Source organism: Streptomyces sp. NPDC000151 (genome assembly GCF_040301705.1).
In the GTDB taxonomy this organism is placed as follows: domain Bacteria; phylum Actinomycetota; class Actinomycetes; order Streptomycetales; family Streptomycetaceae; genus Streptomyces.
Map to the genome: position 1 here is coordinate 1 of NZ_JBEPFC010000041.1, position 47990 is coordinate 47990.

37 protein-coding genes, 7 tRNA genes and 3 pseudogenes are annotated in these 47990 nt (G+C 70.6%); 25 read left to right on the top strand and 22 right to left on the bottom strand.

The annotated features are described in order from the left end of the window. The 3 genes from ABT381_RS14585 to ABT381_RS14595 all read left to right on the top strand — a co-directional run. The coding region (locus tag ABT381_RS14585) for a hypothetical protein (protein ID WP_351593002.1) at nucleotides 1–1445 on the top strand (1445 nt) is incomplete at its 5' end. A 414-nt stretch (nucleotides 1446–1859) separates the two neighbouring features. Further along, nucleotides 1860–3344, top strand: a complete 1485-nt coding sequence (locus ABT381_RS14590; RefSeq protein ID WP_351593005.1) for a N,N-dimethylformamidase beta subunit family domain-containing protein — start codon at nucleotides 1860–1862, stop codon at nucleotides 3342–3344. Nucleotides 3345–3559: 215 nt separating this feature from the next. Beyond that, nucleotides 3560–4474 carry a phosphoribosylaminoimidazolesuccinocarboxamide synthase gene (locus ABT381_RS14595; RefSeq protein ID WP_351593007.1) on the top strand — a complete coding sequence of 305 codons (915 nt, stop codon included), beginning with the start codon at nucleotides 3560–3562 and terminating at the stop codon, nucleotides 4472–4474. A gap of 57 nt (nucleotides 4475–4531) precedes the next feature. Here ABT381_RS14595 and ABT381_RS14600 read toward each other — a convergent pair. Further along, nucleotides 4532–4604, bottom strand: a tRNA-Gly gene (locus ABT381_RS14600). Between the two features lie 87 nt (nucleotides 4605–4691). Here ABT381_RS14600 and ABT381_RS14605 point away from each other — a divergent pair. Further along, nucleotides 4692–4826: a hypothetical protein gene (locus ABT381_RS14605; RefSeq protein WP_351593009.1), complete on the top strand. Its 135-nt coding sequence runs from the start codon at nucleotides 4692–4694 to the stop codon at nucleotides 4824–4826. Here the strand turns inward: ABT381_RS14605 and ABT381_RS14610 are convergent. The 3 genes from ABT381_RS14610 to ABT381_RS14620 all read right to left on the bottom strand — a co-directional run bounded on the left by ABT381_RS14610 (nucleotide 4826) and on the right by ABT381_RS14620 (nucleotide 5484). After that, nucleotides 4826–4898: transfer RNA gene (locus tag ABT381_RS14610), tRNA-Gly, on the bottom strand. The genes ABT381_RS14605 and ABT381_RS14610 overlap by 1 nt on opposite strands. A 75-nt stretch (nucleotides 4899–4973) precedes the next feature. Beyond that, nucleotides 4974–5045: transfer RNA gene (locus ABT381_RS14615), tRNA-Gly, on the bottom strand. Between the two features lie 118 nt (nucleotides 5046–5163). After that, nucleotides 5164–5484 (bottom strand): histone-like nucleoid-structuring protein Lsr2, encoded by a 321-nt coding sequence (locus ABT381_RS14620; RefSeq protein ID WP_351593012.1) that lies wholly within the window; start codon nucleotides 5482–5484, stop codon nucleotides 5164–5166. 300 nt (nucleotides 5485–5784) lie between these two features. Here ABT381_RS14620 and purS point away from each other — a divergent pair, with 300 nt between their 5' ends. From purS to purM, 6 genes are all read left to right on the top strand, one after another. Next, nucleotides 5785–6030 carry a phosphoribosylformylglycinamidine synthase subunit PurS gene (gene purS / locus ABT381_RS14625; protein WP_351593015.1) on the top strand — a complete coding sequence of 82 codons (246 nt, stop codon included), beginning with the start codon at nucleotides 5785–5787 and terminating at the stop codon, nucleotides 6028–6030. Next, the gene (gene purQ / locus ABT381_RS14630; protein WP_351593018.1) at nucleotides 6027–6707 is read left to right on the top strand and encodes a phosphoribosylformylglycinamidine synthase subunit PurQ; all 681 of its coding nucleotides are present in this window, start codon (nucleotides 6027–6029) and stop codon (nucleotides 6705–6707) included. The genes purS and purQ overlap by 4 nt, the downstream gene beginning before the upstream one ends. After that, complete coding sequence (gene purL, locus ABT381_RS14635) at nucleotides 6704–8953, top strand: phosphoribosylformylglycinamidine synthase subunit PurL (protein WP_351593021.1); 2250 nt, start codon at nucleotides 6704–6706, stop codon at nucleotides 8951–8953. The genes purQ and purL overlap by 4 nt, the downstream gene beginning before the upstream one ends. A 105-nt stretch (nucleotides 8954–9058) precedes the next feature. After that, entirely contained in the window at nucleotides 9059–9850 is a 792-nt protein-coding gene (locus tag ABT381_RS14640) for a sterol carrier family protein (RefSeq protein WP_351593024.1), read from the top strand. Between the two features lie 319 nt (nucleotides 9851–10169). Then, complete coding sequence (gene purF, locus ABT381_RS14645) at nucleotides 10170–11726, top strand: amidophosphoribosyltransferase (protein ID WP_351593027.1); 1557 nt, start codon at nucleotides 10170–10172, stop codon at nucleotides 11724–11726. A 33-nt stretch (nucleotides 11727–11759) separates the two neighbouring features. Next, nucleotides 11760–12854, top strand: coding sequence for a phosphoribosylformylglycinamidine cyclo-ligase (purM, locus tag ABT381_RS14650; RefSeq protein ID WP_351593029.1), 1095 nt, complete (start codon nucleotides 11760–11762; stop codon nucleotides 12852–12854). Nucleotides 12855–12953: 99 nt separating this feature from the next. On the opposite strand, the gene ABT381_RS14655 is transcribed toward purM, so the two are convergent. Next, nucleotides 12954–13211: a DUF3073 domain-containing protein gene (locus ABT381_RS14655; RefSeq protein WP_031050486.1), complete on the bottom strand. Its 258-nt coding sequence runs from the start codon at nucleotides 13209–13211 to the stop codon at nucleotides 12954–12956. Nucleotides 13212–13534: 323 nt separating this feature from the next. Beyond that, nucleotides 13535–14680, bottom strand: coding sequence for a Leu/Phe/Val dehydrogenase (locus tag ABT381_RS14660; RefSeq protein WP_351593032.1), 1146 nt, complete (start codon nucleotides 14678–14680; stop codon nucleotides 13535–13537). Nucleotides 14681–14956: 276 nt separating this feature from the next. Between ABT381_RS14660 and ABT381_RS14665 the strand changes: the two genes are divergently transcribed. Both ABT381_RS14665 and bldC read left to right on the top strand, forming a co-directional pair. After that, nucleotides 14957–15793, top strand: a complete 837-nt coding sequence (locus tag ABT381_RS14665) for a DUF8083 family protein (protein WP_351593035.1) — start codon at nucleotides 14957–14959, stop codon at nucleotides 15791–15793. 626 nt (nucleotides 15794–16419) lie between these two features. Then, nucleotides 16420–16626: a developmental transcriptional regulator BldC gene (bldC, locus tag ABT381_RS14670; RefSeq protein WP_003949541.1), complete on the top strand. Its 207-nt coding sequence runs from the start codon at nucleotides 16420–16422 to the stop codon at nucleotides 16624–16626. Between the two features lie 989 nt (nucleotides 16627–17615). Here bldC and ABT381_RS14675 read toward each other — a convergent pair. Together ABT381_RS14675 and hrpA are read right to left on the bottom strand one after the other, a co-directional pair. Continuing rightward, nucleotides 17616–17690 (bottom strand) — tRNA-Asp (locus ABT381_RS14675). Nucleotides 17691–17830: 140 nt separating this feature from the next. Then, nucleotides 17831–21859, bottom strand: a complete 4029-nt coding sequence (gene hrpA, locus ABT381_RS14680; RefSeq protein WP_351593038.1) for an ATP-dependent RNA helicase HrpA — start codon at nucleotides 21857–21859, stop codon at nucleotides 17831–17833. A 166-nt stretch (nucleotides 21860–22025) separates the two neighbouring features. On the opposite strand from hrpA, the gene ABT381_RS14685 reads away from it, so the two are divergent. Beyond that, nucleotides 22026–23153, top strand: coding sequence for an ABC transporter permease (locus tag ABT381_RS14685; RefSeq protein WP_351593041.1), 1128 nt, complete (start codon nucleotides 22026–22028; stop codon nucleotides 23151–23153). A gap of 61 nt (nucleotides 23154–23214) precedes the next feature. On the opposite strand, the gene ABT381_RS14690 is transcribed toward ABT381_RS14685, so the two are convergent. The 4 genes from ABT381_RS14690 to ABT381_RS14705 all read right to left on the bottom strand — a co-directional run bounded on the left by ABT381_RS14690 (nucleotide 23215) and on the right by ABT381_RS14705 (nucleotide 25208). Beyond that, a tRNA-Phe gene (locus ABT381_RS14690) sits at nucleotides 23215–23288 on the bottom strand. Nucleotides 23289–23311: 23 nt separating this feature from the next. Beyond that, nucleotides 23312–23386: transfer RNA gene (locus ABT381_RS14695), tRNA-Asp, on the bottom strand. A gap of 38 nt (nucleotides 23387–23424) precedes the next feature. Continuing rightward, nucleotides 23425–23497: transfer RNA gene (locus ABT381_RS14700), tRNA-Glu, on the bottom strand. A gap of 82 nt (nucleotides 23498–23579) precedes the next feature. Further along, on the bottom strand, nucleotides 23580–25208 hold the full coding sequence (locus ABT381_RS14705; RefSeq protein ID WP_351593044.1) for a metallophosphoesterase family protein: 1629 nt from the start codon (nucleotides 25206–25208) through the stop codon (nucleotides 23580–23582). Between the two features lie 215 nt (nucleotides 25209–25423). Between ABT381_RS14705 and ABT381_RS14710 the strand changes: the two genes are divergently transcribed. The 4 genes from ABT381_RS14710 to ABT381_RS14725 all read left to right on the top strand — a co-directional run bounded on the left by ABT381_RS14710 (nucleotide 25424) and on the right by ABT381_RS14725 (nucleotide 28884). Then, nucleotides 25424–25774, top strand: a complete 351-nt coding sequence (locus ABT381_RS14710) for a metallopeptidase family protein (protein WP_351593047.1) — start codon at nucleotides 25424–25426, stop codon at nucleotides 25772–25774. Between the two features lie 421 nt (nucleotides 25775–26195). Next, complete coding sequence (locus tag ABT381_RS14715; protein ID WP_351593096.1) at nucleotides 26196–26993, top strand: ABC transporter ATP-binding protein; 798 nt, start codon at nucleotides 26196–26198, stop codon at nucleotides 26991–26993. Further along, the gene (locus ABT381_RS14720) at nucleotides 26938–27816 is read left to right on the top strand and encodes an ABC transporter permease (RefSeq protein ID WP_351593050.1); all 879 of its coding nucleotides are present in this window, start codon (nucleotides 26938–26940) and stop codon (nucleotides 27814–27816) included. Before ABT381_RS14715 ends, ABT381_RS14720 begins: the two co-directional genes overlap by 56 nt. Nucleotides 27817–27852: 36 nt before the next feature. After that, nucleotides 27853–28884: an ABC transporter substrate-binding protein gene (locus ABT381_RS14725; RefSeq protein ID WP_351593053.1), complete on the top strand. Its 1032-nt coding sequence runs from the start codon at nucleotides 27853–27855 to the stop codon at nucleotides 28882–28884. A gap of 48 nt (nucleotides 28885–28932) precedes the next feature. On the opposite strand, the gene ABT381_RS14730 is transcribed toward ABT381_RS14725, so the two are convergent. After that, a complete protein-coding gene (locus ABT381_RS14730; protein ID WP_351593055.1) occupies nucleotides 28933–30888 on the bottom strand; it encodes a glycoside hydrolase family 84 protein in 1956 nt (651 codons plus the stop codon). Nucleotides 30889–31465: 577 nt separating this feature from the next. Here ABT381_RS14730 and ABT381_RS14735 point away from each other — a divergent pair. Continuing rightward, nucleotides 31466–31993, top strand: coding sequence for a DUF4158 domain-containing protein (locus ABT381_RS14735; protein WP_351593057.1), 528 nt, complete (start codon nucleotides 31466–31468; stop codon nucleotides 31991–31993). Nucleotides 31994–32726: 733 nt separating this feature from the next. Further along, complete coding sequence (locus ABT381_RS14740) at nucleotides 32727–34445, top strand: Tn3 family transposase (protein WP_351593060.1); 1719 nt, start codon at nucleotides 32727–32729, stop codon at nucleotides 34443–34445. Nucleotides 34446–34697: 252 nt separating this feature from the next. On the opposite strand, the gene ABT381_RS14745 is transcribed toward ABT381_RS14740, so the two are convergent. The 3 genes from ABT381_RS14745 to ABT381_RS14755 form a co-directional block, all read right to left on the bottom strand. Continuing rightward, the gene (locus ABT381_RS14745) at nucleotides 34698–35972 is read right to left on the bottom strand and encodes an MFS transporter (protein WP_351593099.1); all 1275 of its coding nucleotides are present in this window, start codon (nucleotides 35970–35972) and stop codon (nucleotides 34698–34700) included. 14 nt (nucleotides 35973–35986) lie between these two features. Further along, nucleotides 35987–36526 carry an ArsR/SmtB family transcription factor gene (locus tag ABT381_RS14750; RefSeq protein WP_351593063.1) on the bottom strand — a complete coding sequence of 180 codons (540 nt, stop codon included), beginning with the start codon at nucleotides 36524–36526 and terminating at the stop codon, nucleotides 35987–35989. 247 nt (nucleotides 36527–36773) lie between these two features. Further along, nucleotides 36774–37844, bottom strand: coding sequence for an alpha/beta fold hydrolase (locus tag ABT381_RS14755; RefSeq protein ID WP_351593066.1), 1071 nt, complete (start codon nucleotides 37842–37844; stop codon nucleotides 36774–36776). Nucleotides 37845–37979: 135 nt separating this feature from the next. Here ABT381_RS14755 and ABT381_RS14760 point away from each other — a divergent pair, with 135 nt between their 5' ends. After that, nucleotides 37980–38771 carry a TetR/AcrR family transcriptional regulator gene (locus ABT381_RS14760; RefSeq protein WP_351593069.1) on the top strand — a complete coding sequence of 264 codons (792 nt, stop codon included), beginning with the start codon at nucleotides 37980–37982 and terminating at the stop codon, nucleotides 38769–38771. A gap of 217 nt (nucleotides 38772–38988) precedes the next feature. Here ABT381_RS14760 and ABT381_RS14770 read toward each other — a convergent pair. Next, nucleotides 38989–40154: pseudogene (locus ABT381_RS14770) on the bottom strand (IS30 family transposase). 206 nt (nucleotides 40155–40360) lie between these two features. Between ABT381_RS14770 and ABT381_RS14775 the strand changes: the two are divergent. Both ABT381_RS14775 and ABT381_RS14780 read left to right on the top strand, forming a co-directional pair. Further along, nucleotides 40361–41284, top strand: a complete 924-nt coding sequence (locus tag ABT381_RS14775; protein ID WP_351593075.1) for a recombinase family protein — start codon at nucleotides 40361–40363, stop codon at nucleotides 41282–41284. A 132-nt stretch (nucleotides 41285–41416) separates the two neighbouring features. Further along, a pseudogene (locus ABT381_RS14780) lies at nucleotides 41417–41968 on the top strand (LysR family transcriptional regulator); the annotation flags it as partial. 66 nt (nucleotides 41969–42034) lie between these two features. Here ABT381_RS14780 and ABT381_RS14785 read toward each other — a convergent pair. Beyond that, nucleotides 42035–42337, bottom strand: a pseudogene (locus ABT381_RS14785) (helix-turn-helix domain-containing protein); the annotation flags it as partial. A 119-nt stretch (nucleotides 42338–42456) separates the two neighbouring features. On the opposite strand from ABT381_RS14785, the gene ABT381_RS14790 reads away from it, so the two are divergent. Continuing rightward, complete coding sequence (locus ABT381_RS14790; protein WP_351593078.1) at nucleotides 42457–43002, top strand: flavoprotein; 546 nt, start codon at nucleotides 42457–42459, stop codon at nucleotides 43000–43002. A 35-nt stretch (nucleotides 43003–43037) separates the two neighbouring features. On the opposite strand, the gene ABT381_RS14795 is transcribed toward ABT381_RS14790, so the two are convergent. After that, nucleotides 43038–43793 (bottom strand): metallophosphoesterase, encoded by a 756-nt coding sequence (locus ABT381_RS14795; protein ID WP_351593081.1) that lies wholly within the window; start codon nucleotides 43791–43793, stop codon nucleotides 43038–43040. A 616-nt stretch (nucleotides 43794–44409) separates the two neighbouring features. Next, entirely contained in the window at nucleotides 44410–44781 is a 372-nt protein-coding gene (locus ABT381_RS14800; protein WP_351593084.1) for a VOC family protein, read from the bottom strand. 82 nt (nucleotides 44782–44863) lie between these two features. On the opposite strand from ABT381_RS14800, the gene ABT381_RS14805 reads away from it, so the two are divergent. Further along, nucleotides 44864–45325 (top strand): MarR family winged helix-turn-helix transcriptional regulator, encoded by a 462-nt coding sequence (locus ABT381_RS14805; protein WP_351593087.1) that lies wholly within the window; start codon nucleotides 44864–44866, stop codon nucleotides 45323–45325. 192 nt (nucleotides 45326–45517) lie between these two features. After that, complete coding sequence (larC, locus tag ABT381_RS14810; protein WP_351593090.1) at nucleotides 45518–46750, top strand: nickel pincer cofactor biosynthesis protein LarC; 1233 nt, start codon at nucleotides 45518–45520, stop codon at nucleotides 46748–46750. 159 nt (nucleotides 46751–46909) lie between these two features. Here the strand turns inward: larC and larB are convergent, their stop codons facing one another. Further along, nucleotides 46910–47602, bottom strand: a complete 693-nt coding sequence (gene larB / locus ABT381_RS14815; protein WP_351593093.1) for a nickel pincer cofactor biosynthesis protein LarB — start codon at nucleotides 47600–47602, stop codon at nucleotides 46910–46912. Further along, the coding region (locus tag ABT381_RS14820) for an adenine nucleotide alpha-hydrolase family protein (protein WP_502965706.1) at nucleotides 47595–47990 on the bottom strand (396 nt) is incomplete at its 5' end. The genes ABT381_RS14820 and larB, both read right to left, overlap by 8 nt.

Here is a 47990-nt window from a genome sequence, read left to right on the forward strand (position 1 = left end):
AGGCGTCCCGGCGCGCCGCGCCCGCGTCGCGCGGCGCCGCGGCGGGCCGGCAGGTGCCGGCGCCCGTCCTGGTCATCGGCTCCCCGTTCCTGTGGTGGATGCGGGTCGGCGAGCTGCGCGCCCTGCTGGCTCCCGTCGTCGCCGGTACGGGCCCCTCGGCGCACCCCGACATAGCGGCAGCGCGCCGCTTCGTCCGCGGCCTGGACGCCGCCGTGGCGGTCGCGGCGCGCGCCCGGGGGACGCTGCGCGGGATACCGCTGCGCTTCGTCGGCCGGGTGGCGCGGCTGCTGCTGCGCGGCTGCGGCGAGCACGCCGCACAGATGGAGCGCGGCGTCGCGGCCGCGGCCTCCGAGCGCGCGCAGGGCGTGGACTACGGCCTGCGGATCGTCGCGCAGGAGCAGGTGGGCCTGGCGTACGCGGGCTGGGACCGGCTGCTGACCCGCGTCGCGCTGCCCGCCTGGCGGATGGGCCGCTGGCCCGCCCGGCTGGACGCCGGCGTGGTCTCCGCGCTCACCGAGCTCTCCCGCCGCGACCGCCTCGCCGAGGGCTTCGCGTCCCGGCTGGGCGAGCGCCCGGCCTGTGACCTGCTGGAGGAGCCCGGCGCCATCGACCGCGCCGCCTCCCTGCTGGCCGCGCGGCTCTTCCACGGCGGCCCCGCCGAGAGCGGCCCCGACTGGTCGCCGGTCGCCTGGGACCGCTATCCGGAGGAGGTCGTCGACCGCAAGTGGCGGCTGGAGGCCGCCCGCCTGCACCGCGTACTGGACGACCTCCCCGCGCTCGCGCCCCCGGACAGTGCGTCCGAGGGCGACGGAGCGGCAGCGGCACAGCCCGTGCGGCCGAAGGAACCGTTGGCCGCGGCGGAACCCCTGAGCACGAGGGAGCCCCTGAGCGCGGGGGAATCGGTGGGTACGAGGGGACCGGTGCGCGTGCAGGAGTCCCCCAGGGCCGGTGCCGAGTCCGCCGTCGCCGGGCCCACGCTGACGCGGATCATCGAGCGGCTGGGGCGGGACTCCGGGGCGAGCGACCGGATCGCCGCGCGTCTGGTGACCGAGCTGGAGCGGGAGGAGCGGGCCACCGCCGACCGCCGGGCCGCCGCCCGCCCGGCCGGCCCTGATACCGCCGAGGCCACGGGCCCCGGTGTGCCGTGGGGCGACGGGCTGGTCGACGGCGGTGTACCGCTGTTCCCGCTGCAAGCGCCCCGCTCGGGCCGCGAGCTGCTCGCCGACCACGTCACGGCGATGGTGTGCTGCGCCGCCGTGGACACCGCGGGCGCCGCTCCGGGGCTGGACTGGCTGGACGGGCCCGCGCTGCTGGTCGGCGGGGCCCGCCGGACCGATGTCGGTCATCCGGTCCGCAGCCTGGTGGACGACGGCGACGCCGAGCCGCTCCGCGACTGGCTCGGCGAGCTGGGCGTACGCCCCGACAAGCCCGTGCGTCTCGTCTGACGACGGGGCGCCAAGGCCCCCGGCCGCCCCGGGGCACCGGCGCCCAAGGCCGTCGCATACCGGCCACCGCCCCACCCGCCGGGGGAGCCGGCCTGCGCGGTTCCGCGCCTCCGCACGCCGCCACGATGTGCGCAGCTCACCCCCTGTTCGTCTCCGCCGCATCGGACACCCGATCTGTCCGTTGACCCCGGCCGGGTGTTCTGCCCCAGTTCACCTTTCGGTCGTTTCCGCCCGTAAATTCACGACGAAGGGTGACGGCCCAAGTGCGTAATGTGATGTGCTGGGGGTACTCGCCGTTTCTCGTACGAACGAACTCGCGGACCAACAGCACAACAAAACAGCGACACAGCAGGGCAGAGGCCAGCAGGAACCCGACGGCGTACCGACCGGTGGGCGAGGGAGGGGAGTGGGAGCGTGGGCACACAGCAGATCCGGCGCTGGGAGTCCGGGGCGCTCGCGCATGCCGTGACGGACCCGTTCGGTCAGGGTCCGCTTCCTTGGCTGCGCGGCAGCGAGAACTACTTCGACTCCGGCCAGGTCGTCCCCTGGTACGTCGATCCGGTCCTCGCCCATGACGACGCGCCCATCCGGTTGCCGTTGCCCCGCTCCTGCGCGGGCCCGCGCACGGCCGACGACGTGCACCGCCAGATCAAGGGCTTCGCCGCGACCGGCGCGGTGGCCCCCGGCGAGGCCATCGACTTCCGGATCACCGTCGACCCGCCGCAGCCGTTCAGCATCGACGTCTACCGCATCGGCCATTACGCGGCGGCCGGCGCCTCCAAGATCACCACCAGCCCCCGGCTCTCCGGCATCGTCCAGCCGCCCCCGCTCACCGCCGACCGCACGGTCTCCTGCCACCACTGGTGGCTCTCCTGGCGGCTGCAGATCCCCGAGTACTGGAACGTCGGTGCGTACGTCGCCGTGCTGACCACCGAGGACGGCTACCGCAGCCACCTCCCCTTCACCGTCCGCGACGACCGCCCCGCCGACCTGCTCCTGCTGCTCCCGGACGTCACGTGGCAGGCGTACAACCTCTATCCCGAGGACGGCCGGACGGGCGCCAGCCTGTACCACGCCTGGGACGAGGAGGGCGCGCTGCTCGGCGAGGCGGACGCGGCCGTCACGGTCTCCTTCGACCGCCCGTTCGCGGGCGCGGGCCTGCCGCTGCACGTCGGCCACGCGTACGACTTCATCCGCTGGGCGGAACGGTACGGCTACGACCTCGCGTACGCCGACGCGCGGGACCTGCACGCGGGGCGGGTCGACCCGACGCGCTACCGCGGCCTGGTCTTCCCCGGCCACGACGAGTACTGGTCGGTCCCCATGCGCCGGACGGTCGAGCGGGCCCGCGACACCGGCACGTCCCTGGTCTTCCTCTCCGCCAACACCATGTACTGGCAGGTCGAGCTGTCTCCCTCGCCCTCGGGCCCGGACTCCCTGCTGACCTGCCGCAAGCGCCAGGGGCCGGGGCGCCCCGCGCTCTGGCGCGAGCTGGGCCACCCCGAGCAGCAGCTGATGGGCATTCAGTACGCGGGCCGGGTGCCCGAGCCCGCGCCGCTGGTGGTCCGCAACGGCGACCACTGGCTGTGGGAGGCCACCGGCGCGCACGAAGGGGACGAGCTCGCCGGGCTGGTGGCTGGGGAGGCCGACCGGTACTTCCCGCGCACGAGCCTGCCCGAGCACGTCAGCCGGGTGCTGCTGGCCCACTCCCCGTACCGCGACGGGGACGGCGTCCGGCGCCACCAGGAGACGTCCCTGTACCGGGCTCCCAGCGGTGCCCTGGTCTTCGCCTCCGGCACCTTCGCCTGGTCGCCGGCGCTGGACCGGCCCGGCCACATCGACGAGAGAATCCAGCGGGCCACCGCCAATCTTCTCGACCGCATCTGCAAACGCGACTGAGCGCCGGGGGCGCCACAGGCCGGGCGCGCCGCACACCGAGCGCCCGGCACCGACCGCGGAGACGACCCCGGCGACGACCGCAGAGACGGCGGACAGAAGCGGCGGAGGGCGTGCGGCGCCTGCCGTGCGCCGCGTCGGCCCACCCTGAAGCGCTGCCGGGCGCCCGCATGCGCGAGAATCGGAACGACTCCTGGATCAACCTACGCGGAGGCAGCGTGTCCGGATTCGTTGAAAAGCCCGAACCCGTGGAGGTGCCGGGCCTGGTCCATCTCCACACCGGCAAGGTGCGCGACCTCTACGAGAACACCGACGGCGACCTGATCATGGTCGCCAGCGACCGCACCTCCGCGTACGACTGGGTGCTGCCCACCGAGATCCCCGACAAGGGCCGGGTCCTCACCCAGCTCTCGCTGTGGTGGTTCGACCAGCTCGCCGACCTGGCGCCCAACCACGTGCTCTCCACCGAGGTCCCGGCCGGCGCCCCCGCCGACTGGGCGGGCCGCACCCTGGTCTGCAAGTCCCTCCAGATGGTCCCGGTCGAGTGCGTGGCCCGCGGCTACCTCACCGGCTCGGGCCTGAAGGAGTACGAGGAGACCCGCACGGTCTGCGGCCTCGCGCTCCCCGAGGGCCTGCAGGACGGCTCCGAGCTGCCCGCGCCGATCTTCACCCCGGCCACCAAGGCCGAGGTCGGCGAGCACGACGAGAACGTCTCGTACGAAGAGGTCGCCCGCCAGGCCGGCGCGGAGACCGCGGCACAGCTGCGCCAGGCGACCCTCGCGGTCTACAGCCGCGCCCGGGACATCGCCCGCGAGCGCGGGATCATCCTGGCGGACACCAAGTTCGAGTTCGGTTACGCGACGGACGAGAACGGCACGCGGACGCTGACCCTCGCCGACGAGGTGCTGACGCCGGACTCCTCGCGCTTCTGGCCGGCCGACCAGTGGCAGCCGGGCCGCGCCCAGCCGTCCTTCGACAAGCAGTTCGTCCGCGACTGGCTGACCTCGCCGGCCTCCGGCTGGGACCGCACGAGCGAGCAGCCGCCGCCCCCGCTGCCGGCGGAGATCGCCGAGCAGACCGCCGCGAAGTACATCGAGGCGTACGAGCGGCTCACCGGCCACAAGTGGTCCTGAGCGAGCCCGCACACGAGAAAGGCCCCGGTCGCGATGACCGGGGCCTTTCCCCTGCGGAGCGGACGACGAGGCTCGAACTCGCGACCTCAACCTTGGCAAGGTTGCGCTCTACCAACTGAGCTACGTCCGCCTGCCCGGCGCCGAAGCGCGCGGTGCGGGAACCACTATAGCCAACCGTGTGGGGTGCTCGTGCCGTCCGGCGGGCGGCGGGACGAATGTGGCCACGGCCACAGATCAATTTCCTCGCGGCTCGATGATCGCGTACTCGATGATCGTGTTCCCGCACTCGGTGATCGCGTCGGCGGAAAAGCAGAAGACCCCGGTCGCGATGACCGGGGTCTTCTTTCCCTGAGCGGACGACGAGGCTCGAACTCGCGACCTCAACCTTGGCAAGGTTGCGCTCTACCAACTGAGCTACGTCCGCATGCATCCGTCCGGCTTTCACCGGGCGGCGCGACAGCTACTCTACCTGATCCGGAGGACTGGTCGAGACCGTCAGAGCGGGTGACAGGGATTGCACACTGCGCCTCCCCCTTGGAAAGGGGGCGCTCTACTACTGAGCTACACCCGCGTGACTCCTCGGGGCCCGGCCTCTCGGCCTCGCCCCTCGGCGTGCTCCAGACTTTAGCTGATCAAGGGGGGTGCAGCGCAAGTCCGCTGCCGGCAGGGGCTTCCGGCCGGCAACGGACTCAGCTGTTGGCGGCCTCGAACGCCTCGTAGACCTTCTTCGGGATGCGGCCCCGCGGGGGCACGTCCATCTGGTGCGAGCGGGCCCAGGCCCGTACGGCGGCAGGGTCGGCCGCCACGGAGGTGTGCCGGTAGGCCTTGCCGGACTTCGCACGCTTGCGCCCGGCCTCGACGTACGGCGCGAGCACCTCGCGCAGTTTCTTCGCATTGGCGGGATTGACGTCGATCTCGTACGTCTTCCCGTCCAATCCGAAGGTGACCGTCTCTGCGGCTTCTCCGCCGTCGATGTCATCGGAGAGCGTGACTACTACGCGCTGCGCCACGGATATCGGTCCTTTCGCGTGACATCTCCGTGCTGACATGGGGAGATGCCACAGATCCGGATGGCTGGGATCAATGCTTTTTCATTTGTACAGCGATGAGCAATGCATTGTGAAGCCCAGTTAATTTCCTCAGCGTGTCCCCGCGCAATCGGGACTGCCGATCTTTTCGAGGATTTTTCCCGGGTGTTCACAACCGCCGATACCGGAACGTGATCGGCCGAGTACAGATCTATGCGCGTAGATTTTTCGGCAAGGTACTGTGAAGGAACCGCCTTACGCACCACACAACCGGGAGTGCCAGTGGCACGCGTCGTAGTCGACGTCATGCTCAAGCCCGAGATCCTCGACCCGCAGGGACAGGCGGTGCAGCGTGCACTGCCGCGTCTGGGTTTCGAGGGCATCTCCGACGTACGTCAGGGCAAGCGTTTCGAACTTGAGGTGGAGGGCCCGGTCGACGAGGCCGCCCTCGCCCGCATCCGCGAGATGGCCGAGACCTTCCTCGCCAACACCGTCATCGAAGACTTCGTCGTACGGGTCGACTCATGACAGCTCGCGTCGGAGTCATCACCTTCCCCGGCACGCTGGACGACCGCGACACCCAGCGCGCCGTCCGGCTCGCCGGGGCCGAGGCCGTGCCGCTGTGGCACAAGGACAAGGACCTCAAGCAGGTCGACGCCGTGGTGCTGCCCGGCGGCTTCTCCTACGGCGACTACCTGCGCGCCGGTGCCATCTCCCGCTTCTCGCCCGTCATGGACACGGTGATCGAGCAGGCCAAGGCGGGCATGCCCGTCCTCGGCATCTGCAACGGTTTCCAGGTCCTCACGGAGACGCACCTGCTGCCCGGTGCGATGCTGCGGAACAACCACCTCCACTTCATCTGCCGCGATCAGAAGCTGCGGGTGGAGAACGCCGACACGGCGTGGACGGCGGACTACACCGCCGGCCAGGAGATCAACGTGCCGCTGAAGAACATCGACGGCCGTTACGTCGCCGATGAGCACACCCTCGACGAGCTGGAGGCCGAGGGCCGCGTCGCCTTCCGGTATCTGGACGTCAACCCCAATGGCTCGCTGCGGGACATCGCCGGCATCACCAATGCGGCCGGCAATGTCGTCGGCCTCATGCCGCACCCCGAGCACGCCGTCGAGCCGCTGATCGGTACGGGGCGTACCGACGGCCTCGGATTCTTCACCTCGATCCTGAAGAAGTTGGTCAACGCATGACGCTGGACACGGTCAAGCACGCCGCCGGGACGCCCGACGTCGACCAGCCCTGGGCCGAACTGGGCCTGAAGCAGGAGGAGTACGAGCGGGTCCGCGAGATCCTCGGCCGCCGCCCGACCGGCGCCGAGCTCGCGATGTACTCCGTCATGTGGTCCGAGCACTGCTCCTACAAGAGCAGCAAGGTCCACCTGCGGCAGTTCGGCGAGAAGGCCCCGGAGACCGACGCGCTGCTCGTCGGCATCGGCGAGAACGCGGGCGTCGTGGACGTCGGCAACGGTTACGCGGTCACCTTCAAGGTCGAGTCGCACAACCACCCCTCGTACGTCGAGCCGTACCAGGGCGCCGCGACCGGCATCGGCGGCATCGTCCGCGACATCATCGCGATGGGCGCCCGCCCGGTCGCCGTCGTGGACCCGCTGCGCATGGGCGCCGCCGACCACCCCGACACCAAGCGCGTCCTCCCGGGCGTCGTCGCGGGCATCGGCGGCTACGGCAACTGCCTGGGCCTGCCCAACATCGGCGGCGAGGTCGTCTTCGACGCCTGCTACCAGGGCAACCCGCTGGTCAACGCCGGTGCCATCGGCGTCATGCGGCACGAGGACATCCACCTCGCCAAGGCGTCCGGCGCAGGCAACAAGGTCATCATGTACGGCGCCAGGACGGGCGGCGACGGCATCGGCGGCGCCTCCATCCTGGCCTCCGAGACCTTCGACGACTCGAAGCCTTCGAAGCGCCCCGCCGTCCAGGTCGGCGACCCCTTCCAGGAGAAGCTGCTCATCGAGTGCACCCTGGAGGCGTTCGCCGAGAAGCTCGTCGTCGGCATCCAGGACCTCGGCGCCGCCGGCATCTCCTGCGCCACCTCCGAGCTGGCCTCGAACGGCTCCGGCGGTATGCGCGTCGAGCTCGACGACGTGCCGCTGCGCGACTCCACGCTCTCGCCCGAGGAAATCCTCATGAGCGAGTCGCAGGAACGCATGTGCGCGGTGGTCGAGCCGGAGAAGGTCGACCGCTTCCTGGAGATCTGCGAGAAGTGGGACGTCACCGCCACCGTCATCGGTGAGGTCACCGACGGCGACCGGCTGGAGATCTTCTGGCACGGCGAGAAGATCGTCGACGTCGACCCGCGCACGGTGGCCCACGAGGGCCCGGTGTACGAGCGTCCGTACGCCCGCCCCGAGTGGCAGGACACCCTGCAGGCCGACGACGCCGCGAAGCTGGCCCGCCCGGCCAACGGCGACGAGCTGCGCGAGCAGGTCCTGAAGGTGGTCTCGTCGCCCAACCAGGCGTCCAAGTCCTGGATCACTTCCCAGTACGACCACTTCGTGCAGGGCAACACCGTGCTGGCCAGCCCGGAGGACTCCGGGATGATCCGCATCGACGCCGAGACCGGGCTGGGCGTGGCGCTGGCCACCGACGGCAACGGCCGCTTCGCGAAGCTGGACCCGTACCACGGTGCGCAGCTCGCGCTCGCCGAGTCGTACCGGAACGTGGCCGCGACCGGCGCCAAGCCGCTCGCCGTCTCGGACTGCCTGAACTTCGGTTCGCCCGAGGACCCGGCCGTCATGTGGCAGTTCGCCGAGGCCGTCCGCGGCCTCGCGGACGGCTGCCGGCAGCTCGGTACGCCGGTCACCGGCGGCAACGTCTCGCTGTACAACCAGACGGGCGAGGCCGCCATCCACCCGACGCCGGTCGTCGCCGTCCTCGGCGTGATCGACGACGTGGCCCGCCGTACGCCGGTCGCCTTCGCGGAAGAGGGCCAGCTCCTCTACCTGCTCGGTGACACCCGCGACGAGCTGAGCGGCTCGGCCTGGGCGGAGGTGATCCACGACCACCTGGGCGGCCTGCCGCCGGAGGTGGACCTGGAGCGCGAGCGGCTGCTCGCCGAGATCCTGATCTCGGCCTCCCGCGACGGCATGATCGACGCGGCGCACGACCTGTCCGACGGCGGACTGGTCCAGGCGCTCGTGGAGTCCTGCCTCAAGGGCGGCAAGGGCGCCCGCGTCGTCGTCCCCGACGGCGAGGACCCCTTCGTCACGCTGTTCTCCGAGTCCGCGGGCCGCGCGGTCGTCTCGGTGCCGCGCAGCGAGGAGCTCCGCTTCACCGACATGTGCGGTGCGCGCGGCCTCCCGGTGACCCGCATCGGCGTCGTCGACGGTGATGTCCTGGACGTTCAGGGCCAGTTCAGCATTCCGCTGAGCGAGCTGCGCACGGCGCACGAGGAGACCCTCCCGGGCATCTTCGCCTGATCGCTTTCCCTGTCACGGGCGGTGGCCCCGCCGGAGAAATCCGGTGGGGCCACCGCCCGTTGCCGTCCGCCGGGGCCACCGCCCGTTGCCATTAGGCTCGCGGTCATGCCACCGGCCAAGAAGCGTCCTCGTAAGTACGACTCCGCCAAGACCCGGGCCGCGGTGACGGCGCAGTTCGCGCACGTACGGGAGGCCGTACGGGGCTTCGGTCCCGAGGAGTTCGCGCGGCCGACGCGGCTGGGGGAGTGGACCGTACGGGAGCTCGTCGTGCACCTCTCCATGGCGCTGGAGCACGTCGCGGCAGGCCTGGAGCGGCCCGCGCCGGCGCGCCAGGAGACGACGCTCGCCCAGTGGCCGTTCGCCACCGCGCCGCACGCCGACAAGATCGACGCGTACGTGCGGGAGACGGCCGCCGAGCAGGACCCGGTCGCCCTGCTGGACCGCGCCGCCGAGCGGTACGCCACGCTGGTGGCCGGCGCCGCCGACGACCGGCTGCTGCCGGTCAGGACCGGGGCGATGCGGCTGGACGAGGTGCTGGTGACCCGCTGTGTCGAGCTGGTCGTGCACACCGACGACCTGGCCGCCGCGACCGGTACGGAGATCCCGTTCGACCGGCAGGCGCTGGCCGCCGCGACCCGGCTGCTCGCCGACGCGCTGGCGGAGAAGGCGCCGGGCGGCTCCGTGGAGGTACGCGTGCCGCCCTTCGCCGTCGTGCAGTGCGTGGCGGGGCCGCGGCACACCCGCGGCACCCCGCCGAACGTCGTGGAGACCGCCCCGCTGACCTGGCTGCGGCTGGCGACGGGCCGTACGGCCTGGGCCGACGCGGTGGCGGACGCGGCGGTCAGCGCGAGCGGCGAGCGGGCCGATCTGGGGGAGTACCTGCCGGTACTGTCCTGAGAGCCTTGTTTGCTGACGGGAAACTGTCGGGAAAGATGTGACGTGTGAGCCGCGGGGCTCGACTCCGAAATCCCGCTAAATGGGGACTCTTCTTTCGGTCGATCCGACAATGGCGGAGAAGTGACGCTTCTCACCCGATGTGAGGCACGGATAAGGATCCTCGTCCCGCCCGCTGCCGTGGCGCGCCCTGTACCAGGGGCTGCAGGCTCTGTGCGGCCCCGACCCGGGTGCCGACCGTGTGTTCACGTCAAGCACATCGTCCAGGTTCACGGCCATCCCCGGTTCGGATGAATCCCGTACCTGCCCTAGACTCATTGATGTGCGTGGTGACGGACGACTCAACCACGACCTGCTCCCTGGTGAGAAGGGTCCCCAGGACGCCTGCGGCGTCTTTGGTGTCTGGGCCCCGGGAGAAGAGGTCGCCAAACTCACTTATTTCGGGCTGTACGCGCTGCAGCACCGTGGGCAGGAGTCCGCGGGCATCGCAGTGAGCAACGGCTCACAGATCCTGGTCTTCAAGGACATGGGGCTCGTTTCCCAGGTCTTCGACGAGACCTCCCTGGGCTCTCTCCAGGGCCACATCGCCGTGGGCCATGCCCGCTACTCCACCACCGGTGCGTCCGTGTGGGAGAACGCCCAGCCGACCTTCCGTGCCACCGCGCACGGCTCGATCGCGCTGGGTCACAACGGCAATCTGGTGAACACCGCCGAGCTGGCCGAGCTGGTCGCCGAGCTGCCCCGCGAGGGCGGCCGGGCGACGCAGGTCGCGGCCACCAACGACACCGACCTGGTGACGGCGCTGCTGGCCGGCCAGGTCGACGAGGACGGCAAGCCGCTGACCGTCGAGGAGGCCGCGCCGCGCGTCCTCCCGAAGGTCAAGGGCGCCTTCTCGCTGTGCTTCATGGACGAGCACACCCTGTACGCGGCGCGTGATCCGCAGGGCATCCGCCCGCTGGTCCTCGGCCGCCTGGAGCGCGGCTGGGTGGTCGCCTCCGAGACCGCGGCGCTGGACATCTGCGGCGCCAGCTTCATCCGGGAGATCGAGCCCGGTGAGATGGTCGCCATCGACGAGGACGGCCTGCGCGCGACCCGCTTCGCCGAGGCCCGCCCCAAGGGCTGCGTCTTCGAGTACGTCTACCTCGCCCGTCCCGACACGGACATCGCGGGCCGGAACGTGTACCTCTCCCGCGTGGAGATGGGCCGCAAGCTGGCCGCCGAGGCGCCCGCCGAGGCCGACCTGGTCATAGCGACGCCCGAGTCCGGCACCCCGGCAGCGGTCGGCTATGCCGAGGCCAGCGGTATCCCGTTCGGCACCGGACTGGTCAAGAACTCCTACGTCGGCCGGACCTTCATCCAGCCCTCGCAGACCATCCGCCAGCTGGGCATCCGCCTGAAGCTCAACCCGCTCAAGGAAGTCATCCGCGGCAAGCGCCTGGTGGTCGTCGACGACTCGATCGTCCGCGGCAACACCCAGCGCGCGCTGGTACGGATGCTCCGCGAGGCCGGCGCCGCCGAGGTCCACGTGCGGATCTCCTCCCCGCCGATCAAGTGGCCGTGCTTCTTCGGCATCGACTTCGCCACCCGCGCCGAGCTGATCGCCAACGGTCTCTCGGTCGAGGAGATCGGCAAGTCCCTGGGCGCCGACTCGCTCGCGTACATCTCCACCGACGCCATGGTCGAGGCGACCACGATCGCCAAGCCCAACCTGTGCCGCGCCTGCTTCGACGGCGAGTACCCGATGGACCTCCCCGACCCGGAGCTGCTCGGCAAGCACCTGCTGGAGTCGGAGACCGAGGGCCGGACGTCGTCCGACGTGGACGGTGTGCAGACGCTCACCGCCGGGGTCGGCGGCGCCGACGCGCTGCGTCGCCCGTAGAACCCCTGCAAGACGACACGAAAGCTCTCAGCCATGTCTGCTGAATCTCCTCAGCGTGCGCCGCACGCGGGCACCGGTGCCAGCTACGCGAGCGCGGGCGTCGACATCGAAGCGGGCGACCGCGCCGTCGACCTCATGAAGAAGTGGGTCAAGAAGGCCACCCGGCCCGAGGTCGTCGGCGGGCTCGGCGGCTTCGCCGGCCTCTTCGACGCCTCCGCGCTCAAGCGGTACGAGCGCCCGCTGCTCGCCTCCGCGACCGACGGCGTGGGCACCAAGGTCGACATCGCCCGCAAGATGGGCGTGTACGACACGATTGGCCACGACCTGGTCGGCATGGTCGTGGACGACCTGGTCGTCTGCGGCGCCGAGCCGCTGTTCATGACCGACTACATCTGCGTCGGCAAGGTCTTCCCCGAGCGGGTGGCGTCGATCGTGAAGGGCATCGCCGAGGGCTGTGTGCTGGCCGGCTGCGCGCTGGTCGGCGGCGAGACCGCCGAGCACCCGGGCCTGCTCGGCGAGGACGACTTCGACGTCGCCGGGGCCGGTACGGGCGTGGTCGAGGCCGACCGCGTGCTGGGCGCGGATCGTATCCGTAAGGGTGACGTGGTGATCGCCATGGAGTCCTCCGGTCTTCACTCGAACGGGTACTCGCTCGTTCGCCACGTGCTCTTCGACCGCGCCGGCATGGCCCTGGACCAGGAGGTCGCCGAGTTCGGCCGCACCCTGGGCGAGGAGCTGCTGGAGCCCACCAAGATCTACTCGCTGGACTGCCTGGCGCTCACCCGCACCACCGACGTGCACGCCTTCTCGCACATCACCGGCGGCGGCCTCGCGGCCAACCTCGCGCGGGTGATCCCGGACGGCCTGCACGCCACGATCGACCGTTCCACCTGGACCCCCGGCGCGGTCTTCGACCTGGTCGGCACGGCCGGCTCGGTCGAGCGCCTGGAGCTGGAGAAGACCCTGAACATGGGCGTCGGCATGATGGCCGTCGTGCCCCAGGAATCGGTGGACGTGGCGCTCGCCACCCTCGCGGACCGCGGCATGGACGCCTGGGTCAGCGGTGAGATCGTCGAGCGCGGCGACCAGGCCGAGGCCGCGGCCCTGACCGGTGACTACGCCGGCTGACGCAGGCCCCGCACGGCAGCAGGGCAGCACAGAACCCGGTCCGGGCGATGCGCCGGACCGGGTCCGTGATGCTGCTGTTGCCTTGAACGCGCGGCGGCGTCAGGCGCGACGACGCTGGTCGGACGAGTCGCCCTCGTCCTCCTCATCGTCATCGTTGTTGTACAGGTCGGCGTACCGTGCGTACGGGTCGTCGTCCTCGTCATCCTCGAACGGCTCACCGTTCGGCGGCTGCTGTGCCGGCTGTTGCGGCGATGCACCCAGCTCTTCGGCCAGGCGTGAGAGATCAGTCCCACCGCTGTTGTACTTCAGCTGGCGGGCGACCTTCGTCTGCTTGGCCTTGGCCCGGCCGCGCCCCATGGCTCGACCCCCTCAACGACGGGGCTCGACGGCCCCAGAGTCTTGACACGCGTTCATGGTTCAGAGCGGACTCTCGACGGAGAGTCCGGCCCGTAGGGCTTTAACGGTACCTGCTTCCGCGGCCATACGGTACGTCGCCCGCACCACCGGCCGCCCGGCATGACCCGCGGGACGCCCCGTACCCGCTGGTCAGCTGCGATTTTAACGTGTCACGTCCGGCGACCCGCCGGTGGGTGGTGAGGGATGTCTCCTTCACCGCCCACCGAGCGTGTCACTGTAGGAACCCCACGGTCACCGGGTGCGGCCGCGGAGGGTGGCGGCGGTCAGGCGGAGCGTGCCTCCGCCATCCGGAGCTCGGCCAGCCGGTCCGCCGCCGCGGCCGGCGGAATGCCGTTTGTCTTCGCATTCGCGAATATTGAAAGCATTGTGTCGAAGATCTTTCCGGCCTTGGCCTTGCACCGGTCGAAGTCGAACCCGTGCAGCTCGTCCGCCACCTGGATGACACCGCCCGCATTGACCACATAGTCGGGCGCATAAAGGATTCCGCGGTCGGCGAGATCCTTCTCCACGCCCGGATGGGCGAGCTGGTTGTTGGCCGCGCCGCAGACCACCTTCGCGGTCAGGACCGGTACGGAGTGATCGTTGAGCGCGCCGCCCAGCGCGCACGGCGCGTACACGTCGAGGCCCTCCGTACGGATGAGCGCCTCGGTGTCGGCGACCGCGCGGACCCGCGGATGCGTGGCCAGAATCCGCTCCACCGATTCGGCCCGTACATCCGTGATGACCACCTCGGCCCCGTCTTCGAGCAGATGCTCGACGAGGTGGCGGCCGACCTTGCCGACGCCCGCGATGCCCACCTTCTTGTCGCGCAGGCTCGGGTCGCCCCACTGGTGCTGCGCGGCGGCGCGCATGCCCTGGAAGACGCCGTACGCGGTGAGGACGGAGGAGTCGCCGGCGCCGCCGTTCTCGGGCGAGCGGCCGGTGGTCCAGCGGTTCGTCCGGGCGACCACGTCCATGTCCGCGACGTACGTACCGACGTCGCAGGCCGTGACGTAACGGCCACCGAGGGAGGCCACGCAGCGGCCGTAGGCGAGCAGTAGTTCTTCGGTCTTGACCACATCGGGATCACCGATGATCACGGCCTTGCCGCCGCCGTGGTCCAGGCCCGCGAGCGCGTTCTTGTACGACATGCCGCGGGAGAGGTTCAGCGCGTCCAGCACGGCCTCCTCCTCGGAGGCGTACGCGTGGAAGCGGGTGCCGCCCAGGGCGGGGCCGAGCGCGGTGCTGTGGATCGCGATCACGGCCTTGAGGCCGCTGGCACGGTCCTGGCAGAGCACGACCTGCTCGTGGCCGCCCTGATCGGACCGGAACAGGGTGTGCAGGACACCGCCGTCGGCGTGGACTGCGGAGGCCCCCGGCACGGAGTGCTCGGGGGAGGGACGTACGTCGGTCACTGTGGTGACTCCCATAGTCGCGGTGGACGCCCTCGGGTCGTTCCCTCCCGCTTGTGGCAGGGAGAAGCGGGGGGAGGGCCGGTCGGGGGAAGCGTATGACCTTCGACGCCCGCTGATCGGCACAGTGCGGAGGATCACCCCCTAGTGGGGGACGGGCATGGGACGATTTGCGCATGCCGGGCCGCTCGACGGGGGCAATTCCCGGCGGTGTGCTGCCCCTTGGCAGACTCCTCTGCGGCGGACTTCCCTTGCGGTCCTCCGAAGAGGGACCGACAGAAGAATGGAGCGGGCGTGGCCTTGGCGTCGTCGGTGATGGTCCCGTATGCGGCGTATCTACGGGTCTACGAACCGCTGGCAGCGTTCCCCGAGCCGGAGCGCTCCCACTGGGCGCGGTACGCCAAGCGGGACGCCACGCCCACCGCCCAGGACGAGCTGCGGCGCTCGCTGGCCGATCTGCTGGCGACCCCGCCCGTCGCGGTCCCCGTGCACGAGAGTGGTGACGCCTTCATCGCCGTCGTGGACGGCGTGACGTGCGTGTGCCCCTGGCGGACGCGGCTGCGGGGCTGGCAGGCGCTGGAGGAGCTGCCCGAGCGGCTGCCGGCGCCGGTGCTGGACGCCGCGCTGCCTCCGGTCGTCCGCCGGCAGGCCGCCGCCGACTATGAGCGGTGGCTTGAAATGAACCCTGACGCGCGCCCCTGGATCCGCACGGCGACCTGGCACGTACCGGTGCGCTGGTTCGTGCTCTTCAACGACGCGGAGCGGGAGTACACGAAGGGTGACCAAGGGCTCGTACTGCGTTACCGCACGCCGATGGTCGAGGCCAGGCGTCGGGTCGCGCGCGGCCTGCGCACGCTGCGGGACGCCCTCGAGGAGGGCCCGCTCATCGACGGCCTGGTAGATGTGGGGCGCTGGCTGGAGGAATTCCACCCGCGCGCCCTCGTCGAGCTGGACTACGGGGGGCTGGTGCACGCCGTCCCCGAGGGGCAGCTCGCCGAGGACCGTTCCGCCGCGGAGGTGGCGGAGGGGCTCACGGCGCTGCGCGAGGGGGACGGGGAGCGCGCCGGCGCGGCGTACGAGAAGCTGTCGGACCGCTGGCGTGCGGTCCGGGAGCGGCAGTACGCGAGCTGACCGCGGGCTTGGGTGATCATCTTCGGAGGCACGTGTCGCCATGACGCGCGCCTCCGTTGTGCGCCCCCGGCGGGCGTACCGGCGCGTGCCTACGGGTGGTGGGCTGCAGGCGATCCCTGTGCGGTGGTTGAGGGTTTTCTGTGCGGTGCTGTGTGATCACGGTGCGGTGGTTCGGATGTAGGGGACGTAGGTCCCGATCCGGTCTTTTCGCACAACAGTGACCTAAAGCACTGACTTCGGGCCTTGCCACCAACTACCACCCTCGTGCCAAAATAGGACAAGGAGCCTGACTGGGGCTCCTTCCGTCCAACTAAGGGCGGATAGATCGGTATTGCACTCCTTGGTGGGACTGGTGACGCCTGATCACGATGTGACTGATCGTCACAGGGGCGTGACTGTCCGCTATGGCACGGTCCATCGGCTTCCGCCGAGGTTGAACACCTGAGAGGGCAATTCCATCGGTTTGGCCGACGCGGCTGGACAGATGGTGTAGTTGTAGTGCCGAGGACAAGCCGTTCGTCCTATAACCGACTCGGCCCGCGTCCGCCATTTCGGGCAACGCGGGTCAAGGTGCAGAATTTAGAGGAAAGAACCGTGATGGTTCGGTTCTCCCGAGGAGGCCGCTCATGACCGCTCGCACCCCTGACGCCGAGCCGCTGCTGACCCCTGCCGAGGTTGCCACGATGTTCCGTGTCGACCCCAAGACGGTGACCCGTTGGGCCAAGGCAGGCAAGCTCACGTCCATCCGGACTCTCGGTGGACATCGGCGCTACCGCGAGGCTGAGGTCCGCGCACTGCTGGCGGGCATCCCCCAGCAGCGCAGCGAGGCCTGAAAACACGCATGACCGGGCATTTCCGGGTCCCCCAACCCGCGGTATGCCCATAGAGCACCACAAAGCTCCATATGACGAGGCGCCTGCCCCAACAGGCGCCGCACCTGCGGCACAGAGGTACGTCATCGATCGCGCTGGACTCCGCCGGGTCCAGCGCGATCTTTTTTGTGCGCTCATGTGCCCTTGGGCCGCTCGTCCGCCCCCGCCGGCCGGGCGTGTCGCGGACGCCGCTCCCGCAGGCCGGAGCGTCGCTCGTGGTCACCGCCCACGGGGGCTCCGGAACCCGGGCCCCCGTACTCGCCGGTACGGCCGGAAGGCCACCGGGTGGGCGGTGCAATTGCACATATTAAATTGACTGCCTGTAGGCAGGGCGTAAGTTCCCCTGATCCCAAAACTCGTGCGGTGACACCCGTCACAGCCGCCAGTGGTTGTCCCATTGGCGGCCGCTGCGGTAGTGCACAGCGGTCATCCCGCTCCTCAACAGCCTCTCACCGCACGGGCGATGAGGGAGGCGTCATTGGTCACCTCGGCAGCGGACTTTCGTCCTCACTGCGGATCGCGGGCGCGGAAATGAGGACGCGGGGGGCCGGTCTCGGCGCCGATGGACGCGAAGAGGCCGTCACGCGCCGCGTACGGGCCGCGGAGGCGTCCCCGAGTGCCGAAGAGCGGCCAGTGCGTGGAGCGGCCGCTGGCGGCCCCGCAGAGACGATCTTGGTCGCCGGGCCGCGCGGAACGGTGGGCCGGTCCCGTGTCTCCCCCTTGCCGCCATCGCCCGCACCTCCGCAGCCCGCCCCTGCTTCGTGGGTACCGGCGGTGGGAGGCGCAGTCAAGGAGCCGGATCGGGCGTGCGCCACGAGACGGGACGGGAACCGGCCGCCGGCGGCGGGGGCCGGAAACGGTCGCCGAGTACGGCCGAGTACGAGCGCCGACTGCGAGCCGAGTACGACGAAAGGGCCCGCATCCGGATCGGATGCGGGCCCTTTCTGCTGCGGTCCTGACGGGATTTGAACCCGCGGCCTCCACCTTGACAGGGTGGCGAGCACTCCAAACTGCTCCACAGGACCTTGCTGCTTCCTCCGCTTGCGCGGTGGCTGCGAAGCAAGACTCTACAGCAGGTCAGGGGGTGAGTCGAACTCGCTGCCGGGGGAGGCCCTGGCCGGCGCCCGGCGGTGACCCGGCGCACACCGGAACGGGCCCCGGCCGCCTACGGAGCGGCCGCGTCCACCGCCTTCACGATCCGCTTGTCGGAGATCGGATACGCGGTGCCCAGCGCGTGCGCGAAGTAGCTCACCCGCAGCTCCTCGATCATCCAGCGGATCTCCAGCGCCTGCTGCGGCACCGGCCGCCCCGCCGGGAACTGCTCCAGCAGCCAGGCGAATTCGTCCTGCATCTCCTTGACCTTCGCCATCCGGGAGCGGTCCCGCTCGGCGCTGGTGGGCATCTGCTGGAGCCGGCGGTCGGCGGCGACCAGATACCGCATCAGGTCCGGCAGCCGCTTGGCGCCGTGCTCGGTGACGAAGCCCGGCTTGATGAGCCGTGCCAGCTGCTCCCTGACGTCCGCGACCGAGGCCAGCAGCACCGGCGAGGTGGTGTCTTTCAGCCGCCGCTCGCACGCCTGCCAGGCCGCCAGTACCTCGCGGACCTGCTGCACGGTCTTCATCGTGGCGTCGACCAGGTCGGCCCGCACTGCGTCGAAGAGCTTCTTGAACCCCTCCTCGTCCCAGGCCGGGCCGCCGTGCGCGGCGATCAGCCGGTCCGCCGCGGCGGTCACGCAGTCGTCGAAGAGCGACTGAATCGAGCCATGCGGATTACGGGAGAGCGCCAGCTTCTGCTGGTTCGTGAGCTTGCTCTGCGCGAACTTGGCCGGATTGGAGGTGATGTTGAGCAGGACGAGGCGGCGGGTGCCGGCCCACATCGCGCTCCGCTGCTCCGCCTCGGTGTCGAAGAGCCGTACGGCCACCGAGGTGCCCTCGTCGACCAGCGCCGGGTACGCCTTCAGGGGCTGGCCGGCGCGCCGCGTCTCGAAGGTGTGCGGCAGCGTGCCGATCGTCCAGGAGGTCAGGCCCGTGCGCTGCTCCGGCCCCGCCGGGCCCGCGTCCGCGCCGGCCTTGCCGGGCTGCCCGCCCTGCTTCTGCGCGGCCTGCTCGAACGCCTTGGAGATCGCCGCCCGGGTCTTGGGCTTGAGCTTCAGCTGCAGCGCTTCGAGGTCCTTGGCCTCGGCGAGCTTGCGCCGCCGCTCGTCCACCACTCGGAAGGTGATCTTCAAGTGGTCCGGCACCTTGGACCAGTCAAAATCGGCCGCCTCGACGGGCACGCCCACCATCCGCTGCAGCCCGGCCGCCAGCGAGGCGGTCAGCGGGCCCTGCAGAGGCACGGTCGCGTCCAGGAAGCGGGCCGCGAAGTTCGGGGCCGGCACGTAGTTGCGCCGGATCGGCTTGGGCAGCGACCGGATCAGCTCGGTGACCACCTGCTCGCGCAGGCCCGGGATCTGCCAGTCGAAGCCGTCGGCGGACACCTGGTTGAGCACCTGGAGCGGGATGTGGACGGTCACGCCGTCCGCGTCGGCGCCCGGCTCGAATTGGTACGTGACCCTGAACTTCAGCTTCCCCTGCCGCCAGGAGTCCGGGTAGTCGTCCTTGGTGACGGCCTCGGCGGTCTCGTTGATGAGCATCGACTGCTCGAAGTTGAGCAGTTCCGGCTCGTCCTGGCGCTTCTTCTTCCACCAGGAGTCGAAGTGCGCCCCGGATACGACGTGTTCGGGGATGCGCTGGTCGTAGAAGTCGAAGAGCGTCTCGTCGTCCACGAGGATGTCGCGGCGCCGGGCCCGGTGCTCCAGCTCCTCGACCTCGCCCAGCAGCTTGCGGTTGTCGTGGAAGAACTGGTGGTGGGTCCGCCAGTCGCCCTCGACCAGGGCGTTGCGGATGAACAGGTCGCGCGAGATCTCCGGATCGATCCGGCCGTAGTTGACCTTGCGCTGGGCCACGATCGGTACGCCGTAGAGCGTGACCCGCTCGTACGCCATCACCGCGGCCATCTTCTGTTCCCAGTGCGGCTCGCTGTACGTCCGCTTCACCAGGTGCTGGGCGAGCGGCTCGACCCACTCCGGCTCGATCTTCGCGTTCACCCGCGCCCACAGGCGGGACGTTTCGACCAGCTCCGCCGACATGATCCAGCGCGGTGGCTTCTTGAAGAGCGCCGAGCCGGGGAAGACCGCGAACTTGGCGCTGCGGGCGCCCAGGTACTCGTTCTTGGCGTCAGTGTCCTTGAGCCCGATATGCGAGAGCAAACCGGCGAGCAGGGACGTGTGGATGTGATCAGGCGCCGCGTCCTGCTCGCTGAGATGGATGCCCATCGTCTTGGCGACCGTGCGCAGCTGCGTATAGATGTCCTGCCACTCGCGTATCCGCAGGTAGTTCAGGAATTCATTGCGGCACATGCGGCGGAACGCCGAGGAGGACAGCGCCTTCTGCTGCTCCCTGACGTACCGCCAGAGATTCAGGTACGCCAGGAAGTCGCTGGTCTCGTCCTTGAAGCGGGCGTGCTGCTGGTCGGCCTGCTGCTGCTTGTCGGCGGGCCGCTCGCGCGGGTCCTGGATGGACAGGCCCGCGGCGATGACCATGACTTCGCGTACGCAGCCGTTGCTGTCGGCCTCCAGGACCATCCGCGCGAGCCGCGGGTCCACCGGCAGCTGGGAGAGCTTCCGGCCCATCGGGGTGAGCCGTTTCTTCGGGTCCTTCTGCTTCGGGTCGACCGCGCCGAGCTCCTCCAGGAGCTGCACGCCGTCCTTGATGTTGCGGCGGTCCGGCGGGTCGATGAAAGGAAACTTCTCGATGTCGCCGAGGCCGGCCGCGGTCATCTGCAGGATGACCGACGCCAGGTTCGTCCGCAGGATCTCCGCGTCCGTGAACTCCGGCCGGGACTCGAAGTCCTCCTCCGAGTACAGCCGGACGCAGATGCCGTCGCTGAGCCGGCCGCAGCGGCCCTTGCGCTGATTGGCGCTGGCCTGCGAGATCGGCTCGATCGGCAGCCGCTGCACCTTCGTGCGGTAGCTGTACCGCGAGATGCGCGCCACGCCCGTGTCGATGACGTACCGGATGCCCGGGACCGTCAGCGAGGTCTCCGCGACGTTCGTCGCGAGCACGATGCGGCGGCCGGAGTGACGCTGGAAGACGCGGTGCTGCTCGGCGTGCGAGAGGCGCGCGTACAGCGGCAGTACCTCGGTGTTCTGCGCCACCGCGCCGCCCCTGTTCAGGCGTTTGGTCAGCGCGTCCGCCGTGTCCCGGATCTCCCGCTCGCCGGAGAGGAAGACCAGGATGTCGCCGGGGCCCTCGGCCTGCAGCTCGTCCGCGGCCTCGCAGATCGCGGTGATCTGGTCCCGGTCGGCGTCGTCGCCGCCCTCCTCCAGCAGCGGGCGGTACCGCACCTCCACCGGATACGTGCGCCCGCTGACCTCGACGATCGGCGCGTCCCCGAAGTGCCGCGAGAACCGCTCCGGGTCGATCGTGGCCGACGTGATGACGACCTTCAGGTCCGGCCGCTTCGGCAGCAGCTGCGCCAGATAGCCGAGCAGGAAGTCGATGTTGAGGCTGCGCTCGTGCGCCTCGTCGATGATGATCGTGTCGTACTGGCGCAGCTCGCGGTCCGTCTGGATCTCGGCGAGCAGGATGCCGTCCGTCATCAGCTTCACGAGCGTGTCGCCGCCGACCTGGTCGGTGAAGCGGACCTTCCAGCCGACCGCCTCGCCCAGCGGGGTCCTCAGCTCCTCGGCGACCCGCTCCGCGACCGTACGGGCGGCGATCCGGCGCGGCTGGGTGTGCCCGATCAGGCCCTTCACGCCACGGCCCAGCTCCAGGCAGATCTTCGGAATCTGGGTGGTCTTGCCGGAGCCGGTCTCACCCGCGACGATCACGACCTGGTGGTCACGTATCGCCTCCAGGATGTCGTTCTTCTTCTGGCTGACCGGCAGCTGCTCGGGATACGTGATCTCCGGAACGGCGGCCCGGCGCTGCTCGACGCGCAGCCGGGCTTCGTCGACGCCCTCGGCGATCTCGGCCAGCACGGCGGCCCGGGCCTCGGGCTTGCGGATCCTGCGCGCGCCGTCGAGCCGGCGGCCGAGCCGCTGCTGGTCGCGCAGCATCAGCTCGGGGAGCTGCGCTCCCAGGGCGGACAGGGTGGGCGAAGTGCCCTGGGGCGTGGCGCCCTGGGCCGCGGCGGAGGCAGGCTGACTGGACATACGCGATCCAGGATCTCACCTCGCCGAAACGACTGGCGAACGAATTGCGGCCGGGAGGGGCCGGAGGCGGTCGGGTACGGCCGGATCTGCACCTTCTGCGGCCGCTCGGCGGGAGCCCAGCGGTGGCCGAGGAGAATGTCTCCGATGAGTGTTTTAGCGTGTTTCCATGTCCGATGATCACGACGCCGCGCACGCCGATCGTGCCGACCCCGCCGGCCCCGCCGGTCGTGCCGACCCCGACGCGCCCGTCGCACACGGCGCGCACGCCCGGCAGCGGACCGCGGCCGAGAAGTGGAAGGCCTTCAAGAAGTCGCCGTTCCTGCCCGCGACCGTCCTGATCTTCATCCTGGCGGCCGCCGCGGGCCTCTTCGCCGGCTCGTACACCTTCTCCATGGCCGACCCGACCCCGCACCGCGTCCCCACGGCCCTGGTCGGCCCCCCGGACGACGCGCACGGCAAGAAGTTCGTCCAGGGCATGGAGCAGGCCCTGAACGCCTCGCTGCGGCTGCACGAGTACCGGACGTACGCGCAGGCCCGCGAGGCCGTCGACGAGCAGAAGGTCTTCTCGATCATCAGCGTGGACGGGTCCGGCGTGCGGATGGACCTCTCCAGCGCCACCGGCGCCTCGGTGGCCCAGCTCCTCCAGCAGGCCGCGCCGCAGGTGGGCAAGAAGACCGGCGTCCCCGTCACGATCAAGGACATCAAGCCGGTGCAGCCGGGCGACCCACGCGGCCTGGCGCTCTTCTACATCTCGCTCGCCGCGGTGATCGTCGGCTTCGTCGGCGCCATCCAGCTGAGCGTGCACGCCCGCGCGCTCAATCCGGCCGAGCGGATCGCCTTCACCGCGGCGTACAGCCTGCTCGGCGCGTTCACCATCGCCGCGGTGGTCGACTGGCTGCTCGGGGCGCTGCGGCTGCCCTTCGTACAGTCCTGGCTGATCCTGGCGTTCACGATGTTCACGTCCGGCATGGTCTTCACGATGTTCAACACCCTGATCGGGCGCTGGGCGATGGTGCCGACCTGGGGCCTGATGGTGCTGCTGGGCAATCCCTCGTCCGGCGGCGCGGTCTCCTGGCCCCTGCTGCCGTCCGTACTGGGCCACATCGGCCAGTGGCTGCCCCCGGGCGCCTCGGTCAACGCCCAGCACACGGCCGTCTACTTCCCCGGCCACCAGCACCTCTTCCCGTACCTGGTGCTGGTCGGCTGGTCCCTGCTCTCCTGCACGGTCTTCTGGCTCTGGCGCCACCACCACCCGGGCGGCCGCCCCACGGGCCCCGCACACGCGGCCACGTAGCCGGGCCCGGAGAAGAAACAGAAAAACCCCGGAAAGCGAACTTTCCGGGGTTCTCGCGGAGTGGCTGGGGCCGGGGTCGAACCGGCGACCTTCCGCTTTTCAGGCGGACGCTCGTACCAACTGAGCTACCCAGCCACGCAGCCTCAGAAAGGCTGCAGCGGTCCTGACGGGATTTGAACCCGCGGCCTCCACCTTGACAGGGTGGCGAGCACTCCAAACTGCTCCACAGGACCAAGCTTGTGCGAGCACTAGTCTCGCACATGGTGTTGCGTGCCCCCAACGGGATTCGAACCCGTGCTACCGCCTTGAAAGGGCGGCGTCCTGGGCCACTAGACGATGAGGGCTGATGGCCCACCTGGGCGCTTTGTCGGCGCCGTCGGGGACGTGAGAAGCATATGGGATGGGGGGACGGTTCGCCAAAACGGTTTACGAACGGGGGGTCGGTGAGCTCCGCGAAGGGGTGGGCGACGGGGTGGCGCCGGGCCGGTTGTCGGCCGGGAGATGGCGGCTGACCTCGGCCTTCGACAGGCCCAGCCCGCCGAGCGTGATCTCGTCCCACGCCTGCAGGTGCCGGGTCTCCCGGTCCAGATAGAGCACCGACGCCTGCACCTGTTCGGGGGTCGCGCCCTCGACAGCCCGCAGCCCGCCGCCGCCCGTGGAGCCCTCGACCATCAGCCGGGTGCCGTGCGGCAGGGTCTTGTTGTCGCGGTGGTGGACGTGCCCGGAGAGGACGAGCGGGACCAGGCCGTCGGTCTCGGCGGCGGCGACCGGGTTGTGCGCGAGCGCGATGTCGGCGGGGGTGCGGGCTCGCGAGAGAGTGCGCAGGGACTCGGCCAGCCGCCGGCCCGCGGCGCGCTCCGCGCCGTCCCCGGAGGCGGCCACCGAGCGGTCCGGGGTGAACTGCGGGTCGCCGACGCCCGCGATGCGCAGCCCCCCGGCGCGTACCGAGGTGCCCTCGTCCACGACCTTCACGTTCTTCAGCTTCTTGCTCTGCTTCGTGCCCTGCGCGAGGTACTTCTGCGTCTTCATCGAGTCGTGGTTGCCGCGCACCCAGACGTACGGGGCGCCGAGCGTGCCGATCGGGTCCAGGAAGTGGTTCTCGGCGGCCGTGCCGTGGTCCATGGTGTCGCCGGTATCGATGATCACGTCGATGTCGTACTGCTTCACCAGGGACTTGATGATCTGCCAGGCGGCCGGGTTCAGATGGATGTCGGAGACGTGCAGGACGCGGACGGTGGTGGGGTCCGGCTGGTAGGCGGGCAGCGTGGAGGTCACGTCGTAGAGCTTGGTGACGTTGGTGACCAGGCGGGCCAGCTCCTTTTGGTAGACGTTGAACTCGCTCACGATGCTGCGGGCGTTGCCGACCACGGACGGCGCGGAGGAGAGCAGTCCGGAGAAGCGCGGTTCCAGCACGGACTTGGGGTTCCAGGTGGCGTACGCGGCTCCGCCGGAGGCGGCGAGCAGCGCGAGGGCGAGGCCGCCGGCGGCCAGCGCGCGGCGCGGCCTGCGGTAGACCGCGAGGCCCAGCGCGGTCGCGCCGGAGACCACGGCCACGCAGGAGCGGAAGGCGAGGTCGGCGGTGCCGCGCTCGACGTCCCGGGTGACCTCGGCCTGCAGTCCGGAGAACCGTTCCGGGTGGTCGACCAGGGCCTGCGCGCGCGCCGGGTCCAGCTGGTCCACGTCCACGTCCAGCCGTATCGGGGCGTGGTGGCTCCGCAGTTCCAGCGCGCCCAGCGGGGAAACGCTGATCTTTGTGCCGCCGCTGAGCGACGGACGCAGCGTCATGGTCGTGTCCACCGGCCCGACCGGGGCGCGGACGCTGCCGACGATCAGCAGGCCGAGCCAGGCGCCGAGCAGGGTCACGACGATCAGCCCGAGGGTGCGGGCATACGGGTGCGGCGGGCGCGTCAGCGTGAAGGTGGGGGCCTGGTGGTGGGCGCGGTAGTGACGCAGGGCGGCGGCTGGGGCGCTCCGGACGCGGTCGTACGCGGCGCGGAGCAGCCGGAGCACGGAGGAGACGGGGGGCGGCCCCCCGGACGGCGCGGTGCGGGCCATTGTGCCCGTATGCCCACATGCCGGGCCCGTTATGCCGGGGGTTGGGGCATACGTGGGGTGGTGATGCGGAACGGGTGGGCGTGCCGGGGCGTACGCGGTGGTGGCGTGCCGGAGTGCGGGCGGGGGTGGAGTACCGGAGTGCGCGCGGGAACGTGGTGGACGCGGCCGGCGCGAGGGCGGCCGCTCCGAGCGGCTCCGTGACCCACAATGGGCGCGTGCTGGAGATGACGCGCGAGGAGTTCGAGGAACTGGTCGGCGAGGCGCTGGACCGGATTCCGCCGGAGCTGACCCGACTGATGGACAACGTTGCCGTGTTCGTCGAGGACGAGCCCCCGGCGGACGACCCCGACCTGCTCGGGCTCTACGAAGGGACGCCGCTGACGGAGCGGGGCGAGTGGTACGCGGGCGTGCTGCCGGACCGGATCACCGTCTACCGGGGCCCGACGCTCCGGATGTGCGACAGCCGCGAGGACGTGGTCGCCGAGACCGAGGTCACGGTCGTCCACGAGATCGCCCACCACTTCGGCATCGACGACGAACGGCTGCACGCGCTCGGGTACGGGTGAGGGGCGGCGGGCCGCGGCTGTACGTGCTCGGGTGAGGCGCGGCGGGCGGCGGCTGTACGTGCTCGGGTGCGGCTGAGGGCTTAGGGGGTGTCTTACGGATCAGGCCGGGCTCGTGTGGCCTGGCACGCACATCTGCGGCGTTGTCGTCACTCTCCCCCACGCCTGAACGGCGCGGGGGGACCCCCATCGCTCCGCGTCGACTCCCTCCTCCGCCTTGCATCTGCACGCACCAGACCCCGCTCCCTGATCCGGCCTGATCCGTAAGACACCCCCTAGACCGATTTTCATGATGCGGGACCGTTGCGCGATCACCGCACCGTGGCCAATCATGCTCAGCGAGTGATCTTCAGGTCCCGCTGATCGGAGGGTGCCGGTGGCTGACGGAGACGACAGCGCGGCCGTGGAGCTGCGCGGCGTCACGATGACGTACCAGGGCACGGAGGGCGATTACACGGCCGTGCGGGAGGTGGACCTGACGGTGGCCCCTGGGCGGTTCGTCTCGGTCGTCGGGCCCACCGGATGCGGCAAGTCCACGGTGCTCAACGCCGTCGCCGGGCTGCGCGAGCCGTCCGCCGGGCAGGTGCTGATCGGCGGCGAACCGCTGCGCGGCCTGAACCGCGGGGCCGGTTACATGTTCCAGCAGGACGCCCTGCTGCCCTGGAAGACCGTCGTGGAGAACGTCGCGTTCGGCCTCGAGCTGTCCGGCGTGGGCAAGGCCGAACGCCTGGCGCGGGCCCGCGAGTGGGTCGTACGGGTCGGCCTGGCCGGCTTCGAGAACTCCTACCCGCACCAGCTCTCCGGCGGTATGCGCAAGCGCACGGCCGTCGCCCAGACCTGGATCGGCGATCCGGACATCCTGTTGATGGACGAGCCGTTCGGGGCGCTGGACGTGCAGACCCGGCAGATCATGGAGAACGAGCTGCTGACGCTGTGGACCGACAGCGGCAAGACCGTCCTCTTCGTCACCCACGACCTGGAGGAGGCGGTGTCGCTGTCGGACGAGGTGGTGCTGCTGTCGGCGGGCCCCGGCAGCGGTGTCGTCGGCCGCTATCCCGTCGATCTCCCCCGGCCGCGCGACCTGCTCGACATCAGGACCACGCCGCGCTTCACCGAGCTGTACGGCGCGATCTGGGCGGACTTGAGAAACGAGGTGATGAGGACCTATGAGCGCGCTTCCCACGGGACCGCGGGCGCCGGAGCTGTCCAAGACGCCGGCTGACGCCCCGCCGTCCCGGCCCGCAGGGCCGCGGCGCCGCCGCCGGACCGTTCCGGCGCGGCCCGCCGTGCTCGCCGCGCAGCTCGGCCTCGCGGTGCTGCTCGTCGCCGGCTGGGAGCTGGGCAGCCGTACGGGGGTCGTCGACCCGTTCTTCTTCAGCTCCCCCGCCGCCGTCGCGGGCCGCATCGGCCAGTGGCTGGGCAGCGGCGAGATCGCCGGGCATCTGCTGACCACCCTGCTGGAGGCGGCGCTCGCGCTGGTCATCGGCGGGGTGCTGGGCCTGGGCATCGGCTTCCTGCTGGCCCGCGCCCGGACGCTGGCCGCCGTGCTCGATCCGTACATCAAGGTCCTCAACGCGCTGCCGCGGGTCGTGCTGGCCCCGATCTTCCTGCTGTGGTTCGGGCTCGGCATCTGGTCGAAGGTCGCGTTCGGCGTGACGCTGGTGTTCTTCATCGTCTTCTTCAACACCTACCAGGGCGTACGGGAAGTGGACCGGGTGCTGGTCGACAACGCCCGGATGCTGGGTGCGAAGGAGAGCCAGCTGATCCGGCACGTGCTGCTGCCCAGCGCGATGTCGTGGATCTTCTCCAGCCTGCACACGAGCGTCGGCTTCGCGATCGTCGGCGCGGTGGTCGGCGAGTACCTCGGTGCGTCCGACGGCATGGGCTATCTGATCGCGCAGGCGGAGGGGACGTTCGACACGACGGGCGTGTTCGCCGGAATGGTCGTGCTCTCCGTCGTGGTCGTGGCCATCGACCTGCTCGTCAACCGCGTCGAACGCCGCCTGCTGCGCTGGCAGCCCGCCCGCGAGCGCGCCCACCGCTGAACCGTTCCCTCACCCGCCTCACCTCAGGAGAGTTCCATGGCGCACCACTTCGGACGACGGCTGCGGCGTTGCGTGGCCGCGGCGGCCTGCCTCGGCACGCTCGCGGCCGTCTCCGGCTGCGGGTCCGGCGGCTCGGGCGACGCGGTACGGATCGGCGTCGGCGGCCAGCCGCTGCTGGTCTATCTGCCCACCACCCTTGCCCAGCAGCTGGGTTACTACAAGAAGGAGGGCGTGCAGGTCAGGCTGGCGGACCTGCAGGGCGGGTCCAAGGCGCTGCAGGCGATGCAGGGCGGCAGCGTCGACGTGGTGAGCGGCTACTACGACCACACGATCCAGATGCAGGCCAAGCACAAGGACGTGGTGTCGTTCGTCAACATGCTGCGGTACCCATCGCTGGTGCTGGCGGTCTCCCCCAAGGCGGCCAAGAAGATCGACTCCATCGAGGACCTCAAGGGCGCCAAGGTGGGCGTGACCGCGCCCGGCTCCTCCACGGACTTCTTCCTCAAGAAGCTGCTCACCGACCACGGCATGAAGGCCGACGCGGCGAGCGTGCAGGGCATCGGGGGCGACTCCACGGCGGTCGCGGCGATGGAACAGGGCCGAGTGGACGCGGCCGTCATGCTCGACCCGGCCGTCTCCCAGCTCCAGAAGCGGGCCGGGGCGAAGCGGGTGAAGATCCTCACCGACACCCGCACCGAGCGCGGCGTCAAGGAGGACTTCGGCGTGTCCACCTACCCCGCCGCCGTCCTGTACTCCGACCGCGACTGGCTGAAGGACCATCCAGAGCAGGCACGCAAGCTCGCGAAGGCGATCGTCCGGGCGCTGAAGTACATCGACACCCACTCCGCCAAGGAGATCGCGGCCAAGATGCCGCGCAAGTACGCCGGCGACGACCCGGCGGTCTACGAGCAGGCCATCGCGCAGGCCAAGGACGCGTACGCCAAGGACGGGCTGATCCGGCCCGATGGCGCGGCGGCGGTGCACAAGGTGCTGTCCGCGTTCACGCCGGAGATCGCGAAGGCGGACGTGGACCTGAAGAAGACGTACACCAACGAGTATTTGAAGTAGGGCGCGTGGGGTGCTCTCTCCCGAGAGCACCCCACGCGCACCGAGCTCTCAGTCCTCCGCCGACGCGTCCTGCACCTCGCGCACCTTCGCGAGGAAGTCCCCGATGAACGGGTCGGCGATCTTGACGGGGCCGTGCGGGCGGGTCTCCTCCGGGTCGGAGGTGATCTTCCCGGCGGACGTGGCGTCGGTGTCCATGGCGGCCCGTTCCTTCGCGGCCCGCGCCGCGTCCCCGTCCTGCACCGCCGTCAGCGTGGCGAGGCCGTGCCGCATCGCCGAGCCCCACAGCTCCGTGGCGTCCAGCCAGCGGTCGGCGTCGTGCAGGAAGAGCTTGTCGGGTACTCCGGCGCGGAGCACGCCCGGGGTCCGCGCGATGTCCTCGACCGTCGGGCGCAGCTTCTTCACCGCCGCCCGCGGGTCGTTGTCGTACGCCTTCCAGAACTCCGCCAGCCGGGCGCTGAGCACCGGGGCCTGCGGCTGCCACGGCGTGTCCCCGAAGGTGGGCGCCATGTGGTTGAGGTCCACGAAGGTCTGCACGGAATCGGCCACCCGCGGATCACCTCCCGCGAGGTGCAGCGCGGACTGCCGGGCCGAGCGCGCCACGTCGTACCCGCGGTCGTTCCAGGCGAAGTCGGCGATGGTGAAGACGGCGAGCTTGCTGGCCGCCTCCTGGTTCATCGGGTTGGAGACGACGCCGCTCAGGTGATCGGAGAGGCCCGCCTCGCGCTTGTCGTACGGGGCGAGCAGCAGCCGGCCCGCGGTCTGGCCGTAGTCGTTGACGGGGTAGTTGTCCCAGACGAAGACCTTGCGGCCGAAGAGCTCGGCGGCCTTGGATGCCTGGTCGTTGGTGATCTCCGACGGCACAACCTCAGTACCGGTCCACATCACCTCGACGTCCTTCTCCAGTGCCGACCGCAGCTTCTGCTTGTACGCGGTGTCGGTGAGATCGCCGTACTCGGTGGGGACCATCTGCAGCGGGTTGGTGCCCTCATGGGTGGCGACGAAGTCGCGCTGGACGGTGTTGAGCAGGCCCACCTGCGCCTCGGCGGCCGGGCCGCGGCCCGGCGCACCGAATTTCTTCTCGTCCCCCGCGCAGTTCCACTTGGTGTAGCTGATGTCGTCCAGCGGGACGGAGAAGGAGCGCACGCCCAGGTCGTACATCGACTGCAGCTTGGCGGTGAGCGCCTTGACGTCGGCCGGGTCGGAGTAGCAGATGGAGTTGCCGGGCGAGACCGCGAAGGTGAAGCGGACGTGGTTACCGGTCGCGCGCTTCACCAGCGCGCCGAGCTCGGCGAGCTTGTCGGCGGGGTAGGGGTCGCGCCACTTCTCGCGGTGGTACGGGTCGTCCTTCGGCGCGTAGACGTAGGTGTTGGACTTCACCTCGCCGAGGAAGTCCACCTGGTCCAGCCGCTCCTCGTTCGTCCACGGGGAGCCGTAGAAGCCCTCGATGGAGCCGCGCAGCGGCATGGCCGGGAAGTCGGAGACGGCGGCCCCGGCGATCCGGCCGTCGGTGATCAGGCCGCGCAGGGTCTGGACGGCGTAGTACTGGCCCGCGGCGTCGGTGCCGCCGAGCGCGACGGTGGCGCGCTCCTGCCGCCCGGCCGCGACCCGCAGCGCGTAACCCTCGTCGTGCGTCGGTACGTCGGTGCCGCGCAGGGCCGCCGCCACGTCCGCGCGGGTGGCCGGGCCGAGCAGCACGGTGAGCGGGGCGTGGCCCGTGGCGCGGGCGGTGACATCGATGTCACGGATGCCGTGCGCGCGCAGCGTCTCGGTGAGCAGCCGCCGGGCGGCCGCGTCGGTGTCCTTGCCGGCCACGATCTCGGCACGGCCGCCGAGCCGGACGTCGGCCGAGACGCGGGACATGTGCTGGGGAGTCGGCGAGATCACGGGCAGCGGCCGTGCGGGCGCGTGCTCCGGTGCCGCGCCGGCCGAGGGCGCCGTACCGAGCGTGGCGGCGGCGAGCAGGACGGCGAGCGAGCCGGTACGGGATCTGGAGAGGACGGTCACGTGGCCTCCGGGTGCGGACGGACGACGGAAACGCGGACGGCCCATGGGGGGTAAACGGAACGGGGCCAGAACCGTCCGCAAGCCTCCGACAGGCGCGAACGTACGTCAATGCCGTCGAGTCCGACAGGACTTGGACTTTTGTCCGCGCGTTTCCCCCTACTGCGCTCCCGGCACATCCACCCGCACGGCACATCCCCTCCACGGCCGAGCCCACCGAACGACGAGGAGAACGCATGCGCATCCGTCCACGTACCGGGGAAGCCCGCCCCCGGCCCCCCGGTAATGGCCGCGGCCGCGGCGGCCGCGCTGCTGACGACCATGCCGTACGGGTCCGCGGCCGGCGGCTCCGGCGGCTCACGGTCCGGGCCCGCAGCCGATCCCGCCGCCGGACGGCTCGCGGCGGCTGGCGTGCCACAGGGCAGAGCCCGGCCCGACGCCCACGACGGCCCCGGAGTCCTAGCCCGGACACCAGGGGACAAGTAACCCGCCAGTAGGTTCTGGGGACCGTTTCCCTGCGGTGGGACGCCTCGTGGACTGTCCGGGTGAATGTCCGGGAGGCCGACGACAAGGGGCGGGTGTGCGGCAGGAGTGGTCGCCGGAGGAGTTGCTGGCGAGCTGGACCCTGGTGGACGGCGACTGGAAGCTCGTGGCCAACAAGACCGGGCCGACCCGGCTCGGCTTCTGCCTGATGTTGAAGTTCTTCGAGATCGAGGCCCGGTTCCCGGAGTTCATCGAGGAGTTCCCCCAGCCCGCGGTGGAGTACGTCGCGGGTATGGCGAAGGTGCCGGCGGCGGAGCTGGCGAAGTATGCCCTGGCTGGTGCGAAGCGGCACCGCAAGCAGATCCGCGAGGCCCTGGGGTTTCGCCCGCCGACGCTCGCCGACGAGGAGTCGCTGACTGCGTGGCTGGCTGCGGAGGTGTGCCCAGTCGAGCTGGTGGAGGACCGGCAGCGCGAGGCCTTGCTGGTGGAGTGCCGCACGCGGAAGATCGAGCCGCCCGGGCCGACCTGTATCGAGAAAGTCCTGGTTGCGGCGCGCGGCAGGTGGGAGCGGGCGTTCTGTGCCCGACCATCGAGCGCCTGGGCGTGGTGGGCAGGGGCCGGCTGATGGCGCTGGTGGCGGAGGGGAACGACGAGGGCACCGCGCTGCTGGCCGCGCTCAAGCGTGACCCGGGGGCTGTCGGTCTGGACGCCCTGTTGATGGAGATCCTCAAGCTCATGTCGGTGAGGGAACTCGGCCTCCCGAAGGGGTTGTTCGTGGGCTGCTCGGAGAAGCTGGTGGCCGCGTGGCGGGCGAGGGCGATCAAGATGTATCCCTCGGATTTCCGCGACACGAGCGAGGACGGACGGATCACGCTGGTCGCGGCTCTGTGCTGGTCGCGGCAGGCGGAGATCACCGATGCTTTGGTCGACCTGCTGATCGCCCTGGTCCACAAGATCAATGCCCGTGCGGAGCGGCGGGTGGAGAAGCAGCTGACGGCCGAGTTGAAGAAGGTGCGGGGCAAGGAGGGGATCCTCTTCAAGCTGGCGGAGGCCGCGGTTGGTAAGCCGGACGAGGTGGTGCGGCGGGCGCTGTATCCGGTGGTCGGTGAGATGACGCTCAAGGACCTGGTGACCGAGGCGAAGGCGAACGAGAAGGTCTTCAAGGCGAAGGTCCGCACCACGCTGCGCTCCTCGTACAGCTCGTACTACCGGCAGATGCTGCCGCCGCTGCTGAACACGTTGGGCTTCAAGTGCAACAACACCGCCTACCAGCCGGTGACGGACGCCATGAAGCTGCTGAAGAAGTACGCCGACATCGACGGCAAGACCCGCTTCTACGCGGCCGGGACGAGCCGCCGATGGACGGTGTGGTGCGCAAGGACTGGCGCGAGGCGGTCGTCGACGACAAGGGCAGAGTCGAGCGCATCCCGTACGAGCTGTGCGTCCTGGTCGCGTTGCGGGACGCGGTGCGCCGCCAGGAGATCTACGTCGAGGGCGCGGCCCGCTGGAAGAACCCGGAGGACGACCTGCCTGGTGACTTCGAGGCCACCCGCACTGTGCACTACGCCGCAATCCGTCAGCCTCTGAACCCCAGGGTGTTCATCGCCGATCTGAAGAAGCGGATGACCGCGGGCCTGGATGGGCTGTCGGCGGCGCTCGCGGACGGCAGCGCGGGCGGGGTGAAGGTCACCACCCGCAAGGGCGAGCCGTGGATCACCGTGCCGAAGCTGGAGCCGCTGGCCGCACCGACCGGCCTGCAGGCGCTCAAGGACGAGGTCGTACGGCGGTGGGGAGTCCTCGACCTCCTGGACGTGCTGAAGAACGCCGACTTCCTCACTGGCTTCACCGACGAATTCTCCTCGGTCGCCGCGTACGAGCGCTTCGACCGCGATGTCCTCCAGCGCCGCCTCCTGCTCGCGCTGTTCGCACTGGGCACGAACATGGGGATCCGCGCGATCGTGGCGACCGGCGAGCACGGCGAGAGCGAGGCCGCGCTGCGGCACGTGCGCCGGCACTTCATCACCGTCGACAACCTCCGCGCCGCCGTCACCCGGCTGGTGAACGGCACCTTCGCTGTCCGCGACGCCGACTGGTGGGGCTGCGGTACGGCGTGCGCGTCGGACTCGAAGAAGTTCGGCTCCTGGTCGTCGAACTTCATGACCGAGTACCACGCCCGCTACGGCGGCAACGGCGTGATGATCTACTGGCACGTCGAGCGGAAGAACGTCTGCATCTACTCCCAGCTCAAGTCGTGCTCGTCGTCCGAGGTCGCGGCGATGATCGAGGGACTGCTGCGGCACTGCACGGACGCCGAGATCGAGTCCCAGTACGTCGACACCCACGGCGCCTCGGTGGTCGGGTTCGCGTTCACCGAGCTGCTCAACTTCCGGCTGTTGCCCCGGTTGAAGAACATCGGCAGCATCCGCCTGTACCGCCCCGACGACTCCCCGCCCGGCTGGCCAGCGCTCGGGGCCTCGCTGACGCGCCCGATCCGCTGGGAGCTGATCGAGCAGCAGTACGACCAGATGGTCAAGTACGCCACCGCGCTGCGGCTGGGAACGGCGGAGGCGGAGCAGGTGCTGCGGCGTTTCACGCGCGGCGGCCCCAAGCACCCCACCTATCAGGCTCTCGAAGAACTCGGGCGCGCCGTGCGCACGGTCTTCGCTTGCGATTACCTCGCCAGCCCCGGCCTGCGCCGGGAGATCCACGGCGGCCTCCAGGTCGTGGAGAACTGGAACAGCGCGAATACCGTGCTCCACTACGGCAAGGACGGCGCCCTGACCGGCCCGGACAAGGAGCACGCCGAGACTTCGATGCTCGCCCTGCACCTACTCCAGTCCGCGCTCGTGCACGTCAACACCCTGCTGGTGCAGCAGGTCCTGGCCGAACCGGTATGGGCATCGAGGCTCAGTGACGAGGACCGACGCGGGCTGACCGCGCTGTTCTGGTCGAACGTCAACCCGTACGGCACCTTCCGCCTCGACATGGACAAGCGCCTCGACCTCGGGCTGGCCGCCGGCGTGCCCCGCCCTCGCTCTTCGGCGGATGCCACCGACCGATCGACCGCTGAGGCATGATGACGGACTCCGCCGACCTCGCCGGCCTCCGGATGAACGAGGCCGCGTGGCGGGTGCTCGACCCGGCACGCGCCTATGCCGCCCGGGGCCGTACGGTTTCGGCAATCCGTGTTCCGGTGCTCTCGTGCCGGCAAAGTTGAGCCAGAAGCCCGAGAACCGCCAGTAGATGTTCACCACTGTGGAAGGCACCTGGTGAGCCCCAGAACCGAACTTCATGGACACCGGGTCGTCGTGACGCTTTCGCGGCAGGCGTCACAGCACGTCGGGTGCGCTCTTCTGGGCGGGCTCCGCGGGTTTTGGGTGATCCGGGCTGCTGACCGGGGCGGCGGCACGCAGCGCCACTTCGACCCGGCGGTTGCTGGTCATGGTCGCCGTGATGGCGGTCATGGTGAGGAGCAGGCCTGCGGCGGCGTAGAGCGGGGTGCGTACGTCGTAGGCGGTGGCCAGCCAGCCGCCGAGGAAGGCACCGAGGGGGGCGGCGCACATGGCAAGCATGCGGGAGGTGGAGGCGACCCGGCCCATGCGGTGGGCGGGAACGATCGCCTGCCGCAGGGAGGGTCCGAGCACCATTGTGGCACCCATGCCGGCTCCGCAGACGGCGAGCGCGAGCCCGGCCAGGTACGGGTTCGGGGCGGCGGCGAGCCCCAGGATGGCGAGCCCTTCGGCTGCGGCCGTGCAGGTCAGTGCGGTGCCGGTGCCGAGTCGTCGGCCGAGGAAGGAGGCAATGCCCGCGCCGAGCAGGCCGCCGGTGGCCTCCGCCGTGAGGAGCAGGCCGAAGCCGAAGGTGCCGATACCGAGGCGCTCGCGGGCGAAGAGGGCGAGGACGGTCTCCACGGCGAGGAAGGCGATGTTCCCGACCGCCGGGCGCAGCGCGAGGCCGAGCAGTAGCCGGTCCCGAAAGACGTATGAGGCCCCGGCCCGTGCCTGCCGGAGCAGTGACTCGCGGGTCTCCGCCGCGGGCCGGGGTACGGCGGGCAGCGTCCGTACGAGCAGTGCGGAGAGCGCGAACGACACTGCATCGGCGAGCAGTGGAACCGATCGTCCGAGCGCGAGCAGGGCACTGCCCGCGGGCGGCCCGGCGAAGCCGGACATGGCGGTCTGGGCGCCGCGCAGGCGGGAGTTGGCGCGCTCCAGGAGTGCGGTGTCGCGGTGGAGGAGATCCGGCAGATGAGCCGTGGCGGCGGTGTCGAAGAAGAGTCCGCCGAGGCCGAGCAGGAAGGCGACAGCCGCGAGCAGCGGAATGCTCAGCATGTCGAGTACGGCCGCCGCCGCCGGTATCGCGAGCAGTGCCGCACGCGCCGCGTCCGCGACCCACATCGTGTGCCGGCGGTCCCAGCGGTCCACCAGCGCACCGCCGAGCACCCCGAACAGCAGCCACGGCAGTGTCCCCGCGGCCGTGACGACAGCGAGCGCCATCGGGTCCCGTGTCAGTGTCAGCGCGATCAGCGGCAGCGCGGCGTGGGTGATCCCGTCGCCGAGTGAGGACACCGTCTGCGCGGTCCACAGCCGTCCGAACCCGGCCGGCAGCTTCCTGGCGTCAGTCACTTGGTGCCCCCTTCGGTCTGCTTGCCCTGTGCCGGGTGGAACAGGGCGAAGACGAGCGACGCGTCCGGCAGCGACGGGTCGGACAGTTCCCGGTACTCGTCCGCCAGTTCCTGCAGCCGCGCCCCCAGCCGGGCGAACTGCTCCTCGGTGAGCCGCAGATGCGCCATCCGTACGTGCCGCTCACCATCCACCGGCGATGCCTCCAGGTCCGCCACCGCGTGCCGCATCAGCACATCCGGCCCTCCCTCGCCCGGATCCGGCAGCACGATCGAGCGCGCGGCCATCGCGTAGTACCGCTCGGTGACCCCCCGCACCTTCCGCGTCCGTACGACCTTCACCAGGCCGGCCCGTTCGAGGAGGCGCACGTGGTAGCTGGAGCTTCCCTTCGCGAGGCCGACCCGCGCGGCGATCTGGGTGATCGTCGCGGGCTCGAAGCGGAGCACGGCCATGATCCGGTGGCGCGTGAGGTTGGAGACGGCGCGCAGTTGCTCGTCCGTGGTGACGTGAAACGTCTCGGGGAGATCATCGGTAGGCATGCCCCCAATGGTCAACGTTTCTTGACCATTGGGCAAGGGGTTTCGCAGACCGCCGGAATCTGCCGTCCGTGCGCGAGGTCTTCCGTTGAAGCCCCGTCCGCCCGGCGGGCGGACGCTTCGCCACCCCCTCATTTCGATTGGGCCCGGTGCGGGGCCTGGCGGGCCGCTGCCCTCCTCACCGGGGCCCTCGGGATCATCAGCCGTGCCGACAGGCATGCTCGGACACCTCGCCGTGCAGAAAGCGGCCCTATCGGCTGCCGGCGAGGGCGGGCAGGACGCGGGTCCGCAGGACGTCGAGGAAGACCTCGGGGTGCCGGTAGGCGGCGAAGTGGCCGGCGTCCTCGATCAGAGTGAACTCCTTGACGGGTGCCTGCACCTCATCGAAGAAGGCGCGGGCGCGGGCGGGCGTGTTCACGAGGTCGCAGGCGCCCTGGACGACGAAGAACGGCACGTCGAAGCGGGTGCCGTCGGCGCGGTCGTCGAAGGAGGCGGTGTCCGGCAGCAGGGCGGCGGAGACCATGAAGCTCTTGAAGAAGGTGACGATCTCGCGCAGGGAGTGCAGCGGCGAGAACCACAGCGACTTCATCACCACGGACTTCATCGCGGCGAAGGTGTGCGGGTCGGTGGCGGAGGCGAAGCGACTGAAGTGGCTGAACTGTTCGGCGCTCCAAGTCCGCTGGTCCGGGCCCATCTCCCGTACGGCCGCCGCCTCCTTCTTCTTGCCCGCCCTCTCCAGCCGCTCCAGCGCGGCGTAGTAGTCGGAGGCGTCCCGGCCGCCGTCGAAGACCTTCTGGTCGGTCCCGACGTACGCGCCGACGAGGTCGGGGCGGCTGCGGGCGACACGCAGCGCGACGGCGCTGCCGAAGGAGCAGCCCAGCAGGACGACCCGGTCCGCGCCGAGGCGGTCCCGTACATGCTCGACGACCTCCACGGCGTCCCGCACCAGCCGGTCGAACGTCATCTCGCCCTGCGCGTCGACGCCGGAGCGGCGCAGGGTCTTGCCGGTGCCGCGCATGTCCCAGCGCACCAGGGTGACGTGCCGCTCCCAGTCGCGGGAGACGTGGGCGAGGATCGAGTTGGAGGAGCCGGGGCCTCCGTGGAGTTCCACCACGACCGGGTGGGCGCGGTCCTCGCCCCGGACGGAGAGCCACTGGTCGAGCCCGCCGATCCGAGTGAAGTGCTGCTCGTCGACGCCTTGTCCGCCAGTGATGCGCAGGCGGCGGGCGTTCCCCGAGCGGACGATCGCGCGATGCGAGAGGAGAGCGGTCACGGAGGCGGCGATGGTGGCGCCGGCTGCGGTGATGGCAGTGACAAGCATGGACACCCCTAAGAACTGCGTATGTGATACACGATTAATTGCTGTGTATGTTATACACAGTTACTGGGTGGGGGGCAACCCCGATACTTGTTGGCACCCCTTCGCGGCCTGGCTGCGGGAAAGGAGACCGGTACCGTGCCGGCGAACAAGGAGAGCGAACGGGACCCCGGCGCCAGCCTCGCGCTGCTGTGGGGGGAGACCGACAGCCGCCCCCGGCGGGGGCCGAAACCGAAGTTCACCCCCGTGGACGTGGCCCGCCGAGGCATCGAGATCGCCGACGCCGAGGGGCTGGAAGCCCTGTCGATGCAGCGGGTGGCCGGGCTGCTCGGGGTCACCACGATGGCCCTCTACCGCTACGTCCCCGGCAAGCCCGACCTCGTCGACCTGATGGTCGACACCGTGCTCGGCGCCCCGCCCGACCTCGACCGCGTCACCGGTGGCTGGCGCCGCCGCGTCGAGACCTGGGCCCGGGCCTGCTGGGACGTCTACCGCGCCCACCCCTGGATCCTGACCGCGACGGGCCTCCGACGGCAGGCCATGGGGCCGCACCAGGTGGCCTGGCTGGACGTGGCCCTCGCCGCCCTCGAACCGACCGGGCTCGACGCCCGCCGCCGCCACGACGCCGCCCTCCTCGTCCTGAGCCTGGTCCGCAACCTCACCCAGCAGGCGCTCGACCGGAACGAGGAGGCCGACAGGGAGTGGGACCGCCTCACCGCCCGCCAACTGAGCGAGCATGCCGACCGGTTCCCCGCCGTCACCCGCGTCCTCGCCGAAGGCGGCTTCGCCCGCACCGACGACGACCCCCTCGCCTTCGGCCTCACCTGCCTCCTCGACGGCATCCAGAGACTCGTCGAACACTCCGATGGCGCATACGCAGACGGACACCCAGCCGGGCCCCAGACGCCCGCCTCGCGGGCCGTTTCGTAGCGCGGCGCACCCGCCGCGATCAGCGATGCGAACCGGGGCGGCCGACGCAGCCGGAACCCTGCCCACGGTCTACAGCGGGCTGCGCCCCTCGGGGGACGTCCTTCTGGATGCGGCGGACGATTCCCTCGCACCTGGTCGCTTGCCACCGAACGGTGGCGAGACGGAAGACAGGCGAGACGCCCCTGGGGCATGCGTCTGTCGTCAAACGATGGCGAGCTCAAGCGGTCAGCGCATCACCGCTGTTCAGGAGGCCAGCGTAGACCTCTGCCGGAGTGCGATAGCCATGGGTCTTGCGCGGACGATGGTTCAACTCGTGGGCGATGGCGTCCAGGTCGGCCTGGCTGAACGTGCGAAGGTCCGCGCCCTTGGGAAGGTACTGCCGAAGCAGCCGGTTGGTGTTCTCGTTGGTGCCGCGCTGCCACGGGCTGCGCGGCTTGCAGAGGTAGATCGGCATCCCGGTCTCGGCGGTGATGGCCTGGTGTTCGGCCATCTCACGGCCCCGGTCCCAGGTGAGCGTTCGTCGCAGCTGGGGCGGGATGCCGAGGAGACTCCTGGTCAGGTGCGGAGTGACCTGCTCAGCCTTGAGCCGTCCGGCAGCGCAACGACGGCCGTGTAGCGGCTGGTGCGCTCGACGAGCGTGGCGACGGCCGAAGGCCGGGTGCCCATCACGAGATCGCCCTCCCAGTGGCCGGGAAACTTGCGGTCCTCGACCTCGGCGGGGCGGGCGGTGATGGACACCATGCCGCGGATGATGCCCCGCCCGGTGGGCCGCCGGGCGATCCTCGGTCGGCGCATGGGTCTGGCTGACCGCAGCCGTTGGGTGAGGCTGCGGTCGATTGCCTGGCGCCGGCGAGGGTCATGGAGCGAGAGGTAGATCGCTTCGTGCGAGATCTGCATGGAGGCGTCACCAGGAAACTGGCGTCGCAGCCATCCTGCGATCTGCTCGGGTGACCAGCACAGAGCCAGCTTGGCCTCCACCAGGGCGCGTAGAGCGGGCCGTTGCGCGAGTTCGGCCTGCTTGGGCCGGCGGCCGCGCTCGTAGGCGGCAGCATCGGCCGACGCGGCTCGGTAGCGGTCCCGGCCGCCATTGCGGGCGATCTCGCGGGAGACGGTCGAAGGTGATCGGCCCAGCCGCTTGGCCAGCTGCCGGGCCGATGCCCCGGCGGCGATGCCGCGGGATATCTCCTCGCGCTCGCTGCCGCTCAGATGCCGCTCTGACCGTGTCTGCGGGGTGAGGCGGACGCCGCCGCTCTGGTAGAGGAACCGGCGGGCGTGCTGCATCGGCGCCCCGAGTGCCCGCCCGATCAAGCTGAACGACTGCCCCTCGCGCCAGCGCCTCCAGATCTCATCCTGCTGTGCCGGCGAGAACCCGTAGTCACGCACCTGTGCCTCCACGGTCACATGATCATCCGTGGGTGGTGGTTGATCACTTGAGGGTGCCATCGTTTGACGACAGACGGCCCGAGCATCCAATGAACCGTGCAATCCGGGGGTTCGCGGCGACCCGAATCCAATCGGATCCGATGGTGATTGCTGACAGGGTTTGACGACAGATAGGGTCCGATCCTCCGTACGGAAAGGGCCCCTCAGTGGCGAACCTGGTCTACAAGCGGGTCTCGACCGACCAGCAGTCCACCGCCCGCCAGGACCTCGTCCTGGACGAGGCCGGGATCGAGGACCCGGTCGTCTTCGAGGAGGACCCCGGCACCTCCAGCCGCCTCCACCCGCTCCAACGCCCGAAGTTCCGCGCGCTCCTCGACTACGCGCGGCCCGGCGACACTGTGCACATCTCCGAGATGTTCCGCCTCGTCCGTGGCACTGGGCACATCCTCGACGTGCTCGACGTCCTCCACCGCGACCAGGTCGCCCTGCGCATCCACGACGGCGCGTTCTCCGCGATGGACCTCACCGCCCGCCACCCGCGCACCGGCGAGCTGCTGTCCACCGTGAAGTTTATGGTGCAGACCCTCGCCGCCGCCGGCGAGCTCCAGCGCGACCTCCAGAGGGAGCTCACCTACGACGGACTGCGCGCCGCCGAGGCCAAGGGCAGCAAGGGTGGCCGCCGCCCCGCCGTGGCGGCTGACAAGACCGGCGACGTACGCGCCGCGTACCTGGAGGGCCGCTCCATCGCCGCCCTCGCCCGCGACCACGGCGTCAGCCGCGGCGCCATCCGTACCGCCGTCGCCGACCTCCTGCCCGAGCACACCGCCACCGAGGAGGACTCCCCCGCCCCGGAGCTGCCGGTTGCCGTCGACATGCCGGGCAAGGTCGCCGACTTCCTCCGCGCCAGCGAGCTGGACGACGTCGAGCGGGCCGCGCTCGACCAGGGCGTGACCGTACGACGCGGCCAGGGCTACACCCTGGGCGTCACCGCCGTCCCGGCCGTGCACCACCGACTCCTCGCCCGCTGCCAGCCGCTCGACGGCGGCCCGGGCGCTCCGGCGGTCCCGGCCCAGCGCAAAGCCCGTCGCGATTACGAGAACCGCGTCAGCACCCTCGCGCCGAGACCATGATCGTTCTCACCGGGATTTCCTGTACCCCGACTACTCACACCCGTGAACGGCAAGCCCCCGGAACCTACTGGCGGGTTACATGTTCCCTGGTGTCCGGGCTAGGACTCCGGGGCCTACATATCGCAAAGCCGCGTGAGCCAGTTACTGCGCTCCCTGGAGAACAGGATCGGTGCCCGGCTCGTCGAGCGCACAAGCCGGCGCGTACGACTCACCCCTCTCGGCGAACAACTGTTCCGGGGCATGCGCCCCGCTTTCGACGCCATACTGGCAACCCTCGATGACGTCCGCGCTGCAGCCAGAGGCGTTGGAGGGCTCCTGCGCATAGGTTTCCAGGGCACCGCCAACGACTACGTCATGGACGCCATCGCGCTCTTCCAGAAGAGACACCCCGACTGTGCCACCGAGCTCGTGGAGGTCCCTTTTTCCGACCCTTTCGGCCCGGTTTACCGCCGCGAAGTCGATACTGCGGTGGTCCTCATGCCAGTCGAAGAGAGTGAACTTGTTCTTGGGCAGGTCTTCTCCAAACAGCCACAGGTTCTCGCGGTTTCTTCCCGGCATCCCTTCGCGCAACACGACAGTCTGAGCGCCGAGGATCTCGCCACCTGTCCACTCATCAGCGTTCATGGCGCAGCGCCGGAGTACTGGCGCCGTGCGCAGGCCCCGAGCACCACCCCCGGGGGACTCGCCATTCCCGTCGGGCCCACGGTGAGAACTCTTCAAGAGGCCCTGGCACTCGTGCAGGCTCGTCCGCGTGACCGTTCCCGAGGGCTCCAGGTCATACAGGTCAAGGGCGACCCGGATCGGGCGCACCAAAGCCTTCAGGCGGTCGTCATCCATGGTCTGCTGTCCCGTCAAAACGGTGACGTCGATTTGCAGGGCGCTGGCTACGGCGTCGAGAAACGCATTGGATGCCTGGCGGGCGCCGCACTCAACCTGATTCAGCAGGCTGTACGAGTACGGAATCCGATCAGCCAGGCCGCGCTGCGTCAGGTGCGCTCGCCGTCGCTCTCGCCGAATTCGGGCACCCGTGTGATCGTCGTCCAGAGAGGGCATACTTGTCTCCGTTCCTGACTCGGCATCCGGAACATACCCCGCGCCCCACGGCGTTGGACCACGATCGCTGCCGATTCCGGCCGGAATCAGAGGCGCTCTCATGTGGTCGGATAGACCTCATGACGTCGCGTGTGCTCTACCTCTTCGGGTCCGCAGCCCCTCCCGTTCACGACATCGCCGCGGTTGTCCGGACGGCGCAGAACCGCGGGTTCACCGTGTGCCTCGGCCTCACCCCGACCGCCACGGACTGGCTGGACCCTCAGCGGACCGAGCTGGAACGGCTGACGGGATATCCGGTGCGTTCGCGGTACAAGCGGCCCGGGACGGCGGACGTGTGGCCCAAGGCGGACGTGATCGCGTTCGCGCCGGCCACCTTCAACAGCATCAATGCCTGGGCGCTGGGCATCACCCAAAATTTCGTCGTCGGCGTGGTCGCCGAAGGCATCGGCAAGGGAATCCCGATGGTGACGATGCCGTGCGTGAACGCGGCCTACGCCGCCCATCCGCAGCTCGACCGGAGTATCGAGACGCTGCGCGGCGCCGGCATCCGAGTGCTTTACGGGGAGGGCGGCTTCGTACCGAATGCACCCGGCCAGGGCCGCCCGCCCGCGTATCCGTGGCACCTGCTCCTCGACGCTGCCGAACAGGCTGCCTCCACGCCGTGAGAAGCGCAGCAGCTGCACCGCCGCCCCCGCCTGGTTCACCCGTTGACGTACCGGTAGTGGGTGGTCAGTCGTCCCTCGTCGTCGAGTATGTGAAAGGCGAGCGCGGGCGGCTGATCCAGGTGCACGTGATCCTTGGGATGGGCGCGGTGCTCCCAGGGCAGCCGGATGGTGGAGACCACTCCAGGCGCCACAAGCAGCGGCCGTCCGGCGAAGGTGGTCGCGGCCGCAGTGTGGGCGTGTCCGCAGAGGAAGGCCACCAGGTTGCGATGGCGGTCGGCGAGCGCGGCCAGCCGCTCCGACTCGAACTGCCGGATGCCGTCGACATACGGAACGTTCAGCAGGATCGGCGGATGGTGGAAGCCGACCAGCACGGGCACGTCGTCCGGGGTCCCAGCCAGCACATCCGCCAGCCACGCCAGAGTCTCCTCCTCCAGAAGGCCCTCGTCCTTGCCGGGGATCGAGGAGTCGCACAGCGCGATGACGAGGCCGGTGGTGCGGTGCACCTGGTTGACCGGTGCCGACGCACCCGGCTGCCCGAGCAGGAACTCCCGGAACGCTGCGCGGTCGTCGTGGTTGCCGGGGCAGGCGAGGACCGGGTGCCGGGAAGCCAGCAGCCGCCGCGCCTCCTGGTACTCCTCGGGCCTGGCGTTGTCGGCGATGTCCCCGGTCACCAGGACGGCGTCCAGGTCGTGGGGGAGGTTGTCGAGGTACTCCATGACGGCGCGGGCGCGCCGGCCGCTGCGCTCGTCGCCGTCCAGGTGGATGTCACTGAGGTGAGCGATCACAATCACTGTCCAAGTCCCTCCGTCGCGGCCTGCGGGCTTCCCACTGGGACTTTAAGGGCGCCCGATCGAGGTGTGTCGGCCCTCTCGGATGGACCGTGTCACGACCCGGGAGGGCTCATCCGCATCGGGCGCCGGCGCCGCGGCCGGCGCCAGGCTGATCTCGGGGCCCGGAGCCTCGAGGACATCGCGCTGGCGCGGCTCTCGGCCACGTACAGCCTGGCCACTCAGGTGCGGTCGAAGATCGGCCGCTGCAACCAGGCATGCCTCACAGCAGACCGCGCGGCCCTGTACGCGGAGTGGTCCGGCTCCCCGCTCGCCGCCGCGGCGGCAGCCCGGGAGCTGAGCATCGTCCTGCGCCACCAGGACCAGCCGGCCACCGCCCAGCGCCCTATTATCCTCGACGCGGTCTCCGCAAGACCGAGGCGCAGGCATCCGCATACGCGCAAATGCTGTGCACGACCTCCTACACCGCTGCCTGCGCCGACGACCGGGAGCAGGCCCTCGCCATGATCCGGCGGCCTGCCCGCCTGACTCCGGCTGGGGCACTGAACCCTTTCCAGGAAGCGCAGGCCGGCCGCGAGGGAGAACGGGCCTCAGGGAGTGAGGACGACGGTGGTCACCGTCAGCCTCCGTGCACGGTGAGCCGGTATCCCTCGGGACCGGTGAAGGAGAACGTCGGTCCGAACGGGCTGTCCTGCAGGGGGCTGACGTCCTGCGTGCCCGCCTGTACGAGTTGGTCGCGCAGCGCACTCGCGTCGGTGGTGCGCAGCCACAACGCCACGCCCAGGCCGGGACGTTCAGCGCCGTCCAGGTCGGTGCCCGGGAGCGGCTCGCGGACGGCGAACGGGATCGGGCCGGTGGTGAAGACCACCGCGCCGGGCGGCGAGGCGGGGGCCCGGCGCAGTCCGAGGCGCTCCTCGAAGAAGGTGGCAGCGGCGGGAACGTCGTTTACCTGCAGAGCGATGAAATCGGGGCCTTCGACGGTGGCAAGCATGGGTCCTCCGGAAGTTTTTCGATGTCAGGACTTTGACATGAGGACTGTAGGCACCTGCTCGCACGTATGTCAAAATGTTGACATGGAAGATCGTGCGCCCGTGCCCTCACCCCATCCGGCCCAGGACGTCACCGAGCACGTGGGGTACCGCCTCAAACGCGCCTCGGCCGCCCTGCGCAGCGCCATGGAAAGGGCCCTGCGCCGGCATGACCTCACCGTCCCGCAGTACTCCTGCCTCGAACTCCTCGACGAGCAGCCGGGCCTGTCCAACGCCGATCTGGCCCGCGGCACCTTCGTGACCCGGCAGTCCGCCAACGTCGTGCTGCGCGGCCTCAAGGACGCCGGCCTCATCACCCGTCCGGCCACCACCGACCACGGCCGGGCCCTGCCCGTGCACCTCACCCCCTCCGGACAGCAGCGCCTGCACGCGGCCCGCAGCGCCGTCTACGCCATCGAGGAACGCATGATCAAAGCGATTCCGCAGCAGCGGCTCGCGGCCCTCCTCGCCGACCTCGACACCATGGCCGAGGCCCTCGACGAGTAAGACGGGTAAGCCACGAAGTGCTCCGGCCGGGGCGGCAGCGGGACGGCACGACGGCGTCGTCAGGGGGCGAAGGCGAGAAAGCGACGATCGTCACCAAGATCTTCGCTGGCGAGACGCCGCCCGACTCCTGATTCTAGGATCGGGAGCGTGCTCGCACGCCGCCCGTTCCGCCGCACCGCAGGAGATCACCGCATGACCGACCCGCACCGGCTGGCCTGGCTCGATGTCACCTCCGGCGTCGCGGGGGACATGCTGCTCGGCGCGCTGGTCGACGCCGGGGCCGCGACGGATGCCGTGCAGCAGGCGATCGACGCGGTGGTACCGGGTGCGGTGCGGCTGACGCAGGCGGCCGTCACCCGCGCCGGGCTGCGGGCCACCAAGGTCGGCGTCGAGCCGCTGGCCGAGGACCACCCGCACCGCACCTGGCGCTCCATCAGGGACCGGATCGAGGAGGCCGGACTGCCGGGGCCGGTACGCGACCGGGCCCTGGCGGCCTTCGGCCGGCTCGCGGCGGCGGAGGCGCGGGTGCACGGCGTGCCGGTCGAGGAGGTGCACTTCCACGAGGTCGGCGCGTGGGACTCGATAGCGGATGTGGTCGGGGTCTGCGCCGCGCTGCACGACCTCGGGATCACGCGGATCACCGCGAGCGCGGCCGCGCTGGGCTCCGGGCGGGTGCGCACGGCGCACGGCGACCTCCCTGTGCCGGTGCCCGCCGTGCTCGAACTGGCCGCGGGCTGGGAGGTGGTGGGCGGCGGTACCGGTGAGCTGGCCACCCCGACCGGCATGGCGCTGGTGACCGCGCTGGCCGCGGAGTGCGGCGACCTGCCGCGGCTGCGGGCCGAGGCGACCGGGGTGGGCGCCGGTACGAAGGACACGCCGGGGCGGCCGAATGTCGTACGGGTGGTGATCGGCACCCCCGCGGCGGCCGCGGCCGGCGCGGACCACGAGACCTCCGCCGTCGTCCTGGAGGCCAACGTCGACGACCTGGACCCGCGGCTGTGGCCCGGCGTGCTCGCCTCGCTCCTGGCGGCCGGCGCCTCGGACGCCTGGCTGGTCCCCATCCTGATGAAGAAGGGCCGCCCGGCGCACACCCTCCGCGTGCTGGCGCCGCGGCAGCGCGCCGACGCGCTGCGCGACCTGGTCTTCCGGGAGACCAGCACGATCGGGGTGCGCGAGTCGGCCGTACGGAAGACCGCGCTGGAGCGGAGCTGGGTACGGGTCCCCGTGGCGGGCGGCGACGACGTGCCGGTCAAGGTCGCGCACCGGGGCGGGGTGATCGTGCGGGCCACGCCCGAGTTCGAGGACGTGGCGGCGCTCGCCGCGGAGCGGGGGCAGCCGGTCGTCACGGTACTGGACTCCGCTGCCGCGGCGGCGGTGGCAGCCGGTCTGGTCCCGGGCGCCGAACTGCCGGCCGACCGGACGTAGCCGAGCTACCGGCCGACCAGACGTAGCCATACCGGACGTAGCCGAACTGCCGGCCGACCGGACTGGTTCCGGCGGCTGACCTGCCGGCCGGCCTGACGTACCCGTACTGCCGGCCGGCCTGACGTAGCCGTACCGCCGGCCGACCGGACGTAGCCGTACTCAGCAGGGTGCCGCGATCTGGGCCGCCAGGTGGCCCGCGCCGTAGCCGTTGTCGATGTTGACCACCGCGACGCCGGGGGCGCAGGCGTTGAGCATGGCCAGCAGCGGGGCGAGGCCGCCGAAGGCGGCGCCGTAGCCGACCGAGGTCGGTACCGCGACGACCGGCGCGGCGATCAGCCCGGCCACGACGCTGGGCAGCGCGCCGTCCATGCCCGCGACGACTACGACGGCCCGCGCGGCGCGCAGCAGGTCCAGCTTGCCGAGGACGCGGTGCAGCCCGGCGACGCCCACGTCCACCACGAGTTCGGCCTCCCGGCCGAGGTAGCAGGCGGTCAGCAGGGCCTCCCGGGCCACCGGCAGGTCGGAGGTGCCGGCGCAGACCACGGCCACCTTGCCGCCGGCCGGCGGGGGCGGCGCCGGTGGCCAGGCGAGCAGCCGGGCCGCCGCGTCGTGGCGCGCTTCGGGGAGTTCGGCCAGTACGGCCTCGGCGTGGCCGTCGTCCGCGCGGGTGAAGAGGGTGGCCGGGCCGGCGCCCTTCTCCCGTACGGCGGCGGCGATCGCGGCGACCTGGGCGGCCGTCTTGCCCTCGCAGTAGACGGCCTCCGGGTAGCCGCGCCGCCCGGCCCGGTCGTGGTCCAGCTCGGCGAGACCCACGAGCGTGGCGTCTGCGGGGTCCTGGGCGTACTCAGGCATGGCGGCCGCCCTCCGTGACCCCCACCAGCGGCAGCGTGAACGCGCCCGACTGGATGCCCGCCAGGTCGACCGCGACCATGCGGAAGCCGGCCGCGCGCACCGCGCTCAGTACCGCCTCGCGCAGCTCCCCGGAGGCGGCCCGGGCGATCTCCTCGACCGGCAGCTCGACGCGCGCCACGTCCCCGTGGTGCCGCACCCGGCAGTCACTGAACCCCAGCTGCCGCAGCGCCTTCTCGGCCCGTTCGATCTGGCCGAGCTTGGCGGGCGAGACCTCTTCGAAGTGCGGGATGCGGGAGGCCAGGCAGGGCGCGGCGGGCTTGTCGGCGCTGGGCAGTCCGAGGGCGCGGGCGAGGCGGCGCACGGCGGCCTTGTCCAGGCCGGCGTCGGC

Coding starts and splice junctions, on each gene's coding strand:
- purQ (WP_351593018.1), top strand. CDS start 6,027: ATGACAGCTCGCGTCGGAGTCATCACCTTCCCCGGCACGCTGGACGAC.
- purL (WP_351593021.1), top strand. CDS start 6,704: ATGACGCTGGACACGGTCAAGCACGCCGCCGGGACGCCCGACGTCGAC.
- ABT381_RS14640 (WP_351593024.1), top strand. CDS start 9,059: ATGCCACCGGCCAAGAAGCGTCCTCGTAAGTACGACTCCGCCAAGACC.
- purM (WP_351593029.1), top strand. CDS start 11,760: ATGTCTGCTGAATCTCCTCAGCGTGCGCCGCACGCGGGCACCGGTGCC.
- ABT381_RS14655 (WP_031050486.1), bottom strand. CDS start 13,211: ATGGGGCGCGGCCGGGCCAAGGCCAAGCAGACGAAGGTCGCCCGCCAG.
- ABT381_RS14660 (WP_351593032.1), bottom strand. CDS start 14,680: ATGGGAGTCACCACAGTGACCGACGTACGTCCCTCCCCCGAGCACTCC.
- bldC (WP_003949541.1), top strand. CDS start 16,420: ATGACCGCTCGCACCCCTGACGCCGAGCCGCTGCTGACCCCTGCCGAG.
- hrpA (WP_351593038.1), bottom strand. CDS start 21,859: ATGTCCAGTCAGCCTGCCTCCGCCGCGGCCCAGGGCGCCACGCCCCAG.
- ABT381_RS14685 (WP_351593041.1), top strand. CDS start 22,026: ATGTCCGATGATCACGACGCCGCGCACGCCGATCGTGCCGACCCCGCC.
- ABT381_RS14705 (WP_351593044.1), bottom strand. CDS start 25,208: ATGGCCCGCACCGCGCCGTCCGGGGGGCCGCCCCCCGTCTCCTCCGTG.
- ABT381_RS14715 (WP_351593096.1), top strand. CDS start 26,196: ATGACGTACCAGGGCACGGAGGGCGATTACACGGCCGTGCGGGAGGTG.
- ABT381_RS14720 (WP_351593050.1), top strand. CDS start 26,938: ATGAGCGCGCTTCCCACGGGACCGCGGGCGCCGGAGCTGTCCAAGACG.
- ABT381_RS14725 (WP_351593053.1), top strand. CDS start 27,853: ATGGCGCACCACTTCGGACGACGGCTGCGGCGTTGCGTGGCCGCGGCG.
- ABT381_RS14740 (WP_351593060.1), top strand. CDS start 32,727: ATGGACGGTGTGGTGCGCAAGGACTGGCGCGAGGCGGTCGTCGACGAC.
- ABT381_RS14750 (WP_351593063.1), bottom strand. CDS start 36,526: ATGCCTACCGATGATCTCCCCGAGACGTTTCACGTCACCACGGACGAG.
- ABT381_RS14755 (WP_351593066.1), bottom strand. CDS start 37,844: ATGCTTGTCACTGCCATCACCGCAGCCGGCGCCACCATCGCCGCCTCC.
- ABT381_RS14790 (WP_351593078.1), top strand. CDS start 42,457: ATGACGTCGCGTGTGCTCTACCTCTTCGGGTCCGCAGCCCCTCCCGTT.
- ABT381_RS14800 (WP_351593084.1), bottom strand. CDS start 44,781: ATGCTTGCCACCGTCGAAGGCCCCGATTTCATCGCTCTGCAGGTAAAC.
- ABT381_RS14805 (WP_351593087.1), top strand. CDS start 44,864: ATGGAAGATCGTGCGCCCGTGCCCTCACCCCATCCGGCCCAGGACGTC.
- larC (WP_351593090.1), top strand. CDS start 45,518: ATGACCGACCCGCACCGGCTGGCCTGGCTCGATGTCACCTCCGGCGTC.
- larB (WP_351593093.1), bottom strand. CDS start 47,602: ATGCCTGAGTACGCCCAGGACCCCGCAGACGCCACGCTCGTGGGTCTC.